This is a genomic window from Magnetovibrio blakemorei, from assembly GCF_001746755.1.
GTDB classification, from domain to species: domain Bacteria; phylum Pseudomonadota; class Alphaproteobacteria; order Rhodospirillales; family Magnetovibrionaceae; genus Magnetovibrio; species Magnetovibrio blakemorei.
In genome coordinates this window covers 1-54,053 of sequence record NZ_MCGG01000067.1, presented here as the reverse complement: position 1 = coordinate 54,053, position 54,053 = coordinate 1, and the positions used below count along the sequence as shown (strand labels likewise).

Annotated in this window: 68 protein-coding genes and 1 tRNA gene (1 of these 69 running past the window's edge); 25 read left to right on the top strand and 44 right to left on the bottom strand. The window is 54.7% G+C overall.

The features are described 5' to 3' along the window. The 13 genes from BEN30_RS15150 to BEN30_RS15105 form a co-directional block, all read left to right on the top strand. Positions 1-17 carry the end of a hypothetical protein gene (locus BEN30_RS15150; RefSeq protein ID WP_139135065.1) on the top strand. 301 nt of this gene lie to the left of the window's left edge, so only the last 17 of its 318 coding nucleotides appear in the window; its start codon lies beyond the left edge, outside the window; the stop codon is at positions 15-17. Positions 18-20: 3 nt separating this feature from the next. After that, the gene (locus tag BEN30_RS15145) at positions 21-239 is read left to right on the top strand and encodes a hypothetical protein (protein ID WP_069959154.1); all 219 of its coding nucleotides are present in this window, start codon (positions 21-23) and stop codon (positions 237-239) included. Beyond that, positions 215-637 carry a hypothetical protein gene (locus BEN30_RS15140; RefSeq protein WP_069959153.1) on the top strand — a complete coding sequence of 141 codons (423 nt, stop codon included), beginning with the start codon at positions 215-217 and terminating at the stop codon, positions 635-637. The genes BEN30_RS15145 and BEN30_RS15140 overlap by 25 nt, the downstream gene beginning before the upstream one ends. Further along, positions 637-1,053, top strand: coding sequence for a hypothetical protein (locus tag BEN30_RS15135; RefSeq protein WP_069959152.1), 417 nt, complete (start codon positions 637-639; stop codon positions 1,051-1,053). The genes BEN30_RS15140 and BEN30_RS15135 overlap by 1 nt, the downstream gene beginning before the upstream one ends. Before the next feature lie 4 nt (positions 1,054-1,057). Next, positions 1,058-1,642 (top strand): hypothetical protein, encoded by a 585-nt coding sequence (locus tag BEN30_RS15130; protein ID WP_069959151.1) that lies wholly within the window; start codon positions 1,058-1,060, stop codon positions 1,640-1,642. Positions 1,643-1,645: 3 nt separating this feature from the next. Beyond that, a complete protein-coding gene (locus BEN30_RS15125; RefSeq protein WP_069959150.1) occupies positions 1,646-2,191 on the top strand; it encodes a hypothetical protein in 546 nt (181 codons plus the stop codon). Further along, positions 2,191-2,436, top strand: a complete 246-nt coding sequence (locus tag BEN30_RS15120) for a hypothetical protein (protein WP_069959149.1) — start codon at positions 2,191-2,193, stop codon at positions 2,434-2,436. The genes BEN30_RS15125 and BEN30_RS15120 overlap by 1 nt, the downstream gene beginning before the upstream one ends. Before the next feature lie 56 nt (positions 2,437-2,492). After that, a complete protein-coding gene (locus tag BEN30_RS15115) occupies positions 2,493-2,894 on the top strand; it encodes a cell wall hydrolase (protein WP_069959148.1) in 402 nt (133 codons plus the stop codon). After that, a complete protein-coding gene (locus BEN30_RS18725; protein ID WP_170827084.1) occupies positions 2,895-3,071 on the top strand; it encodes a hypothetical protein in 177 nt (58 codons plus the stop codon). Next, positions 3,071-3,205 (top strand): hypothetical protein, encoded by a 135-nt coding sequence (locus tag BEN30_RS19140; RefSeq protein ID WP_281201846.1) that lies wholly within the window; start codon positions 3,071-3,073, stop codon positions 3,203-3,205. The genes BEN30_RS18725 and BEN30_RS19140 overlap by 1 nt, the downstream gene beginning before the upstream one ends. Further along, on the top strand, positions 3,205-3,639 hold the full coding sequence (locus BEN30_RS15110; RefSeq protein WP_069959147.1) for a hypothetical protein: 435 nt from the start codon (positions 3,205-3,207) through the stop codon (positions 3,637-3,639). The genes BEN30_RS19140 and BEN30_RS15110 overlap by 1 nt, the downstream gene beginning before the upstream one ends. Next, positions 3,636-3,788: a hypothetical protein gene (locus BEN30_RS18720; RefSeq protein WP_170827083.1), complete on the top strand. Its 153-nt coding sequence runs from the start codon at positions 3,636-3,638 to the stop codon at positions 3,786-3,788. Before BEN30_RS15110 ends, BEN30_RS18720 begins: the two co-directional genes overlap by 4 nt. Before the next feature lie 125 nt (positions 3,789-3,913). After that, complete coding sequence (locus tag BEN30_RS15105) at positions 3,914-4,159, top strand: hypothetical protein (RefSeq protein ID WP_069959146.1); 246 nt, start codon at positions 3,914-3,916, stop codon at positions 4,157-4,159. Here the strand turns inward: BEN30_RS15105 and BEN30_RS15100 are convergent. Beyond that, positions 4,122-4,544 carry a helix-turn-helix domain-containing protein gene (locus BEN30_RS15100; RefSeq protein ID WP_139135064.1) on the bottom strand — a complete coding sequence of 141 codons (423 nt, stop codon included), beginning with the start codon at positions 4,542-4,544 and terminating at the stop codon, positions 4,122-4,124. The two genes, BEN30_RS15105 and BEN30_RS15100, sit on opposite strands and share 38 nt — an antisense overlap. Before the next feature lie 353 nt (positions 4,545-4,897). Here BEN30_RS15100 and BEN30_RS15095 point away from each other — a divergent pair, with 353 nt between their 5' ends. The 4 genes from BEN30_RS15095 to BEN30_RS15080 are packed head-to-tail and all read left to right on the top strand — an operon-like array spanning position 4,898 to position 7,710. After that, positions 4,898-5,383, top strand: coding sequence for a YchJ family protein (locus BEN30_RS15095; RefSeq protein ID WP_069959144.1), 486 nt, complete (start codon positions 4,898-4,900; stop codon positions 5,381-5,383). 38 nt (positions 5,384-5,421) lie between these two features. Further along, on the top strand, positions 5,422-6,180 hold the full coding sequence (locus BEN30_RS15090; RefSeq protein WP_084005628.1) for a YkgJ family cysteine cluster protein: 759 nt from the start codon (positions 5,422-5,424) through the stop codon (positions 6,178-6,180). A 46-nt stretch (positions 6,181-6,226) separates the two neighbouring features. Further along, entirely contained in the window at positions 6,227-7,093 is an 867-nt protein-coding gene (gene mazG / locus BEN30_RS15085; protein WP_069959142.1) for a nucleoside triphosphate pyrophosphohydrolase, read from the top strand. Then, positions 7,090-7,710 carry a hypothetical protein gene (locus BEN30_RS15080; RefSeq protein ID WP_139135063.1) on the top strand — a complete coding sequence of 207 codons (621 nt, stop codon included), beginning with the start codon at positions 7,090-7,092 and terminating at the stop codon, positions 7,708-7,710. Before mazG ends, BEN30_RS15080 begins: the two co-directional genes overlap by 4 nt. 81 nt (positions 7,711-7,791) lie before the next feature. Here BEN30_RS15080 and BEN30_RS15075 read toward each other — a convergent pair whose 3' ends face one another. From BEN30_RS15075 to BEN30_RS15005, 15 genes are all read right to left on the bottom strand, one after another. Then, positions 7,792-9,477: a methyl-accepting chemotaxis protein gene (locus BEN30_RS15075; protein ID WP_069959140.1), complete on the bottom strand. Its 1,686-nt coding sequence runs from the start codon at positions 9,475-9,477 to the stop codon at positions 7,792-7,794. A gap of 159 nt (positions 9,478-9,636) precedes the next feature. Then, positions 9,637-10,515: an NAD(P)-dependent oxidoreductase gene (locus BEN30_RS15070; protein WP_170827082.1), complete on the bottom strand. Its 879-nt coding sequence runs from the start codon at positions 10,513-10,515 to the stop codon at positions 9,637-9,639. Between the two features lie 16 nt (positions 10,516-10,531). Next, positions 10,532-11,347, bottom strand: a complete 816-nt coding sequence (locus tag BEN30_RS15065) for an inositol monophosphatase family protein (protein ID WP_069959195.1) — start codon at positions 11,345-11,347, stop codon at positions 10,532-10,534. 75 nt (positions 11,348-11,422) lie between these two features. Continuing rightward, a complete protein-coding gene (locus tag BEN30_RS15060) occupies positions 11,423-11,692 on the bottom strand; it encodes a hypothetical protein (protein WP_069959138.1) in 270 nt (89 codons plus the stop codon). A gap of 262 nt (positions 11,693-11,954) precedes the next feature. Beyond that, the gene (gene hflX, locus BEN30_RS15055; protein WP_069959194.1) at positions 11,955-13,271 is read right to left on the bottom strand and encodes a GTPase HflX; all 1,317 of its coding nucleotides are present in this window, start codon (positions 13,269-13,271) and stop codon (positions 11,955-11,957) included. Positions 13,272-13,436: 165 nt separating this feature from the next. Continuing rightward, the gene (hfq, locus tag BEN30_RS15050; RefSeq protein ID WP_069959137.1) at positions 13,437-13,691 is read right to left on the bottom strand and encodes an RNA chaperone Hfq; all 255 of its coding nucleotides are present in this window, start codon (positions 13,689-13,691) and stop codon (positions 13,437-13,439) included. Between the two features lie 164 nt (positions 13,692-13,855). Further along, positions 13,856-14,518, bottom strand: coding sequence for an HAD family hydrolase (locus tag BEN30_RS15045; RefSeq protein WP_069959136.1), 663 nt, complete (start codon positions 14,516-14,518; stop codon positions 13,856-13,858). Next, positions 14,515-15,372, bottom strand: a complete 858-nt coding sequence (locus tag BEN30_RS15040; RefSeq protein WP_069959135.1) for a D-amino-acid transaminase — start codon at positions 15,370-15,372, stop codon at positions 14,515-14,517. The genes BEN30_RS15045 and BEN30_RS15040 overlap by 4 nt, the downstream gene beginning before the upstream one ends. Then, complete coding sequence (gene trkA, locus BEN30_RS15035) at positions 15,373-16,749, bottom strand: Trk system potassium transporter TrkA (RefSeq protein ID WP_069959134.1); 1,377 nt, start codon at positions 16,747-16,749, stop codon at positions 15,373-15,375. It lies immediately after the preceding gene. Positions 16,750-16,812: 63 nt separating this feature from the next. Then, entirely contained in the window at positions 16,813-18,216 is a 1,404-nt protein-coding gene (gene ntrX / locus BEN30_RS15030; RefSeq protein WP_069959133.1) for a nitrogen assimilation response regulator NtrX, read from the bottom strand. Between the two features lie 7 nt (positions 18,217-18,223). Beyond that, a complete protein-coding gene (locus BEN30_RS15025; RefSeq protein WP_069959132.1) occupies positions 18,224-20,533 on the bottom strand; it encodes a sensor histidine kinase NtrY-like in 2,310 nt (769 codons plus the stop codon). 38 nt (positions 20,534-20,571) lie between these two features. Next, positions 20,572-22,011 (bottom strand): nitrogen regulation protein NR(I), encoded by a 1,440-nt coding sequence (gene ntrC / locus BEN30_RS15020; RefSeq protein WP_069959131.1) that lies wholly within the window; start codon positions 22,009-22,011, stop codon positions 20,572-20,574. Continuing rightward, entirely contained in the window at positions 22,008-23,186 is a 1,179-nt protein-coding gene (locus BEN30_RS15015) for a two-component system sensor histidine kinase NtrB (protein ID WP_084005626.1), read from the bottom strand. The genes ntrC and BEN30_RS15015 overlap by 4 nt, the downstream gene beginning before the upstream one ends. Then, positions 23,187-24,212, bottom strand: a complete 1,026-nt coding sequence (gene dusB, locus BEN30_RS15010) for a tRNA dihydrouridine synthase DusB (protein ID WP_069959130.1) — start codon at positions 24,210-24,212, stop codon at positions 23,187-23,189. Between the two features lie 134 nt (positions 24,213-24,346). Further along, entirely contained in the window at positions 24,347-25,138 is a 792-nt protein-coding gene (locus tag BEN30_RS15005; protein ID WP_069959192.1) for a cytochrome C assembly family protein, read from the bottom strand. Positions 25,139-25,270: 132 nt separating this feature from the next. On the opposite strand from BEN30_RS15005, the gene BEN30_RS15000 reads away from it, so the two are divergent. Next, positions 25,271-26,446 (top strand): bifunctional 2-C-methyl-D-erythritol 4-phosphate cytidylyltransferase/2-C-methyl-D-erythritol 2,4-cyclodiphosphate synthase, encoded by a 1,176-nt coding sequence (locus tag BEN30_RS15000; RefSeq protein ID WP_069959129.1) that lies wholly within the window; start codon positions 25,271-25,273, stop codon positions 26,444-26,446. 145 nt (positions 26,447-26,591) lie between these two features. Beyond that, the gene (locus BEN30_RS14995) at positions 26,592-27,530 is read left to right on the top strand and encodes a response regulator (RefSeq protein WP_069959128.1); all 939 of its coding nucleotides are present in this window, start codon (positions 26,592-26,594) and stop codon (positions 27,528-27,530) included. 8 nt (positions 27,531-27,538) lie between these two features. Here the strand turns inward: BEN30_RS14995 and cutA are convergent, their stop codons facing one another. Continuing rightward, positions 27,539-27,889 (bottom strand): divalent-cation tolerance protein CutA, encoded by a 351-nt coding sequence (cutA, locus tag BEN30_RS14990; protein ID WP_069959127.1) that lies wholly within the window; start codon positions 27,887-27,889, stop codon positions 27,539-27,541. Between the two features lie 109 nt (positions 27,890-27,998). Here cutA and BEN30_RS14985 point away from each other — a divergent pair, with 109 nt between their 5' ends. Beyond that, a complete protein-coding gene (locus BEN30_RS14985) occupies positions 27,999-28,283 on the top strand; it encodes a hypothetical protein (RefSeq protein WP_407655976.1) in 285 nt (94 codons plus the stop codon). A 310-nt stretch (positions 28,284-28,593) separates the two neighbouring features. Here BEN30_RS14985 and BEN30_RS14980 read toward each other — a convergent pair whose 3' ends face one another. After that, the gene (locus BEN30_RS14980) at positions 28,594-28,944 is read right to left on the bottom strand and encodes a hypothetical protein (protein WP_069959126.1); all 351 of its coding nucleotides are present in this window, start codon (positions 28,942-28,944) and stop codon (positions 28,594-28,596) included. Between the two features lie 421 nt (positions 28,945-29,365). Between BEN30_RS14980 and BEN30_RS14975 the strand changes: the two genes are divergently transcribed. Then, positions 29,366-30,466: a response regulator gene (locus BEN30_RS14975; protein ID WP_069959125.1), complete on the top strand. Its 1,101-nt coding sequence runs from the start codon at positions 29,366-29,368 to the stop codon at positions 30,464-30,466. A gap of 48 nt (positions 30,467-30,514) precedes the next feature. On the opposite strand, the gene BEN30_RS14970 is transcribed toward BEN30_RS14975, so the two are convergent. The 8 genes from BEN30_RS14970 to BEN30_RS14935 all read right to left on the bottom strand — a co-directional run bounded on the left by BEN30_RS14970 (position 30,515) and on the right by BEN30_RS14935 (position 35,282). Further along, positions 30,515-30,591 (bottom strand) — tRNA-Pro (locus BEN30_RS14970). Positions 30,592-30,686: 95 nt separating this feature from the next. Then, a complete protein-coding gene (locus tag BEN30_RS18065) occupies positions 30,687-31,148 on the bottom strand; it encodes a MerR family transcriptional regulator (RefSeq protein ID WP_084005625.1) in 462 nt (153 codons plus the stop codon). A 116-nt stretch (positions 31,149-31,264) separates the two neighbouring features. After that, a complete protein-coding gene (gene ihfA / locus BEN30_RS14960) occupies positions 31,265-31,567 on the bottom strand; it encodes an integration host factor subunit alpha (RefSeq protein WP_069959124.1) in 303 nt (100 codons plus the stop codon). Positions 31,568-31,732: 165 nt separating this feature from the next. Beyond that, on the bottom strand, positions 31,733-32,704 hold the full coding sequence (locus BEN30_RS14955) for a beta-ketoacyl-ACP synthase III (RefSeq protein ID WP_069959123.1): 972 nt from the start codon (positions 32,702-32,704) through the stop codon (positions 31,733-31,735). Next, positions 32,704-33,756, bottom strand: a complete 1,053-nt coding sequence (gene plsX / locus BEN30_RS14950) for a phosphate acyltransferase PlsX (RefSeq protein ID WP_069959122.1) — start codon at positions 33,754-33,756, stop codon at positions 32,704-32,706. Before plsX ends, BEN30_RS14955 begins: the two co-directional genes overlap by 1 nt. A 45-nt stretch (positions 33,757-33,801) precedes the next feature. Beyond that, positions 33,802-33,987 (bottom strand): 50S ribosomal protein L32, encoded by a 186-nt coding sequence (gene rpmF, locus BEN30_RS14945; protein ID WP_069959121.1) that lies wholly within the window; start codon positions 33,985-33,987, stop codon positions 33,802-33,804. A 121-nt stretch (positions 33,988-34,108) separates the two neighbouring features. Beyond that, a complete protein-coding gene (locus BEN30_RS14940) occupies positions 34,109-34,699 on the bottom strand; it encodes a YceD family protein (protein ID WP_069959120.1) in 591 nt (196 codons plus the stop codon). Next, positions 34,692-35,282: a ubiquinol-cytochrome C chaperone family protein gene (locus BEN30_RS14935; protein WP_069959119.1), complete on the bottom strand. Its 591-nt coding sequence runs from the start codon at positions 35,280-35,282 to the stop codon at positions 34,692-34,694. Before BEN30_RS14935 ends, BEN30_RS14940 begins: the two co-directional genes overlap by 8 nt. Positions 35,283-35,498: 216 nt before the next feature. On the opposite strand from BEN30_RS14935, the gene BEN30_RS14930 reads away from it, so the two are divergent. Then, on the top strand, positions 35,499-35,990 hold the full coding sequence (locus BEN30_RS14930) for an outer membrane protein assembly factor BamE (RefSeq protein WP_084005623.1): 492 nt from the start codon (positions 35,499-35,501) through the stop codon (positions 35,988-35,990). 75 nt (positions 35,991-36,065) lie between these two features. On the opposite strand, the gene BEN30_RS14925 is transcribed toward BEN30_RS14930, so the two are convergent. The 14 genes from BEN30_RS14925 to BEN30_RS14860 all read right to left on the bottom strand — a co-directional run bounded on the left by BEN30_RS14925 (position 36,066) and on the right by BEN30_RS14860 (position 48,302). Beyond that, a complete protein-coding gene (locus BEN30_RS14925; RefSeq protein WP_069959118.1) occupies positions 36,066-38,174 on the bottom strand; it encodes a sodium-translocating pyrophosphatase in 2,109 nt (702 codons plus the stop codon). A 242-nt stretch (positions 38,175-38,416) separates the two neighbouring features. Next, complete coding sequence (locus BEN30_RS14920; protein WP_069959117.1) at positions 38,417-38,905, bottom strand: hypothetical protein; 489 nt, start codon at positions 38,903-38,905, stop codon at positions 38,417-38,419. A gap of 112 nt (positions 38,906-39,017) precedes the next feature. Then, a complete protein-coding gene (gene thiL, locus BEN30_RS14915; RefSeq protein ID WP_069959116.1) occupies positions 39,018-40,040 on the bottom strand; it encodes a thiamine-phosphate kinase in 1,023 nt (340 codons plus the stop codon). Between the two features lie 29 nt (positions 40,041-40,069). After that, on the bottom strand, positions 40,070-40,585 hold the full coding sequence (nusB, locus tag BEN30_RS14910; RefSeq protein ID WP_069959115.1) for a transcription antitermination factor NusB: 516 nt from the start codon (positions 40,583-40,585) through the stop codon (positions 40,070-40,072). Then, a complete protein-coding gene (gene ribH / locus BEN30_RS14905; RefSeq protein WP_069959114.1) occupies positions 40,585-41,043 on the bottom strand; it encodes a 6,7-dimethyl-8-ribityllumazine synthase in 459 nt (152 codons plus the stop codon). Before ribH ends, nusB begins: the two co-directional genes overlap by 1 nt. Before the next feature lie 34 nt (positions 41,044-41,077). After that, a complete protein-coding gene (ribB, locus tag BEN30_RS14900; RefSeq protein WP_069959113.1) occupies positions 41,078-42,199 on the bottom strand; it encodes a 3,4-dihydroxy-2-butanone-4-phosphate synthase in 1,122 nt (373 codons plus the stop codon). A gap of 32 nt (positions 42,200-42,231) precedes the next feature. Next, the gene (locus BEN30_RS14895) at positions 42,232-42,846 is read right to left on the bottom strand and encodes a riboflavin synthase (protein WP_069959112.1); all 615 of its coding nucleotides are present in this window, start codon (positions 42,844-42,846) and stop codon (positions 42,232-42,234) included. 3 nt (positions 42,847-42,849) lie between these two features. Then, the gene (gene ribD / locus BEN30_RS14890; protein ID WP_245649066.1) at positions 42,850-43,956 is read right to left on the bottom strand and encodes a bifunctional diaminohydroxyphosphoribosylaminopyrimidine deaminase/5-amino-6-(5-phosphoribosylamino)uracil reductase RibD; all 1,107 of its coding nucleotides are present in this window, start codon (positions 43,954-43,956) and stop codon (positions 42,850-42,852) included. Continuing rightward, entirely contained in the window at positions 43,943-44,398 is a 456-nt protein-coding gene (gene nrdR / locus BEN30_RS14885; RefSeq protein ID WP_069959111.1) for a transcriptional regulator NrdR, read from the bottom strand. The genes ribD and nrdR overlap by 14 nt, the downstream gene beginning before the upstream one ends. Before the next feature lie 35 nt (positions 44,399-44,433). After that, positions 44,434-45,729 carry a serine hydroxymethyltransferase gene (gene glyA / locus BEN30_RS14880; protein ID WP_069959110.1) on the bottom strand — a complete coding sequence of 432 codons (1,296 nt, stop codon included), beginning with the start codon at positions 45,727-45,729 and terminating at the stop codon, positions 44,434-44,436. Between the two features lie 41 nt (positions 45,730-45,770). Next, positions 45,771-46,217 (bottom strand): ribose 5-phosphate isomerase B, encoded by a 447-nt coding sequence (rpiB, locus tag BEN30_RS14875; protein ID WP_069959109.1) that lies wholly within the window; start codon positions 46,215-46,217, stop codon positions 45,771-45,773. A gap of 154 nt (positions 46,218-46,371) precedes the next feature. Then, positions 46,372-46,839 (bottom strand): aspartate 1-decarboxylase, encoded by a 468-nt coding sequence (gene panD, locus BEN30_RS14870; RefSeq protein ID WP_069959108.1) that lies wholly within the window; start codon positions 46,837-46,839, stop codon positions 46,372-46,374. 116 nt (positions 46,840-46,955) lie between these two features. Further along, on the bottom strand, positions 46,956-47,927 hold the full coding sequence (locus BEN30_RS14865; protein WP_069959107.1) for a sensor domain-containing diguanylate cyclase: 972 nt from the start codon (positions 47,925-47,927) through the stop codon (positions 46,956-46,958). A 129-nt stretch (positions 47,928-48,056) separates the two neighbouring features. Then, positions 48,057-48,302, bottom strand: a complete 246-nt coding sequence (locus BEN30_RS14860; RefSeq protein ID WP_084005622.1) for a DUF6898 family protein — start codon at positions 48,300-48,302, stop codon at positions 48,057-48,059. Positions 48,303-48,461: 159 nt separating this feature from the next. On the opposite strand from BEN30_RS14860, the gene hemB reads away from it, so the two are divergent. Further along, the gene (hemB, locus tag BEN30_RS14855) at positions 48,462-49,475 is read left to right on the top strand and encodes a porphobilinogen synthase (RefSeq protein WP_069959187.1); all 1,014 of its coding nucleotides are present in this window, start codon (positions 48,462-48,464) and stop codon (positions 49,473-49,475) included. 73 nt (positions 49,476-49,548) lie between these two features. Here hemB and BEN30_RS14850 read toward each other — a convergent pair whose 3' ends face one another. After that, entirely contained in the window at positions 49,549-50,136 is a 588-nt protein-coding gene (locus BEN30_RS14850) for a chemotaxis protein CheW (protein ID WP_069959106.1), read from the bottom strand. A gap of 274 nt (positions 50,137-50,410) precedes the next feature. Between BEN30_RS14850 and BEN30_RS14845 the strand changes: the two genes are divergently transcribed. Next, positions 50,411-51,631 (top strand): threonine ammonia-lyase, encoded by a 1,221-nt coding sequence (locus BEN30_RS14845; RefSeq protein ID WP_069959186.1) that lies wholly within the window; start codon positions 50,411-50,413, stop codon positions 51,629-51,631. Positions 51,632-51,649: 18 nt separating this feature from the next. On the opposite strand, the gene BEN30_RS14840 is transcribed toward BEN30_RS14845, so the two are convergent. The 3 genes from BEN30_RS14840 to BEN30_RS14830 all read right to left on the bottom strand — a co-directional run bounded on the left by BEN30_RS14840 (position 51,650) and on the right by BEN30_RS14830 (position 53,280). After that, a complete protein-coding gene (locus tag BEN30_RS14840) occupies positions 51,650-51,856 on the bottom strand; it encodes a hypothetical protein (RefSeq protein WP_069959105.1) in 207 nt (68 codons plus the stop codon). 97 nt (positions 51,857-51,953) lie between these two features. After that, positions 51,954-52,742, bottom strand: coding sequence for a class I SAM-dependent methyltransferase (locus BEN30_RS14835; RefSeq protein ID WP_139135062.1), 789 nt, complete (start codon positions 52,740-52,742; stop codon positions 51,954-51,956). A gap of 85 nt (positions 52,743-52,827) precedes the next feature. Next, entirely contained in the window at positions 52,828-53,280 is a 453-nt protein-coding gene (locus BEN30_RS14830) for a flavin reductase family protein (protein ID WP_069959104.1), read from the bottom strand. Between the two features lie 384 nt (positions 53,281-53,664). Between BEN30_RS14830 and BEN30_RS14825 the strand changes: the two genes are divergently transcribed. Next, a partial coding sequence (locus tag BEN30_RS14825) for a motility-associated protein (RefSeq protein ID WP_322091076.1) occupies positions 53,665-54,053 on the top strand: 389 nt, incomplete at its 3' end.

The following is a 54,053-nucleotide window of genomic DNA, read 5'->3' as shown; positions in this document are numbered from 1 at the left end:
TGATGAAGGGGCGTTGATCTATGGACCCGTTTACGGAGGCGCTTGGGGGCGGAACATCATTGCAGGGTGGCGATGCCGCCCCCTCTGATGCGTTTTCGGACAGTGCCGCCACAATGAGCGCAAACGCCACGTTTGGCGATGTGATCACGGGCGGTTCGGGTATCGGCTCAATGGGGGTCGTGGTTGTTGTGGCTTTGGCATTGGTGGCTTTCGCATGGTTGAGCAGACGCAAAACGTAAATTTGAAATCCGTAGCTTGGAATGAACAGGCCGCGATTTTGTTGCAGGGTGCGGCGGGTGTTGATCCCACTTACACGCTGGACGATTTGCGCCGGGAAGTTATCGAGGGGCACGCGACGTTGTATCTCGTTTCTTTGGGGGCGGATGCGTTGGGCTATGTGGTGTTGTGGGTTGATGATTTTGGGCGCACCCGTGAATTGGTGATCCAAGCGGGCGAGGCGTTCCGCAATCATAAATCAGCGGCACGGCTCACGCTTCCGGCCTTGGAGAATTTCGCCCGGTCCCGTGGTTGCGCGTCCATGCGTACCCACGTTGCGGGCGGATCGCGGTTTATCGGCTCTTTGCGGGACGCTGGTTTTCGCAAGACGGAAGTGGTGTTTAAAAAGGGCGTTGTCTAATGGCGCACCCGGCAGATATCCGGTTTCGGGAACGGTTCGGGCGCTATGGGGTGGCGGTGCATGGCGGCTCTTCGTCGTCGCAATCGTCAAGCTCAAGTTCAACGAGTTCGGATCAATATGACCAGCGCGCAACGGTAGGCGGTGACGGTTTGGCGGTGTCGGGTTCGGGTGATGTGTCTTTTACGGATTACGGCGCGATTGCCGGGGCGAAAGATGTTCTTGAGGCGGGCTTGGAGGGTGCGGCGAAGGCTGTCGAAAATGTGACCGATGCCTTTTCCCAAGCGTTCACGGAAAACAACAAGATTTTGGCCGAAAAGGTTGAGAGCGATCAAAAAGAAATTGGAATGTTGGCTTTGAAGGCTTTGATTTTGGTCGGTGCGTCGGTGGTGGCTTTGGGCATTTTGTTTAAGAGGTAAAAAGATGAGTGGTGAACCTTATAAAATCGAGCCTTATACGCTTGCCAATGGCGCGGGAATTACGCTGAATTTCGAGGGGCATTTTTTCCGCATTCTCGATTGCACGGGCGCAACGGAGCTTGATGTCGGTGTTGACGGCTACAGTCCGTATTTGGTGCCTGTTGGCGTCGGTATTCCGGTGCCTAAGGGCTTCAGTTCGATTCGCGTTGTAAACAATTCGGGCGGTGCCGTCACGTTCAACATTGGTGTCGGTGAGGGCGCGATTGACGATGGTCGTTTTCAGGCGTCGGGGACGATTTCAATATCGGGTACGGTGGATCTTGGCTTGGCGTCAAGTTATTCAACGGCGGCTGTGGTCGTAGGGGTTGCCGCTGGTCTTGTTGTTGCTGCCAATGCGGCGCGCAAGTCTGTAACCATCCAAAATTTAGGCGCGCAACCCATTTATTTGGGCGGTGCGGGTGTGACGGTGGCCGATGGTCTAGAGGTTGCGGCCAATGGCGGCGCGTTCACCTTGTCGGGTGTTTCGGCGGCGGTTTATGCGATAAGCGGCACGGCGGGGCAAGACGTGCGTGTTTTAGAAGAGGGTTAAGTCATGACCGGATTTAGCTCAAGCGGTGGCGGATCAATCAAATTAATTAATCGTCAAGTTGTGGCGGGTGTTTCCTCTGTCGATTTTACAGATGGAATTATTGATACTGCTTACAAAAACTTTATTTTTGAGGGGCATGACATTGTTACGAGTTCTGACAATGTGTCTTTGCTTTTCAAGCTATCTAGTGATGGAGGGGCAACTTTTTTATCCTCTCATTTTTACAAGACAAGAAGTGATAGGGAGGATGGGGCGGGGGGTGCTGATGGAGGAGCGGCAAGCGCGGGTCAAATTCTCATGAATATTGTAGGTGAGGGTTTAGGAACAACTGCGGGAAACTCTGGGGAATTTACCTTAGAGTTAAAAAACCCTTCAAATCCTGTGTATTTTAAAAGCTGTCATTGGTCTGGCACGCATTGGCGTGCTGCTCATATGGTTCGCAATCAAGGATCGGGTGGAGTTGGCACAGGTGCGGAGATTAACGCCGTAAGTTTTCTTTTAACGGCTGGTTTGGTGTCTGGTGAATTTTCTATTTACGGGGTGCTGTGATGCAAAAAAGCGTTAATGGCAAATTGGTTGATTTGAGCGCGGCGGAGATTGCTGTTCGTCAAGCTGAGGAAGTGGCTTGGGCGGCGGGGCAAGCCCGGCGTGATGCTGAGGCGGCTATCTTGGCCTTAGAGGCGTCAATCAGTGATAGGCGACAACGTGAGGCGGTTTTAGGTGACGCGGTGGCGCTTGCCTTCATTCAGGACGTGGAGGCGCAAATTGCCGCCTTGCGTCCGTTGGTGGTGTGATGCGATGGCTATTTTTAACCTTTGGAGTTGGGCTATTTGCCCTGTGGCGGTGGCGGATGAATGAGGCTCAGTTGGTGTTAGCCAGGACGGCTTATGGTGAGGCGCGGGGCGAAGGCTACGCGGGAATGCAAGCCGTTGCCAACGTGGTGATGCGGCGCGCAACCTTGGGCGGCTGGTGGGGCGATAGCGTCATTTCCGTATGCATGAAAAAAGCACAATTTACCGCATGGAACCAAAACGACCCCAACGCGGCGTTGATCCGCACCAAAGAGCCGAATAAGGGCGATGCGCTTTTTGATCTGGCTTATGAAATCGCGGGCTTGGCGATTGCGGGCGATCTGCCCGATGTGACGGGCGGGGCAACCCATTATTACAATCCGCGCATTGTCACGCCCACATGGATCAGCGCTTTTAATGAAACGGCGGTCGTTGGCCAGCATCGTTTCGGGGTGGCTTAGATGGTCAATATTTTGTTGTGGGCTTTGTCGGGTGTGGTGGCGTGGGAATGGTTCAACAATCGCGCTGAGGATGGCGAAACAACGCCCGAATTGATTTCGGCGCAAGTGAAGTGGATTTTGTTTGCGGGCGTGGCGGCGTGGTTGGGTTGGCGCTGGTTAAAGAAAAGGGGCGCGTGATGGAATTGTTTAACGCTGTTCGCGAGGTGTTGGGCATGGGTGGCGATGCCGCGACGGTGTTGCTTGCCTTCGCCTTGTGGAAGTTTGATCGTCGTCTGTTGCGTCTGGAAATCAAGGCGGGCAAGGAAATCTAATGGGTTTTTTTGGTAAAATCTTCGGCACGGAAGCGGCTTTGCAGGGCGTTGTGTCCGGTGTGACCCGTGGCCTAGATGCGTTGGTGTATACCGACGAAGAAAAGGCCGGGGATGCGGCAAAGGATCGCTCTGAGGCGCGCAAGATGGTGGTTGAGTGGATGGCTTCAACCCAAGGGCAAAGTTTGGCGCGGCGCTTGTTGGCGCTGATTATTACGGCGGTTTGGTTGCTGCAATATTTGACCAGCATGGCGCTTGATTTGGTGGCGATTTGGGAGGTCAACCCGGTCAATTTGCAGTTGGCTTCTAGCGTCATTGGGGAGCGCGCCGGGGCGATGAATGGCGCGATGATGTTAATTCTAGGGTTTTACTTTGCGGCTCCGCACATGGGCGACATTGCCAAGGCGGCGCTTTTGAAATTTGGGGGCAAATCATGAGCAAGATTTTAAGCCGTCGTGAGCAGGTTTTTGCGGCGCGTAAGGGTGGCGGTGCGACGGGTGAAAATCCCTATCGCAACGGCAAGAGCGGCCTTTTGGTGAAGGGCTGGAAATATGTTGACGGCGTTCCCGTCAAGGTCAAGGGGTGAGGTTATGGCTGTACGGCGTAAAAAATCAAAGTCGCGGGTGGGCTTGAAAAAGGGCACGTCCAAACTCAAAAAGGGTTATCGCTACGCCAAGGGCGGGCGTGTGGTGAAGGCGAAGGGTTAAGATCATGTCGACTTGGACGGACTATGTTCCCGACTGGCTCAAAACCACGGCTTTTGACGCAAGTCAATGGGACTGGTCTGTTCCGGCGTGGTTTTCGTCTGGTTCTGAAAATGGCGCGGAAATCATTGACCAGTCATGGATTGATGAAATCGAAAGCGCATGGGCGCGGGAAGATGCAATCAAAAAATACACTCCATGGGTGGTGGGGTTGGTCATGGTCTTTTTGCTGTGGCGCGCATTTTTGCGATAATGCGGGCGATGTGCGTTTCTGAGACGTTGAAATGCGTGGCAAGCTGGGGGTTGGTCCAGCCTGTCGCGCATTTTTGCATGATCGCTCGATCACGTTTTTGCCGGGTGATATCGGCGGCTTCCAAGTTGGCCCATTTTTCCAGCACGTCGCGAGGGATGCCTGTTTCCTGTTCGGTTTGCAAGATGGCGCGGTGACGATCAAGCCCTTGCCACATGCGCGCCCTGAGCACGGCGCGGGCGTCTTTGAGCTTGTCGCGGTGGCGGTTGACGTTGGCGTTGTCGAGGACTCTTTTCGCGTCATTTTCGGCTTGAAAGCGCAAAGTATGAGCGAGCTTTTCAAGGTAGTTTGCCATGCCGATTTTGTCGGGTGGGGGTAACGCAACCATGAAAGTTTCCAGTGCCATAGGGGAGAAATGGGCATTGTATGACCAATGCCGTCAACCTACGGGCTTACGTAGGTGTGGGGGCGAAGATCACTAGATGGTGTGTGAAAGCGCGCCAAGCCTTTGAAATGAAAATCTTAAGCCGATTTTCCATAATATACATTATGCGATTAACGGGAATATTCGTATGTGACTGCGCGCTACGATTACGTGGCCCCCCCCCATTCTTCCAAGCTTCTGTGAAAACTACCGAATGCATTCCTCAACACAGTGATTTCAAATTGGAGCGGCAGCGGTTAAATTGTCGCCATCACCCAATTGATTCTCAAACACCCCCTTTAAAGAAAGTACCTGCCATGACTGCGTGCCCGTGTAATTCCGGTAAAGATTTTGATGAGTGTTGTGGGCCGATCTTGGCTGACCCCAGCACGGCTCTGACCGCGGAGGCTTTGATGCGCTCGCGTTATACGGCGCACGTCAAAGATGATTTTGATCACGTTGCCAACACCCACGCCAAGTCTGCGCAGAGCAGCTACAACAAAGCCGCCGCCAAGGCGCAATCGGTGGACACCGAATGGGTTGGTCTGGAAATCACCGAAACCACCGGTGGCGGCGCGGACGACGAGGTGGGCACCGTGACCTTTACGGCGCGCTTTAACGAAGCCGGACAATTGCATGCGCACCGAGAACGCGCCGATTTTATCCGCGAAAACGGCCGCTGGGTCTACTTGGACGGCAAAATCAATCCCAACTTGGAGCCGCGCCGGGTCGACAAGGTCGGGCGCAATGATCCCTGCCCCTGTGGTTCCGGCAAAAAGTTCAAAAAGTGTTGTGGCGCCTGATATTGCCGTTGATGGCCTAGACTGAATGAGGGGACGCCGTGGATCGGCATTTTAACTGTATCGGTTGTGGCAAATGCTGTCAGGGGTGGTTGCCGCTGGGCCTGGACGACGCCATCCGCCACGCCGATCTGTTGCCGCTATTTTTGCTGTTCACGCCCGTGCGTCCCGGCGGTAAGTCGTTTGAGATCACCGCCAAATATGGCCTTTTGACCAAAACGTCTAAAAAGAAGCCGATCGCTGTGCGGATCACCGCCCTGTCCTACCTGCCGCTGCATACGCCCTGCCCGGCGTTGCTGCCCGATGGCCTGTGCGCGGTTCACGAAACCAAGCCGCAACGGTGCCGCACCATGCCACTGTCGGGCAGCCGCGCCGAAGACGATCAAACCGATCTGTTGATTCCCAAGGCCGGATGGGAGTGTGACATCTCAACCGAAGCCCCGGTCGTTTACGCCGATAAAGTCATTACGGAGCGGACCCAATTCATCGCGGAACGTCGCCAGTTAGAGGCTGATGCCGCCATTTTGCGCCCATTTGGCGAATTCATGATGGCAGGCCTGCCCGCCTTGCGCCAAGACATCGATAAAATGGCGCTGCGCCCCCAAGGCGGTCATGTGGTGGTGAGCTTCTTCCCCCTTCTGACACGCTTAGGGACCGTTGATGTGGTGGATTTTGCCGCAAAACAATCGATAGTGTTGCAGAAATTCGTGGACTTCACCTGCGATAAACCAGAGTTTTCCAGCGAACACGGGCGCTATCAGGCGGCTTTAGACGAATATGGCAAGGTTTTGAAAGTTTAAGGCGAAATGTCTTGTGTCTGCCAAGGCCTCTCGGGATAATCGACGCATGAGCAAATCTACCCCCCTCCCCAAAAACGACTTAGACGGTCTTCTGGACCTGATGGCGCGGTTGCGCTCGCCCGATGGCGGGTGCCCGTGGGATTTGGAGCAGACCTTCGCCACCATTGCACCCCACACCATCGAAGAAGCCTATGAAGTCGCCGATGCCATCGAACACGGCGACATGGACCATTTGAAGGACGAACTGGGCGATTTGCTGTTCCAGGTGGTGTTTTACGCCCAGATGGCCAAGGAACAAGGCGCGTTCGACTTTCACGCCATCGCCGCTACGATTACCGAAAAGATGATCCGTCGCCACCCCCATGTGTTCGGCACCCAAGTGGGCATCGATGACGCCCAGGCCCAAGTGGACAATTGGGAAGCGCTGAAGGCTGATGAGCGCAAAACCAAGGCAAAAGGCGCAAATGTCGATCAGCCCACCGGAGCTCTGGCCGATGTCAGCCGAGGCTTCCCGGCCTTGATGCGCGCCCACAAGCTGCAAAAACGCGCCGCACGAGTGGGCTTTGACTGGCCCGGCGTGGCCCCCGTGTTCGACAAATTTCGCGAAGAAGTGGCCGAGCTTGAAGCTGAAATCACAACCCATGATGAACGCGCCATCGAACACGAAATTGGCGATTTGCTGTTTACCTGCGTCAACTTGGCGCGCAAGTTGGGTGTGGATTCCGAAGTGGCGCTGGGGCGCGCCAATGGCCGCTTCGAAAACCGTTTTGGTTATATTGAACAGAGCCTGTGGGCCCAAGGTCAAACCGTCGAAGGCACCGCCTTGGATGAACTGGACCGCCTGTGGGACGAAGCGAAGACCGCCCAAAACGCAGATAGCCAAAACGCAGACAAAGGACCAAAAGACCAATGAAACTCAAATCCGTTCTGGTTAAGTTTTTAGGCTTAGGGCTAATGGGCGCGCTGTTGGCGTCGTGTTATCTGCCGGCGCGGTTCGATGCGGAAATCGAGCTCGACAAGGCTGGTTATTATTCCGTGAAGTTCGACGGCTACTTGGCCGATTTGACGCTCTATCAGGGCCTCAAAGATGGCAAGATTTCACCCGCGGAAGAAAAAGAAAAAATCGCCGTGATCGAGCGCGATTTCAAACGCGACACCGCCACCAAAGAATTCCAGTACTACAAACAAGGCCATTTCAAGCTGAAATGGGAAATCGCGGGCGATCTCTTAAAAAACAAAACCATGACCTTCATTCGTCGCAACGAATTGATTTTACAGCTAAAATACGTTGAAAATTCTGGCTACATTGTGCTCGAAGGCAAATCCATTTCGGCAGACAACCGCCAGCGGCTTTGGGATATGGGCCTGAACATGCAAGGTCAAATCCGCGTTAAAACTGACCTGCCCGTCAAAAGCGACAACGCCACGTCAAAAAAGAAAGACCCCAAAGATCCGCGCTTCATGTGGCTGGTGTGGGACGTCAAAGACATCAAAAGCCCCCGTCCCCGCGCGGTGTTCATCATCGAATAACTGCTCATACTGAACTGCAAAAAATACGGGCGGAAGACCTTCGCGTCTGCCGCCCGCTTTTTTATGATGGAGGTTGAGGTTCTAAGCTGACCGAACGTCGTTGAGGAACGTATCCACGGTGGCGCGGAGCATTTCGGATTGCTTGGACAATTCTTTGGATGCCGCCAAAACTTCACCCGCTGCATGGCCGGTTTCGCTGGCCCCGTGGGTGACTTTGACAGTGTTGGTCGTCACCTCCTTGGTGCCAATCGCCGCTTGTTCAACGTTGCGGGCAATTTCCGAAGTGGCCGCGCCCTGCTCTTCAACCGCCGCAGCAATGGTTGATGATATCTCATTGATTTGGTTCATAATACCGCCAATGGACCCAATGGCGTGAACCGCATCTTGTGTGGCGCTTTGGATGCCGCTGATGTGGCTGGAAATTTCTTCCGTTGCTTTGGCCGTTTGGTTGGCGAGGTTCTTCACTTCGGAGGCCACCACCGCAAAGCCCTTGCCCGCTTCGCCCGCGCGGGCCGCTTCGATGGTTGCGTTCAGGGCCAGCAGGTTGGTCTGATCCGCGATGTCGGTGATTAAGGCCACCACGGCACCAATCTTGTTGGCGGCCTCGGCCAATCCTTGGACTTTGGTGTTGGCCCCCTGGACTTCGGACACGGCCGTTCCCGCAATTTGCGAGGACTGCGACACTTGACGTGAAATTTCCGAAATCGATGCCGACAGTTCTTCCGCCGCACTGGCCACAGTTTGCACATTGGCGGACGCTTGTTCGGACGCACTGGCGACGCTGGTTGACAGTCTCATGGTTTGCTCTGCCGTGCCGCTCATGGACTGAGACGACGATTGAAGCTCCGTCGCCGCAGAAGAGACGGTTTGGATCATAGCCGCCGCATCTTGATCAAATTTTTGCGTCAACGCGGCAATGCGTTCGGCCCGCTGTTTCTGGGCACGTTCAACTTCTTTGTGTTGCTCATCAAGGGCTTCTGCACGGATCATTTCTTGTTTGAAGATGTTGACGGCTTGGGCCATGCCACCGACTTCGTCACCACGCTCAAGCCCTGGAATGTCGTGGCTCTTATTCCCACCTGATAGTTCCCGCATGGTCACAGACAAAGCATTCACGGGACCGGATATGCCCCGACCTATGGCAATGGCAAACGCCACCACCAAGCTCAACACAACCGCAAACACAACCGCAAAAACCATCGCCTGATTGTAAAATGCCGTATTCACATCATCGATATACACACCCGTACCCACAACCCATTCCCACGGGGTGAATCCGCCAACGTATGAAATTTTGGGTTGAGGCTTATCAAAGCCCGGCTTGGCCCACATGTATGGCACAAATCCAGCACCCTTGTTGCGCACCGTATCGGCAAACGCTGTGAACAAGGCAAATCCGTTGGGATCTTTGATGTCCGACAGGTCTTTCCCGTTGAGGGCGGGTTTTAACGGGTGCATGACCATAATAACATCAAGATCATTGATCCAAACGTAGTTGCCATCGTCATAACGCAAGTCAGCGACTGCCAACTTCGCTTTTTCTTGTGCTTCGGCCTTTGTGAGTTGCCCGCTATGGGACATCGCCTCAAAATGAGCAATGACAGACAGGGTGGTTTCGACAATACTTTTGGTTTTCTGCTGGCGACTGTCCATCATTTCACTGCGCAGCGCGTACAGGCTGATGGAAAAAATCACCATCATACCCACTGCGACCAAAGCGACAATCAACATCAACTTTTTATTTATGGGGAGGTTTTGCAAGAACATAACACGCACCTATTCTGGCCTGACGACACCCGTCGGACATAAGGCACCTGTTTAACAGTACAAAATTGCCATTGGAATGACTGTTTTTTGCAATACAGCATCGCTCTCAGTGCAATGCAAAATATGGATTTTTGCGTAACGTTACCAAACGGAGAGCACTTAGTCTTCGCGGCGCAAGCGTTTGATGAGGCTCGAGGTATCCCAGCGTTTGCCAGCCCCACCGTCCATGGCCTGAACGTCTTTGTAAAACTGGTCGACCAAGGCCGTTACCGGCATTTGCGCGCCGTTTTGTTCGGCTTCCGCCAGAACGATGCCCAAATCTTTGCGCATCCAATCGACGGCGAAGCCGAAATCGAATTTATTATCGACCATGGTGGTGCCGCGGTTTTCCATCTGCCACGACTGCGCCGCGCCTTTGGAAATCACGTCGAGCACCAGTTTGCTGTCCAGCCCGGCGCGTTCGGAAAAGTTGAGCGCTTCCGACAAGCCCTGCAACATCCCCGCGATGCACACCTGGTTGACCATTTTGGTGAGCTGGCCGCTGCCGCTGGGTCCCATCAAGGTGACGGCGCGGGCAAACGTGTCAATGGCGGGCTGAGCCTTTTGAAAGGCGGCTGCATCGCCACCACACATCACCGTGAGAGCGCCATTTTTAGCCCCCGCTTCGCCGCCCGAAACCGGCGCATCGATAAAATGAAACCCGTGCTCATTGCCCAGGGCATACAATTCGCGGGCAACAATTGCGGATGCGGTGGTGTTGTCGACGAAAATGGCCCCGGCCTTCATGCCGGAAAACGCGCCATTTTCACCCAACACGACAGCGCGCAAATCATTGTCGTTGCCCACACAGGCAAACACGATGTCGGCATCGTGGGCGGCTTTGGCGGGGGTGTCGGCGCTTGTTCCGCCAAACTCGGCTACCCAGGCAACCGCTTTTTGCGCCGTGCGGTTATAGACCGTGGTTTCGTAACCTGCTTTTTGCAGATAGCCCGCCATGTGATAACCCATGACGCCAAGACCCAGAAATGCCGTTTTCATTTTAAATGCTCCGTTTTCAAACGTTTGACAGAACCTTACCCAGCGCATCGAAGGTATGTTCATTGGGGGCAAGTAACAACTGATCCCCTTGGCCATAACGGCCCGAAATGTAAAGGCTTTTGTCCTTGCGAAGCCGGGCATAGCCTGCGGCTTCTTCAATCATCAAGGTGCCGGCAGCGTGATCCCACGGCATCAAGGCCCCACCGTAGTGGGCAAAATGGATCTTGCCCACCAGTAAATCCAAGTATTCCCGCCCGCAGCAGTGATAGCGCACCAGATGCAGGGGCAGTCCTGGTTCTCCGGCTTCTTTCAGCGCTTTGATTTTTTTGCGTGTGCCATCGCCCAACGACCCGGTCATGTGTTCTAAGTCGTCAGGCGGCGTGATGGTGAGGCGTTGGCCACCGATATACACACCGCGGCCCCTTTGGACCTGCGCGCACACCCCCGCAACGGGATCGAGAATCCAGCCCATTTGCGTCTGCCCGTTTTCAATCAACGCGCAGATCATCGCAAAACAGGGCTTGTTGGCGGCGAAGTTCCCGGTTCCATCGAGAGGATCAATGACCCATACGGGTTGGCCGGAACTGAGGCGTTGAAGGAGGTCTGGGTTGTGAAAGCATTCTTCTTCGCCGACCGTGGTGCTTTCGGGCAAGAGTTTGCTTAAACCTTCGATCAGACGGTTTTCAGCTTCCAAATCGGCTTTTGTGACGATGTCGCCGGGGCCGCGTTTGGCTTGGATGTCGGTGCGTTCAAGACGCCCAAAACGCGACAGAACTTCTTGTTCCGCCACGTCCCGCATGAGATTTTCAACGTCTTGCAACAAAGTGTTCATGGGCACCATATTTCGACATCATGAGCCGATGTACAAGCCATGAATCACATATACCAGCTTTTAAGGCCCTGTTTTTTAGGGCGAATAGGTATCGCGGTCGCGCTTAAAGCCGGCCTTCAAGGCATCCAGGTATAAAAACGTCGCCGCGTCTCGTTCGCCCTTTTGCCGCATCGCGCGCACGATGTAGGCGCAAAAGGCAACGGCTTCCGCCTTGCCGTGCAGTCCAAAGACTTCCGAAATTTCCTTAAGACCGTCATGGGTGATTTTACGCGCCATGACATTCAGCTGTGATTTAACGAAGCGATTTTTTTCGCGCCATTTGCGCTGTGCTTCCGTGGTGGCCATTGCTCTTCCCTTCCGCCCATTCTGGGAACCGCTCGACGCAACACACGACCCAGAACACGCTTCCAGACACGCACGATACACCTGCGGCATTCAACTTAAGTCGTCCATTATCTACTAGTAGCCACCCACTTGTCAACAGTTAAATCAAACAAAAACAGATATTTCTCAGACATCGACTCGCAAAGGGTCAGGTTGCAGCGCCCTGAGCGCGCAACCGTGTGGAATTATATTTGGGAAAGGCGTTTGGAAGCGGGAAAACCCCTTAGCGCTTCATTTGTTCAAAGCGTCGCGCATTGCTGGGTTCGAACCGCACCGTTAAATGCACGCCGTCATCGGCGTCGGTGCGCTCAAGAACTTCGCCGTTGGTATACATCCAAGACATCAGTTTGCCTTCCGTGGGCGATAGGCACACGGTGATGGTTTCATGAGAACTTGAAAGCCGTTCTTCGATGAGGGCCAAGAACGTCTCAAGCCCCTCCCCGCTCACCGCCGACATCAACACCACCGGTGGATCGGCGCGTTTGGCGATGTTGGACTGCAGTTCATAGTCGTCTGGGCTGAGAACGTCGCATTTGTTGCGCACTTCAATCATCGCGCTGCCGACCCGTTCATCATCCACGCCAAGGCCCTTGAGAACGCTTTCCACATCGGCTTTTTGCGCTTCACTGTCGGGATGGGAAATATCGCGCACATGGACGATGATTTCCGCTTCCAACACCTCTTCCAAGGTGGCATGAAACGCTTCGACCAGTTCATGGGGCAAGTTGGAAATGAAACCCACCGTGTCGGACAGGATAATGTTGGTCCCTGACGGCAACTCAAGGCCCCGCATGGTCGGGTCCAAGGTGGCAAACAACTGGTCTTTGACGAACACGTCGGAATGGGTCAAGCGATTGAACAAAGTCGATTTGCCCGCGTTGGTGTAGCCCACCAGCGCGACAATGGGATATGGCACCTTGCGGCGCGCTTCTCTGTGCAATTCGCGAGTGCGTTTGACCTCCACCAGCTGTTTTTTGAGCTTGGTGATGCGCTGATCAATCAACCGTCTGTCGACTTCGATCTGGCTTTCACCCGGTCCCCCCATAAACCCGGCGCCGCCGCGTTGGCGTTCCAAGTGGGTCCAAGACCGAACCAGCCGAGAGCGTTGATACGATTGGTGTGCCAGTTCAACTTGCAAACGCCCTTCCTTGGTGCGCGCGCGTTCGCCGAAAATTTCCAAGATGATGCCGGTGCGGTCCAGCACTTTGGCTTCCCAGGCGCGTTCCAAGTTACGCTGCTGCACAGGGCTAAGCTGCGCATCGATCACCACCACACCGACGTCACGGCTCTTGATGATGGCGTCTAAGCGCTCAACGGTCCCCTTACCGAAATATGATCCCGGCTTGAGATCGGTGACGGAGACGATTTGCGTCTCAACGATGTCCAGCTCAATGGCTTCGGACAAGCCAACGATTTCATCCAGGCGCGCTTCGGGGCCGCGCACAGAGGCCCCGCCTTCTTTGCGCGAAGTCTTTTTCAGATGGGGGTGGATGACCAGGCAGCGTTCACCGCGCGCAAAACCGTCGACGTCATGCAAAATGCCGTCGCTTGGGCGTGAGTCTTCGCGCAGAGAACGCTCCTCCCCTCCAGGGCGTTGCGGATGCTCTTCCTCGCCGACTTTGCCGATATCCCGATTGGGCTCAGAGTTTTCCTCTTCACCTAAATCGACGGGACCATCGTCAGACGTATCAGATGACAAAGTATGTCATTCCTCTACGTCGTCTGCCGTTTCCGGCTCGAACAGCTGGATGGGCTGTGACGGCATAATGGTCGAGATCGCGTGCTTGTAAACAAGCTGGGTGTGCCCATCGCGGCGCAACAGCACCGAGAAGTTATCAAACCACGTCGCGATGCCCTGAAGCTTAACGCCGTTCACCAAAAAGACGGTGATGGGTGTTTTTTGTTTGCGAATGTGATTGAGAAACACGTCTTGAACGTTTTGTGATTTTTCCGAAGCCATGGTTGCTTCCTTACTTACAACATTATCAGCCAAGACCCGCCGGAAACGGAATCAGAGCCATTATTTTTTTTCCATGTAGGCCAAATATGCGGAGAAGAAGCGAGAGGATTGTTTCCCCTTTTTATCGCCCCACTATGAAGGCCCCCCCAGATGGAACCCTGACATTACAGGTTCTTGACGAAATTGGAAAGCCCTTGTGGTGCATCGAAATATAATGCGGGCAAGGCCCCTTCAAACTCACCCGGCAGAGGCGCTTCTGGGCGAATCAATACGGGTGTACACCCTGAATTGAGCGCGCATTCCAGATCGACCCTGGCATCGCCGACAAACCAAACGTCGGCTCCCGGCGCGACTTGGCTGCCGTCCAAAGCCATAAAAACCGGATCGGCAGCAGGTTTGTCGCGGGGCGCATCCATGGCCCCAATGATCTGGCCAAAATGCCGGTCCCAGCCCAGCTGTTGCGCCTCGGCGCGCAAAAGATTGCCGGTCTTGTTGCTGACGACCCCCAGATAGATGCCTCGAGCGTCCAGTTGAGCAAGCATTTCTGCGGCCCCCAATAAGGGCGTTAGACGCTCAAGATGGATGGATTCAAAATGAGCGTAAAAGGCCTTGCCCGCCGCTTCCCACTGATCGCCGAAAATTTCGGGAAAGCTGTCGCGCATGGATTTCGCCACCCGCGTTTTGGTTTCCTCAAAGGTCCATTCGGGCACATCAAATTGGCGAAACGTTGTGTTCAGGGCATCTTGAATGACCACCCAACTGTCGACCAAGGTGTTGTCCCAGTCAAAGATGATGGCCTTGGGATGGGCAAAGGCCGGGGCATTCATAATGGAGAGCCTTGTTGCAAATAGGCCCCATACCATTCAATAAGCTGCTGACAAAACGGTCCACACGCGCCTTCGCCTATCGGTATGTCGTCAATCTGAACCACCGGGCGCACCATCAAGGTCGACGACGTGGTGAAGGCTTCACGTGCCGCTTTGGCCTCAGTCACGCTGAACGCCCGCTCGACCACCTTCAAGCCGTTTTGCGCGGCCAGTTTCAAGATCGTTTGGCGGGTGATGCCCCCCAAAATCGCCGTGTCGGCGTGACGCGTGATCAGCAATCCGTCTGCACTGACGATCCAAGCGTTCGAACCCGATCCTTCGGTGACGTGATCCGTTTCATCCACCAGCCACGCTTCCCCTGCCCCTTGAAGGTGCGCAGCGGTTTTGCTCATCACCCCGGCCGCCAGTTGTACGGTTTTGATATCGCAGCGTTTCCAGCGCAGATCTGGCGTGGTGATCACTTTGATGCCTTGAAGTGCGGCTTGGATGTTAAACGGTTTGAGACGTTTGGCGGTCATCACGACGGTCGGTTCAATGCCAACCGGCGCGGTGAAGTCGCGTTTGGCAACTCCCCGGGTGATTTGCAGATAAAGCCCGCCATAGGTGATCTTATTGAGGCGCAAAAGATGACGCATGACCACTTTCAGGGCCGCACGACTCATGGGTTCGGGAATAGCCAGCTCGGCCAAAGACCGCTCCATGCGATCTAAATGGCCCTCTTCGTCGATGAGGGTTCCACCTTGAACGGCAAACACTTCATAGATGGCGTCGCCAAATTGAAAACCCCGATCTTCGATGTGCACAAAGGCATTGCCATGCAGGACATAACGCCCATTAACGTAAGACGTTGCCATTTAGAAATACTCAAGCTGGACGGAGAACATTTTTTCAACCTGGGAAATGATATCGCTTGCGGCAAACACCACCACCCGGTCCTTGGCGCGAATGACCGTATTGCCGCGCGGGCTGATGACCACATCGTCGCGCACCACGGCACCAATCACCATACCTGCCGGCAGGTCAGCTTCTTTCAGCGGTTTGCCGACCATCGGCGATGTTTCCAACGCTTCGGCTTCAATCAATTCGCCAAAACCTTCGCCCAGCGTGTGGACCGAATGAATACGCCCCCGGCGCACATGCTGGATGATCGTCGAAACGGTGATGTTGCGCGGGTCAACCACCACATCAATACCCAACGACCCGATCAAGGTTTCGTATTCGCCCTTGTTGATCAATGTGATGGCGCGCTTGGCCCCTTCGCGCTTGGCCAACAGTGACGACAAAATGTTAATCTCGTCATCGTTGGTCACCGCGATCACGGTTTCCGTCATCGCCACGTTGGCTTCTTCCATAATTTGTTTGTCCAGCGCATCGCCTTGAATAACCATGGTCTTTTTCAAGCGACTGGCACACAGACTGGCCCGTTCCGGGCTCCATTCGATAAGCCTGACGTTGTAATGGTTGTCGGAGGCTTCCAACTCTTCGGCCAAAAACAAACCGATATTGCCGCCACCAAAGATGACCAAACGGCGGGCTTCTTGCTCATCATGGCCAAATGCCGCCATGGCGCGGTCTTGTTTTTCCGCATCGACGACAAAATACACGCTGTCGCCCGGCATCATCTGGCTGTCGGCATCGGGCAGGACAAATTCGCCGTCTCGAACCAAACCGATGACGGTGATGGACAGGTCCGGAAACAGCTGGGTGATTTGACGCAAAGGCGTGTTGAGCAAAGGACAAGCTGCTCCACAGCGCACCCCCAACAGCTTGACCTTATGATCGACCAAGGGGATCATTTCAAACGCACCTGGAACCGTCAAACGGCGTTGAATGGCGCGCGCGACCTCAATTTCCGGGGAAATGATCACATCAATGGGCATGTGTTCGCGGGAAAACAAATTGGCCCACATGGGTTGCAAATAAGCCTGAGCGCGGATGCGCGCGATCTTGGTCGGCACGCCAAACAACGAATGCGCCACCTGACACGCCACCATATTGGCTTCGTCGGCGGCGGTCACGGCGATGATCATATCCGCGTCCGCGGTTCCGGCCCGTTCCAAAATATCGGGACGCGAAGCGTGACCGATCACCCCTTGTACATCCAAGGTGTCGGAAATCCGCCGCACCAGTTCCGGTGACTGATCAATCACGGTGACGTCATTGTTTTCACGCGATAAATGCTGTGCAATGTGGAACCCCACCTGCCCAGCGCCGCAGACGACAACTTTCATGCCAAGAACCTTTCGACTCGTTTAAGCCATTGATCAGCGTTCCGCTGAACGCTCACCGTTCGCTCATTCAACTTTCTTCGCCCCATCCTCACCGCCAAGCCCTAAGGACTTCAGTTTTCGATGCAGGGCAGACCGTTCCATACCGACAAATTCGGCCGTGCGCGAGATATTACCGTCAAATCGGGTGATTTGGGCGTGCAAATAATCGCGTTCAAAGGTTTCACGGGCTTGTTTCAGCGCCAAGCCCATCACTTCACTACCGCCATTCACCCCCGCAGCGGCCAGAGAACCGGACAGCACTTCGCTGGGTAAGCTTTCTGCCCGGATCGGATCGTTGGTGCCGCCCGGTGCCATAATCAGCAACCGTTCGATGATGTTTTTCAATTCCCGCACATTGCCCGGCCAGTCATGGGCCTGCAACGCGGCGATGGCGTCTTCGGACAGCACGCGGCGCGGCTGCCCCGAACGACGCGACGCCTGGCCGATAAAGTGCGCGGCCAGCATCGGAATGTCTTCGCGGCGCGCCTTCAGCGGCGGCACCTGTATGGGCACAACGGACAAGCGATAATACAAATCTTCGCGAAAGTGTCCGGCGCTGATTTCGTCTTGAATGGAACGCGTCGCGCTGGCGACAACCCGCACGTCGACCTCGACTTTGGTGGTGCCGCCGACCCGCTCGAAAATTTGTTCTTGCAGCACGCGAACAATCTTCCCCTGGGTTTCCAAGGGCATATCGGTCACTTCATCGAGAAACAGCGTGCCCATGTGCGCGGCTTCAAAATAGCCCACCTTGCGCCCGCCTTCATTGTCTTCCGCCGGCGTTTCGGTGCCGAACAGTTCAATTTCCAGACGTCCCGGTTCCATGGTGGCGCAGTTGACCACCACAAACGGCGCCGCCGCACGCGCGGATCGGTCATGTAGCATACGCGCCACAACCTCTTTGCCGCATCCGCTGGGTCCCGAAATCAGCACCCGCGAATTGGCCGGAGCCACCCGTTCGATGGCTTGACGCACATGGGAAATGGCCGAAGACGTGCCGACCAAGGTGTCGTCGGCATCGGTGCGCAGCCGCAATTCTTCGTTTTCACGTCGCAAACGGGCCGCTTCGATGGCGCGGCGCACCACCATGATCATGCGATCCGATTTAAACGGCTTTTCGATGAAGTCATAGGCGCCGTCTTTCAACGCTTTCACGGCGGTTTCGATGGTGCCGTGACCGCTCATCATCACCACCGGCAGATTGGGGTGGCGTTTTTTTACAGCCGCCAGGATTTGCAGGCCGTCCATTTGACTGCCTTGCAGCCAAATGTCGAGCAAGATCAGGCTGGGGCGGCGCGTTTCGATCATCTCGAACGCTTGCGCATCGGAACCGGCTTCGCGCGGTTTGAAGCCTTCATCTTCCAAAATTCCAGCGACCAAAGAGCGGATATCCGCTTCATCGTCAACAATGAGAATGTCCTGGCCCATGATGCCCCTACTCGCCAGCTTGCGCGACAGTGTCGTCGGCTTGTTTGGTGTCAACGCCCTGTGTGTTTTGAGGGTCGTTAGCGTTTAGCGTATCTTGTGGCGGCAGCGTCAAGATGACCCGCGCCCCGCCTTCTGGTCTGTTTTCAAGTATCAGATCACCGCCATGATCTTCCATGATTTTCTTCACAATCGCGAGCCCCAAACCCGTGCCCTTGGCGCGCGTGGTCACGTAAGGTTCCGTCAAGCGCACCAAATCCGTCTCGGGAAGCCCGGTTCCGTTGTCTTCCACGACAATGGTCGTACGAAATCCTTGCAGGGTGTTTTGTTGCGACAAAACAAACTTTATGGCTCCGGGTTGGGCCTGCTCGCCCTCATTTTCCATGCGTTCGCTCACCGACTCGGAAGCGTTTTTCAAGACATTGGTCAAAACCCGAGATATTTGCTGCGCATCACACTCGATCTTGACGTCGTGTTCAGGCAGTTCGTCTTCCAGCTGTATGCTTTGAGAGCGGTTCCGTTCCAAAAACAGAGTTTGGCGGCACAGCTCCGACAGATTTTCCGGCTTCAGCACGGCCTGAGGCATGCGCGAAAAGGATGAAAACTCATCAACCATACGGCCCAAATCTTCAACTTGGCGAATGATGGTGTCGGTGCAGGTTACAAACGTTTCCGGATCGTCGACAATTTGCTTCAAGTATTTGCGTTTCAGGCGTTCCGCCGCCAACTGGATGGGGGTCAGCGGATTTTTGATTTCATGAGCGATGCGCCGCGCCACCCCGGACCAAGCGGCTTTGCGTTGTGCCGATTGCAGTTCCGTAATGTCGTCAAAGGTCAAAACATAGCCAAACACAGCGCCTTCCAACTGCTCGGCGGCGACCGAAACGATCAAGGCGCGGGCGTGGCCGTCGCGGGTGATGGTCACTTCCGATTGCGCAATGCGTTCGGGGTGATCCATGGCAAGCGCCACAACTTCAGCCATTTCCGGAGCCACCTGAGCCAGGTGCAAGCCACAGGCCTCTTGCAAATCCGTGCCCAACAACATACTGGCTGTGCGATTGGGCAGGTTGATGCGGCCATCCGTATCCAAACCGACAACCCCCGCAGACACCCCCGACAACACCGTTTCGGTAAACCGACGGCGTTCATCCAAGGTTCGGTTCATCTGCATCAAGCCCTCTTGCTGCGCCTCAAGCTGACTGGTCATGGCGTTGAAGGCCAATGACAAGGAACCGATTTCACCAATGGTGTCGTCAATCGGCACACGGTGTTCCAGATCCCCCGATGAAACCCGGTCTGCGGCCTCAATCAAATTGGAAATGGGTCGCGCCATTTGGTTGGCCAAGGTCATTCCGATCCACACCGCTGCCAACAACAACAGCAGAGAAACCAGGGCAAAAATGGCGACAAAGCTGACCTGGATTTTACCGCTGCTTTCTTCCAGACGCAGATAGGTCTGTGACGCCGTGCGCACGCTTTCCATATTGCTCAGCACCTTGGCGTCGACAAAGCGCCCCACCAGCAAATAAGCGCTGATATAACGTTCCAATCGCACCAGGGCGCGGACTTGGTCGGCGTTGGGCGCTGTGAGGATCACCAATTCGCCCCGATCCGCGCGTTCCAGCGCCCCTGGCGGCATGCGGCCGATTTCCAACGATAAAATGGAATATTCTGATCGCGCCATGATTTGCCCGCTGCCATCCAAAACAGTGGCTTCGGTCAAGTTGCGCTCGATTGCATGTTTGGATAACGCCCGTTCCAACAAACGGGAATTGGCCGAAAGGACCGCCTGATCGCGGTTCAGGTCATTGGCCATGGCCAACACGTCAGCGCGAATATTTTGAATGTGTTCGTCAAAATACGCACTGGCCACGGCTTGCGAAGCATCAACGGCGGTGCGCACCCGTTCGCTGAACCACGCGTTGAAGCCGAAATTCAAAAACAGCGCGGCGAAGATCGTCACCAAAATGGCCGGCGTCACCGCCAGCAGGGAAAACATCACCACCAAACGCACATGCAACGCGGCACCCGCCATGCCTTCCCGACGCTGCACCCACATCCGCACCAATCGATGCGCAATCACCAGTGCCAACAGCAAGAAAATAACCAAATCCGCGGCCAACAGGATCTGAAGTGTGACGGGATCAGGGGTGCCGGTGCCGCTCGACGTGCCCGTCAACAGTCCAAACGTCGCAATGCCCAAGCCGATGGCGCAACTCGCCAGCACAAACGCCAAACGACGGCTGACCAACACGCGCGAGAGCTTGTCGCGCCAACTTTTGTCGGCAGGGTAGGATTGAGTTGAAGGTGGCTTGTTCATAAAAGCTCTTTCAACACCTGAGCGTCAATTCATCAACATTATTTTGTCACGCCCCGCACAACGGGAATATCCAAATCACGAATTTTTTTGCGCAACGTATTGCGATTTAAGCCCAAAACATCTGCGGCACGAACCTGGTTGCCACGTGTCGCATCCAACGTCAACTGCAACAACGGACGCTCCACCTCGCGCAGAATGCGATCATAAAGCCCCGGAGATGGCAGACTGTCGCCGTGAGCATCAAAATAGGCTTTCACGTGGCGCTCAACCGACTGCGACAAACCACCTTCGTCGTGGTCGGGCGTGCTGGGAGGCGCTTCCGCCAATTCCAGGTCGATGGTCTCTAAGCTCACCTCTTCTTCCGCACACAGCGCGGCCAAGCGTTTGACCATGTTTTCCAGTTCGCGCACGTTGCCGGGCCAGGTGTGGCGCTTTAAGCGCTCCATCGCTTTGGGGGCGATGGTTTTCCACGGCAACCCTTCCGACGCCGCTTGGGCGAGAAAATGGCGGATCAACTCAGGCACGTCCTCAACGCGTTCGCGCAAGGCCGGCAAGCGAACCGGGGCAACGTTCAAGCGGAAATACAGATCTTCGCGGAAAATACCTTGGCGAATGAGCTGTTTTAAATCGCGGTGGGTGGCGGCAATGATGCGCACGTTGGTTTTGATCGGTGTGCGCCCGCCGACCGTCGTGTATTCGCCTTCTTGCAGCACCCGCAACAGCCGCGTTTGCGCTTCCAATGGCATATCGCCGATTTCATCCAAGAACAACGTCCCGCCTTGGGCCTGTTCAAAGCGTCCGACGCTGCGGTTGGTGGCCCCCGTAAACGCGCCTTTTTCATGACCGAACAGCTCTGATTCGATCAAATCGCGCGGGATTGCCGCCATGTTGACGGCCACAAACGGTTTGTTGCGCCGGGCGCCATACTCATGCAAAGCACGTGCGACCAGCTCTTTACCGGTACCGGACTCGCCGCTGATGATCACCGACAAGTCCGTGCGCATCAAACGCGCAATCGAGCGATAGATCGCCTGCATCGCCACGGATCGACCGATCAACGGCAAGCCTTCTTCGTCATCGGGATGCTGGGTCATCGGCTTGGCGGGCTTACTGGCCTCAAGCCCTCTGCGAACAACAGACACCACCTCATTGATATCAAAAGGTTTTGGCAGGTATTCAAAAGCGCCGCGTTCGGCGGCCTTGACGGCTGTAAGGATGGTGGTTTGCGCGCTCATGACGATGATGCGCAAGTTGGGCCGCAGCTTCAAAATACGCGGCACCAGATCGAGACCATTTTCGTCCGGCATAACCACATCGGTGATGACCAAATCGCCGTCGCCCGCCGACACCCAGTTCCACAGCGTCGAAGCATTCGACGTGGTGCGCACCCGATAGCCAGCCCGGGTCAGGGCTTGTTCCAGCACCGTGCGGATGGAGGCATCGTCGTCGGCGATCAAAATGGTGGAGCCAGCACTCATGCGTCAAAGTTTCCTTGATTTGTAGGGGCACCGACGGGCTCGTTCAACTCTTCCGCAGGCAATGGTTCTTTAGACATGGGCAAAAGCAGGCGAAATTCCGTGCGACCGGGCCTGCTTTTAAAATCAATGACGCCACCGTTGTCGCCGACAATTTTAGCCACCAAAGCCAACCCCAATCCGGTACCTTTGGGCTTGGTGGTGACAAACGGGTCAAACAGATGATCATGCATTTCGGGTGTAATGCCGGGACCGTTGTCTTCGATGGTCACCGACATGGGCAGATGCACACGGCTCATGGAGCCCGGCATGGCAAACCGCACGCCGTGTTGGTAGGACGTTTTCATGCGCACTTCGCCGCCCTCTTCAGGCACCGCTTCACAGGCATTTTTAATCAGATTCAAAAACACCTGGATCAATTGATCGCGATTTCCCGATACCGGCGGCAGCGACGGATCGTATTCGGCCATAAAACGCACATGCTTGCCAAAACCGTTTTCGGCGATGCGCCGAACCCGGTCGAGCACCTGATGAATGTTCACCGGACCGCTTTTGATGGGGGCGCTTTCGGACAAGACTTCCATGCGCTCCACCAAAACCTTGATGCGATCGACTTCGTCCTGGATCAGCTGGGTGAGTTCTTGATCGGCTTCAGAAGCGTTCGTTTCCAACAACTGTGCGGCACCGCGAATGCCGGATAACGGGTTTTTGACTTCATGAGCCATCATGGCCGACATCGCCGCAATCGAACGGGTGGCTTCTCTGTGGGTCAAACGATGGTCGATTTGATCAGCGATGGCGCGTTCTTGAAAAGACAACACCACCGCACCCGTGACTTCGATCATCGGTGCAGCTTGAACATTGACCAAACGCAAACCGGTTTTGGGGGTATCCAAGGTCAAACCGTGTTCGGTGATGGCGCTCATACCGCCGCGCACCTGCCCGATCAATTCAAAAACGGGACTGTCGCTGGGCAGCAAATCGGTGATGGTGGCGTGTGACAGGCTTGAACGACTGCGGGCGAACAATTGCTCGGCGGCGGCGTTGGCGTACAGCAAATTGTCATCGCCAGCGATCACCAAAACGGCGCTTCCCAGGGCGTTGAGGATCGCGCCCGGCTCAAAACACGCATTGTTGGTGGAGCGCGTCGGCAGAAACTGAAAAACGCGTTTTCCCATTTACGCAGCCTTGCTTTTGGTGTTGGAAGCTTGCGCGTCCGGCGTAATGCCCAGCTCAATCAACGGTTCGAAAAAAGCGCGAATAAAGTCGGGAACACCCAACGGATCATTACACGTAAACACCTCAGAACGAAACTCAGCAGACCCCGGCAAGCCTTTGGAATACCACGCAATATGCTTGCGCATATTGCGCATCCCCAGCTCTTTACCATAGTGCGACAGCATGGTGTCGTAATGGCGCAAGATGATGTTCATTTGATCTTCCAAACTGGGGTCGGGCATCCTTTCGCCGGTTTTAAGGAAGTGCTCGATTTGCGACGGGAACCACGGCCGTCCATAGGTGCCGCGGCCAATCATCACGCCGTCGGCATGGGAGCTTTGAAACATCACTTCGGCATCATCAAACGTGTTGATGTCGCCATTGCCCGTCACGGGAATGGAGACACTGTCTTTGACTTCACCGATAAAGTCCCAATCGGCGTGCCCGCGATACATTTGACAGCGGGTTCGGCCATGAACCACCAACGACTGAATGCCGCATTCTTGGGCGATGCGCGCCAAATTCGGGGCGTTACGGTTGGCGTCGTCCCAGCCCGTGCGCATTTTCAAGGTGACCGGCAGACTGACCGCTTTCACGGCGGCTTCCATAATGCGTCCCGCCAGCAGTTCGTCCTTCATCAGGGCCGAACCGGAATAATGGTTCACCACCTTTTTCGCCGGACAGCCCATGTTGAGGTCGATAATCGCCGCGCCGCGGTCTTCGTTCAGTTTGGCCGCCTCGGCCACATCTTCAGGATTGGTGCCCGCCAACTGGACCGCCATAGGGAACTCGTCGGCGCACCCCGTAGACATGCGGAGCGTCTTTTTATTGGCGTAAATCATGGCCTTGGATGCAATCATCTCCGACACCACCAAGCCCACGCCAAAGGATTTGACCAGGCGTCGATAGGGCATGTCGGTGACGCCCGCCATGGGTGCCAGCATGACATTGCTGCTCAGTTCAACGGGGCCTATGGAATAGCGCATGGGTTAAAAGTCCGAGAAATAGGAAAGCTGCCCATTTATTGTGCAAATCCAGGCAAATAGCAAGGCATAGAATGCCTCCTGCCCTAAATACAGGCGACGCCTAAAAAATATGAAAAAAATGGGGGAAGAAGCGATTAAGCCAAGAACACGTCGGTGACGACCTTGACCCCCAAATAACCCAGTGTCAGCAACAGGTAAGCCAACAACACCAAACGCGCCGCGCGCCGCCCGCGCATGCCGGTTTTATGATGGGCATACAACAGAGCGCCAATAACGACAAACGTCAGCACGCTCAACACCGTCTTGTGATTAAACGTCAACAACCGTCCGACCGCCTGATATTCGGCCGCCATGCCGGTGACGAGGCCTAAGGCCAAAATCCCTTCCCCCCATCCCAACAGGCGCACGGTGAGAAATTCACAATCGGCCACGGACGGCAATTTGTGCGTCAGCGTGGTCGGGCGCTTGGTTTTCAATGCCCGTTCTTGCAAAAATGCCGCCAAGGCCGCCACCGCTGCGATGGTCACCAGCCCATAAGTCACCACCGACACGGTGATGTGCAAGATCAGCCAGGCATCGGCAGCTCCGGTGTCGAACATGCGGGTGGGCGCTTGCAAGCCCAAGATTCCGATCCCCATCATATAAGGGGCGATCAGCGGCGTCAGACGCCAAACCTCTTTGACTGACCAAGACAGCATGGCAAACACGGCCATGGTCACCGCAACGGTCAGCCACAGTGCCACCCCAAGGCTTTCTTGCCACATGCCCGACGTGAGCGCCAAAGCCCACGTCCCGGTGCCCAAAACAGCCAAAACGATGGCCGTCCAATGGGCAAAATCAGGCTGTGCGTCCTTGCGGTGCACCACCAAGGCGGCGGGCAACAGGGAAAAAATGGCGATCAGGTTATACATCAAGCTTTGAGACATGGTCGCATTGTTTGCCTCAATGGCGTTCAGATGCAAGCGAAATGGTTTGGAAATAAACACCTAAGTGTTAGTTTACGCACAATATCGGCGTTCGGGTGAACGCCAAAGAGTTCAGCTTGAGGTTTCAACACCATGATCAAAACGGTAGCCCTGGTGGTTGCGGCGGGACGCGGACAGCGCTTTGGCGGAGATTTACCCAAGCAATACGCGCCCCTGGCCGGACACACGGTGTTGTACCACACGGTTTCACGCCTGTTGGCGCACCCTGCCATCGATGCGGTTAAGTGTGTCATTCATAGCGATGACATAGACCTTTATGGACAAGCCGTAGAGGGTCTGGACCTGCTTGATCCTGTATTCGGCGGTGCAACCCGACAAGATTCGGTGCGCTTGGGCCTGCAAAGCCTGACGGAACAAAATCCTGAGCTGGTGTTGATCCACGATGCCGCCCGCCCCTTTGTCGGTACCGCGTTGATCGACGGCGTGATCCACGCACTCGCCTCGCATAAAGGTGCCCTGCCCGCCGTCGCCGTCGCCGACACGTTAAAACGCGGCCAAGATGGTGAAATTGTCGAAACGGTGGCCCGGCACGGTCTTTATCGCGCCCAAACCCCACAAGGCTTTCACTTTAAAGACATTTTAGCTGCACACAATGAATTCAGTCGTGTTCAAAACGCCCCTGAGATCACCGATGACGCCCAGTTGTTTGAACTGGCAGAGCTCCGCGTCGTTCTGACCCCGGGCGATGAAGATAATTTTAAAATCACCACCCAAGAGGACATGATGCGCGCCCATAACCAATTGTCTGCACATGAGGCTGCCGTTTATGAGTTTCGCACCGGTCAAGGCTTTGACGTTCACCGTTTTGGCCCCGGAACAGCGGTGACGTTGTGCGGCGTCGGGGTGGCCCACAGCCAAGGCTTGGAAGGCCATTCAGATGCCGATGTGGCGCTCCACGCCCTCACCGATGCGCTGTTGGGGGCTATCGGTGCCGGCGATATTGGACAGCACTTTCCGCCGACGGAGGCAAAATGGAAAGGCGCCGCTTCGCACCTTTTTGTCGCCCATGCTCGCGACCTCATTCACGAACGCGGGGGGGAGATCGTCAATGTCGACATCACGTTGATTTGTGAAGCCCCTAAAATCGGCCCTCATCGCGAAGCAATGGTTGCCAAGATTGCGGACATCTTGAACCTTGCGCCGGATCGCGTATCGGTCAAAGCCACCACCACCGAAGGCCTTGGGTTTACCGGGCGACGTGAAGGGATCGGTGCGCAAGCTCTGGCCACCGTACGCACTCTGCGGTAACTAAATTACCCAAATGTCTAGCTGGTGTAAGTTCATGATTTGAATTACTATAATTCATCGGAAATACCAATGAACACCACAGAGTGGTCTGTATTTTTGTGTTTTTTTGGTAAGGCAAAAAACAAATCAACGAGTTGGATACATAATGGAAAAATTTTCCTTTGATAAGGTCGATATTTTACTCATCGAACCGGATCGAACTGTCCGTATGGCTATTCGCAACATCCTTGTTGATAATGGCTTTAGAAATGTAACCATTGGCTCTGGCATTGCTGATATTGAAACCAAGCTGCGCATCGGCACGCCCGACTTGTTGATTTCCGAGATCAAACTCGAAGATGGCAATTTAAACGCTTTTGTTTATGGCTTGCGCCACCATGCCGTCGGCAGCAACCCCTTTTTACCGATTATCGCCACCATGTGGTCGCCCACCACCGAAGATGTGCGCGCCATCATTCAGGCGGGTGCCGACGACATCATCACAAAACCCTTGTCTGCAGGGCAAATTTTGCAACGCATCAAAGGGTTGGTCAATGCGCGCAAACCCTTTGTGGTCACCAGCCGCTATATTGGACCCGATCGTCGCAAACCCGGCGAGGATCATGACCGCGGCGAAAAGATCCACCCCATTCAAGTTCCCAACACGTTGCGCGCCAAGGCCATTGGCGACAAATCCATGAGTGTGGAGCAAATCCAACGTGAAATTGACGTCTGCATCAAAAAAGTCAATTTGGAAAAACTCGAACGTCACGCCACCCAACTCACGTGGTTGGTTGAGCGCATTTTGCCTGCCCTTGAGCGCGGTGCACCGACCGAAGACACCACCAAAATGTTACAGCGCCTGAACTATGTCAGCGAAGACTCGTCTCGGCGCATGGTTGGCACGCCCTACGCCCATGTGGGTGATTTGATCCACTCTTTGACCAACGTGACCCAGCGCATCCTTGAAGCTGGAAACGCCCCGTTGCCCAAAGATATCGATTTGCTCAAACCCCTGACACAAGCCATTGAGCGGGGCTTTGGTACGCACAATAGCAAAGACACCGAAACCGCCCGCGAAATTACCAAAACCATCAAGATGTAGATTTTAGGTTACGAAGTCTCGTGAACAATCCACCTTAAAAAGTCCGGGTTGCCGTCTTGTATGTCCAGGGCCACGATGCACGGACAGTCATAACTGTGTAAGTCTTGAATGCGTCGGGTGAGTTGGGGCACCAGGCTCTTTTGGGTTTTGAAAACAACCACCGCCTCCGCGTCTTCGACAATGCCCCCTTCCCACCAATAAACCGACTGCACCCCGTCCATCACGTTGGCACACGCCACAAGGCGTTCTTTGACAAGGGTTCTGGCCAGGTCCAAGGCTGCTTCACGATTTGGCGCCGTTACATAAATCCATTGCAATGCTTCCAGTTGCGTCGCGCGTTGACTATTTTCCGTTTTCATAAGTTATCCCCAGCTTGCCCCAAATTGTCATTATTGTGAAACACCCAACTTTTAACGTACCATAGGGCACCGATTGATCAATCAGCCCTATCTTAAGGAGCCTGCGCCCATGCAAGCGCACAGCGAAACCGCCAAAGTGACAAGAAAAGACACGAAGTCGAAAGACAAAGGCATGGGGGCACCTTCAACGGCACAACGGGCCTGGCTTAGCCGCGGGCTCAACCAAGCGGGTGGCAAATTGCCCCTGTTCGATTCCCAAGGCCAACAAGTCTGTGAACGCACGGTGCACAGCTGCATCGAAAAAGGCTGGGCGGAACCTTGGTTTTCTAACCCCTTAAAACCCGATTGGATTGTCTGCAAGCTGACCGATGCGGGTCGCGCTGCATTAACGTAATTGCGGTACGGCATAAAACGCCCCCGCAGAGCCATTCTGCAGGGGCGTTTTTTTGTGTCTATGCCCGTCCCCAATCCAGGGGTGATGTGAGGGGGGAGGAGGATTGAACCGGAAACGGGCACCTTATCTGTTCACATGAGGCGTTGCGTCCAAGAATCCAATCACCATTTCTTGAACACCCCATTTAACTTCGCGTGCAGTTTTATCGTTGCTTTTACAAAACAAAGTTTCGATCAAAGACGAAGCGAAGGGTCAAATGCGCCGACTGAAGGCCACACGCCCCATACAATGGGGGCCCAAAAAAACCCTTTCAATCGACCATTTCGACATCGACATAACCTTGTTCGATGGCATAGCGCAAAGCTTCAAAAGCTTTTTTCGTTTCTTCGTAGGATTCTCTGTGGGACCGAAGTTGGTTCACTTCGCCTTGATCCAACGGCTCCCCTTTGTCCGTGGCTGCTGCCCGAAACGCGGCTTCAAGATAGCGAGTCCGTGCCCGCGCGATGGCAACGGCGAAGGCCAACACGGTATCTTTGTTCAAAGCCGGAATTCGTTTGTGGATGATTTCACGGTTGGCAATGCGAATGCCTTGCTCAATATCATTGAGAAACCGTTTTTGGTTCATCATTTTTTTGTAATCGTCAGTGTGTTCTTCACTCATGGACGCGCTTCCCTGAACCGCTGTATCGAGGAGATGGATACTTCATCATAATTGAGACTTCTAAACGAAATCATAATGCGTTTTGTTCACCATATATATGCATTCGGGCGAATTTTTCCAAATTGAGAATGCGGCTGTGATCACCGTCACAGCGTCACGAGTGCAATCGCGTCAGTATAAGATTGTGGATTGGCTCACTGTGAGCCTTTCCCTTCCCTCAAGAGCACAAACTCAGCCGACTGCGTGAAAACGCAGTCGGTTTTTTTTGCTTATTGAAAATCGCTGTGAACGCAATATGTACATGCGCAAAAATCAATTATATTACATAAATTGTATATGACAGAAGACGGCTTCAGCTGGATCGTCTCGTTTTTGAACGGCCTAAAGGATTAAGTCCCTGCAATTTGCGAATTCCATTGATGTGTCCGGCCACCCTTCTCTTGAAGTGGGTGCGCGTCAGAGCATTTACGTCATCGACGGCGAAGCGGAGCGGGTCAACAAAATCCGTAAGGCGCTGGGGGCGTTGTACGTCTTGTCCCCCTTCACAAACGGGCGCGCCGCTCTTGACGCCATGCGCAAAAACAATCCGGACGTGGTTTTGGTTGATGAGCACACCCTGCGCACCCAAGGCGGTGGCGTTCACCGCACCAAGTGCACCGACAACAGCCTCAAGCACATCCCGTTTATCATCATGTCGGACACGCAAAGCGGGCCCTTTATCGCCGGTGATGGCAGCGGGGCTGCGGATCACTTTCTCAAACGCCCCATTCGTATCGAACAGTTGGTCAATCGCATTGACGCCTGTGTCGGCCAACGGGTGGAACAGTCCTGGAAAGCCCTGCCCAAACCCATCGGAACCGCCCTGCACGACACATTGATTCAATTTGACGATATTGCCAAAGCCGTCGCCAACAACACGCCACTGGACCGCAAGGCCGTTTCTGCCAGTTGCAATCCCTTGGTCGCGTGTGTCCAAGACGACCAGCACAAACTCATTTTAAAAGGGCTCCGCGACCACAGCAATTACACTTACGTGCATTCCATGCGCGTGGCCGTGTTTATGGCGGTCTTCGCCAAAGCCTATAACGTCAGCACAGACGAAATGAACCAATTGGCGATTGGCGGATTTTTACACGATGTCGGCAAAATGGCGCTGTCACAGCAGTTGGTCAACAAAACCGGCGATTTGGATAAAAACGAATTTTCGGCTTTGCGCGAACATGCCCAGTTTTCGCAAGACATCGTGCAGAGCATTGACGGCATTCATGACGCCGTTCGGGTGATTGTCGAACAACACCACGAACGTCTGGATGGTTCGGGCTACCCCAATCAATTGCAAGGCGCACAAATCAACGAATTGGGGCGCATGTCGGCGATTGCCGATACGTTCGCCACGCTGACGGACATCCGTCCGTTAAAACGCGCCTTTGCCCCCAATGTCGCGTTCGCCATCATGGAGCAGCAACCTTTTGCCTTGGACCAGCGCTTGGTGAAACTGTTCCGCGCCGCCATTGAAGACTAAGAGCAGAAACAAATAAAGAGCTGAACCCTAAGGCTCAGCTCTTTATTTTGGTCGGAGCGACAGGATTTGAACCTGCGACCCCTTGACCCCCAGTCAAGTGCGCTACCAGGCTGCGCTACGCTCCGACAATCTGATTTAGATAATCTCTCAAGATCTTAAGAGAGGACCAGAATCGGCGCGAATATACGCGCTGGTCCGGCATGTTGCAACGGCTCAAGCGTCAAGAAACCGATTTTTTCAAATGATCGCGAATATCTTCCAATTCGCGCACCAAAACAGCCAATCCGGCAAGGTCGAAAGACGGCTGAAGGGAGGGCTCAGCGCGGTTATTTTCGATATGGGCTTGATCAGCGGGGGCCGCCTCGACGGAGGCCACGGGTGCCGGGGTTGTGTCTGAAGCGCTCAGGTTATTCAATCCACCGCTGCTGAGCAGCTTCTGCACCCCTTTGATGGTGTACCCGTCAAAATGCAGCAAAGCCTTGATGGCGCGCAACAGTTCAACGTCTTCGGGGCGATAATAGCGCCGCCCCCCGCCCCGCTTCATGGGCGAAATTTGTTTGAATTTGGTTTCCCAAAACCGCAACACATGCTGAGGCAAATCAAGTTCATCCGCAACCTCACTGATGGTGCGAAAGGCCTGGGTAGATTTTTGCGTCCGCTCTGACTTAGGGGATTGGTCCACTGTTTTTTTTACCCGTGAAAAATTAAACTCGTGTCTTTGATACACAAGTCATGCAGGCCGACACCCATCGTCCCGACAAACATGGTCCGGACTGGTGTCGCCCGTTTTTCAAAAAACTACGGCACACGCTTCGCGTTGATCCGTGCCTTCATGACTTGAGACGGGCGAAACACCAAAACCTTGCGCGGAAGAATGGGCACTTCCTCACCGGTTTTGGGATTACGACCGATGCGCTGCCCCTTTTGACGGACAGAAAAACTGCCAAAGGATGAAATCTTCACGGTTTCATCGGACGACAGAGCATCAGACATCATCGACAACACGGTTTCCAACAGGTCCGCAGACTCGTTGCGAGACAGGCCAACCTCTTGGTAAACGGCTTCGCTGAGCTGCGCCCGTGTGATGGTACGGTTCGTCATCCAAACACCCCTTTTCAATATTTAAGACCAAAGGGTATAACGGCGAACAAAAGCCGTCAATATCAAAGGGATGGAAGAAACGATTGAAATTCAGGTCGGGCCACCCTAGAGCACCTAAAATGGTGCAGCGCAAACAGAGCACGAGCGAAGGCAAAGGGCGCCGTTTTACCAGCGTACCAGCGCAGCACCCCAGGTCAAACCACCGCCCATGGCTTCCATCAACACCAATTGACCTTTCTGAATGCGCCCGTCGCGCACCGCTTCATCCAACGCCAAGGGCACGGATGCCGCCGATGTGTTGGCGTGACGTTCGACCGTGATGACGACTTGGTCTTCGCGGAGTCCCAATTTGCGCGCGGTCCCATCCAGAATGCGTTTGTTGGCCTGATGGGGCACCAACCAATCGATATCGGATTGGGTATAACCATTGGCGCTCAACGCTTCGACCACTACGGAAGCCAAGTTTGTGACGGCATGACGAAACACTTCACGGCCCAGCATCCGCAAATGACCGACCTGTTTGTTGGTACCGGGGCCACCATCGACATATAAAAGATCGCGCAGCTTGCCATCGGAATGCAAATGCGTGGACAAAATGCCGACCGGCTCGCCCGCGCCGACTTCCTCGGCTTGCACCACCACCGCGCCCGCGCCGTCACCGAACAAAACGCAGGTGCCGCGATCGCTCCAATCGAGAATACGGCTCATGACCTCTGCGCCAATGACCAAAACGGTCTTTGCCTGGCCAGCACGAATAAAGTTATCGGCCACCGCCAAGGCATAGACGAAACCGGAACAAACCGCCTGAATGTCAAACGCCGCCCCGCCTTCCATGCCCAACATGGCTTGGACCTTGGTCGCCGTTGACGGAAAGGTGTTGTCCGGCGTGGTCGTCGCAACAATCACAAGATCGAGGTCTTTGGCGCTGATTCCGGCGGCTTCCAAGGCGTTTTCCGCCGCTTGAAAGGCCAGAACCGACGTGGTTTCACCTTCTCGTGCAATGCGTCGTTCCCGAATGCCGGTGCGATCGACGATCCAGTCATCACTGGTGTCAATGGTTTCGGCCAACTGTTCGTTGGTGACCACCTGATCGGGCAAGTGAGAACCTGTACCGATAATACGGGAGCAATAAGACATCAATCTTCCGGAGTTGTGAGGGACATGGAGTGGTGTTCGGAACTGAACCGAGCATAGTCTTCCTTGATGCCCTCATTCAACTGATCTGTGACCAATTCGTGCGCAGCCTTAATGGCATAGCAAAAACCCAAGCCATCCGTCCCGCCGTGGCTCTTGATACAGATGCCACCCAGTCCCAAAAACATGGCCCCGTTGTAGCGACGCGGGTCGAATCGGTTGCGAAAAGAATCAATGGCGGGCTTGGCGATGAAGGCGCCGATCTTGCCCAGGGTCGATTTCATCAGTTCTTGCTTCAAGGCCCCGGCGAACAATTTGGCCGTGCCTTCGACGGTTTTCAGGGCGACGTTACCGGTAAACCCATCGGTGACGATCACGTCAACCGTCCCCTTGCCGATGTCGTCGCCTTCGACGAAACCGTAAAAATCGATGGGCAATTTTGTTTCGCTGAGGATCGCTGCGGCCTGTTTGACCGAGTCGTTGCCTTTTAAGACCTCGGTCCCGACGTTGAGGATACCGATGGACGGCTTGTCGATGTGCAAGACGTTGCGGGCGTACACTTCGCCCATAACCGCGAATTGCACCAAATTTTCGGCGTCACATTGAATGTTTGCGCCCAAATCGAGCATCACGCTTTCGCCCTTCATATTGGGCAGTAGTGATGCGATGGCCGGACGATCAATGCCCGGAAGCGTTTTCAGCACGAATTTGGCCATCGCCATCAACGCACCGGTATTGCCCGCCGACACCACCCCATCCGCTTCGTGGGTGCCAACGGCATCAATGGCTTTGCGCATAGACGATTTTCGCCCGGAGCGCAAAGCGACACCGGGCTTTTCTTCGCTGCTGACGACGTCGTCGCAGTGGCGCAAGTCTATTCTCGCCGACAACCGTTTATGCTTTTCCAGCAACGGAACAAGCTGTTCCGAACGCCCGAAAACAATAAACCTGACATTGGGCAAATCGCGAAGAGCCAGATCCATACCCTCAACGACCATATTCGGCGCGTTGTCACCGCCCATGGCGTCTATCGAGAGGGTAATGGTTTGCGGCACGATGCGCTTCGTCCTCTTAGCCGGTTGGCTTCCGTCCCAAATAAATTAGGCGGCGTCTTCGGACGAAACGACTTCGCGGCTGTTGTATTGACCGCAAGCTTCGCACACATGGTGCGGGCGCTTCAATTCCCCACAAGACGGGCATTCTTCATAGGCGTTGCTCTTCAAAGCATCATGCGAGCGGCGCATGTTGCGTTTAGAGGTCGAAATTTTATGCTTAGGAACAGCCATTTCACAATCCTTAAAAATACAAACACTCCATCGGAGTGTCCTCAGCACGATCATCTCAACACGACGCTGAGGGGTGCTTACTTAACGAATAAAAGACGCCGGGGCAAGCATTTCCCGGCGTTCACGTAGAGGATTTCGGTGCAACCTTCAACTGAGCGAGAACTTCAAACGGGTTCTTCTTCTCAGTGATCGGCTCGTTTTCAGTCCACGACCCCGACGAATAACCATCGAACGTAGCGCCTTTTACGCGGGGAAAGGGGTCCAATTCAAGTGCCAAATGCTCTATGACCGCCTCGGCGATGTCGATTTTTCCATCAACAAGCTCTTCGGGGGGGTCAAAATCGTCAACCAAACCAACGATTTCTTCCTCTTCCGAGGCCTCTGACAGCATTCCATTTTCTGTGTAAGTCACTTTAAAATCAGAAGAAATATCACTTACGATGGGTTCCAACGTGACGCCGCAGGTCTGGGTCACACGCGCCTGAAACGATGCTTTCACCAAAACATCGCCGCTGGTCATCAATTGCACGGAAACATGCGCCGATACATTTTCCACCTCATCGACTTTGAGGCGTCTGGTCAGGGCGCGAAGTTCATCGGCATTGGCTTTGATGTCTTGGCTGTAGAGCTGCGCGCCCAATTTATCGACCCGCACAATGCGCGACCATTCGGGGACAATGACGTTTTGGTCCTGGGGGGATATTTTAGACATGTTCGCCCTCCTCATCTGCTCGAATCTCGGGTGTCGAAAAAACAAAACGACCGCTGAGAATTTCATCGTCCGTTGCGCCGTCCAGCTCCAACGACAAATCAATGGCCCGCAACGCCAGCGCATGAGCCCCTGAGGTGTCTTCCTGGGCACGATAGACATTGCGCACCAAAGCGTCTGTCAGACGCTTCAGACGCTCATCCTCATCCACCGGGGCCAAAGCGTCGGCATAAGCCTTGACCCGCCCCAAATGCGCACCCGCCATCGGTTTGATGCGATGCTTCATGCCTTCATCGGAAACGCCCAATTCCCGCAAGTTGACGTCCATATCGGCAAACATCACGTCAAACAGCTCTTGCGCCAGACTTTGTATCCGCAGAACGTGTTTGGGGTTCGCCATGCCAATGCGCCGATTGAGCAGAGCCGTGACCAGCGAAATCATGTCGAAACGACCGTCCACCGTGTCCGGCACGCCCATTTGGGTAAAATGGTCTTCCCGTCTGGCGGTGGCGACGGCGGTGGCGTACAGTCGCTCAGCCGCAGGATCAGCACGGTTAAACCCAAGTATTTTCAGCAGAGCCTTCATCGTGTATTCGGCTTTTTTCTATTTCAATGAATTTCGGCGTATACTGAGCCAACAATAAGGCCCCTTCATGACACCCCATACATTGACTCCTGGGTCAGGGGGTGCGATTTTCTGGGCTTAAATCAACTCAGGTCCGCAGCGCTTGTGCTTGCACCCAAAACGCATCTTGTGCGCGCCTAAGCAGCAGACCTTAACTTTTGGGCAGAATGTAGGGCAATGAACACAAATAAAAAAGCCCCCGTTGTAAGACTTTCTATCAACAAGGCGCGTTCGCCTTTGCGCTTGGCCATGTTGGGCACAGTTCTGATCGTTTTGGGCCTGTCGACCGCGTGCGCACCGCGCGTCAATATGCATGGCAACGCCGTGCAACTGGAAGAGATTGCCGCCATTGAGCCCGGCGTATACACCCGCGATCGTGTTCTCGACACGCTGGGCTCACCGTCGAGCACTGACCCGTACGACGATTCGGCATGGTATTACATTTCCGAACGCACCGAAACGACCGCCTTCTTCGCCCCTGAAGTCATTGAACGTCAAGTGGTGGCGATTATCTTCGACGAGCACGGTGTCGTAAAGTCTGTTGATGTTTACGACAAAAACAGCGCCGAGTATGTCAATCCGGTGGAGCGCAAAACCCCCACAGCTGGCAACTCATTGGGTGTGATCGAACAGATGCTGTCCAACCTGGGGCGCTTTAACAAGAAATAAGCCCGCTTCATAATGACCTAAAAAAAAACCCCGAAGGCTGAACCTTCGGGGTTTTTTTGATGGTGAGATCGAACCTTAACCAGCCAAGACGGCCAGCAGCAAGATCGCCACGATGTTGATGATTTTAATCATCGGGTTGATGGCGGGTCCTGCGGTATCCTTGTAAGGATCACCCACCGTATCACCGGTGATGGCGGCATGGTGGGCATCAGAGCCCTTGCCGCCATAGTTGCCGTCTTCAATATATTTTTTCGCGTTGTCCCAAGCACCGCCACCCGACGTCATCGAAATGGCGACGAAGATACCGGTGACAATGGTGCCCATGAGCATCGCGCCCAAGGCGGAGAATGCCGAGGCTTGATCGGCAATGCCCAACACGACGAAGTACATGACCACGGGTGCCAAAACCGGCAGCACCGAAGGAACGATCATTTCTTTGATCGCGGTCTTGGTCAGCATGTCCACACAACGGGCATAGTCAGGCTTTTGCGTGCCTTCCATAATGCCGGGCATTTCCTTGAACTGACGCCGCACTTCGACGACCACCTGGCCACCCGCGCGACCAACCGCCATCATGCCCATGGAACCGAACAAGAACGGCAACATGCCGCCGATGAACAGGCCCACCACCACAAACGGGTTTTGGATGCTGAAGTTGACCGATTGATAGACATCGGGGAAATAGTGCACCAAGTCTTCGGTGTACGCGGCGAACAAAACCAATGCCGCCAAGCCAGCCGATCCAATGGCATAGCCTTTGGTGACAGCCTTGGTGGTGTTGCCGACGGCATCCAGGGTGTCGGTGATTTTACGCACGTCGGAAGGCAGATCCGCCATTTCGGCGATGCCGCCCGCGTTATCGGTCACAGGACCAAATGCGTCCAACGCCACCACAATCCCGGCCAACGCCAGCATGGTGGTTGCTGCAATCGCCAAGCCATAGAGACCGGCAATCATGTAGCTGGCGACGATGCCACCGCAAATGACCAAAACCGGCATGGCTGTCGATTCCATCGACACGGCCAAACCCTGGATCACGTTGGTACCGTGTCCCGTGGTCGAAGCAAACGCCACCGACTTCACCGGACGGTGATCGGTGCCGGTATAGTATTCCGTGATCCACACGATCAGACCCGTAACCACCAAACCGGTCAACGAGGCTTCATAAAGCTGCATGACGGAAATGACTTTGCCGCTGCTCATGGTGAACACGGCGTCAAAGCCGCCCATCATCACCTGCATCAAGCCCGCAATCAAAATGGCGGAAATGACGGCCGAAGCGATAAAGCCCTTATACAAAGCGCCCATCACCGATTGACTTGAACCCAACTTGACGAAGAACGTCGCGATGACCGATGCGATGATGCACGCACCACCAACCGCCAACGGGAACAACATCATCAGGTCTTTATCTGCACCGGCGAAGAACATCGCGCCCAACAACATGGTCGCGACCACGGTCACGGCGTAGGTTTCAAACAAATCCGCTGCCATGCCCGCACAGTCGCCAACGTTGTCGCCAACGTTGTCGGCAATAACGCCAGGGTTGCGGGGATCGTCTTCGGGAATACCAGCTTCGATCTTACCCACCAAATCGGCGCCAACGTCGGCACCCTTGGTAAAGATACCACCGCCCAAACGGGCAAAGATGGAAATCAAAGAAGCGCCAAAGCCCAAAGCCACCAGGGCTTCAAGGATGTGACGCATCCCTTCGGCCGAAGCCGGATCAAACATTTCGCGCAGCACGATGTAGTAACCGGCAACGCCCAAAAGCGCCAGACCGACAACCAACATACCGGTGACAGCGCCGGACTTAAAGGCGATATCCAAACCACCGGCCAGACCTTCGCGGCGCGAAGCTTCTGCCGTGCGGACGTTGGCGCGAACGGAAACGTTCATGCCAATGTAGCCCGCAAGACCGGACAAAACCGCACCGATCACGTAGCCAATGGCCACCGGAATGCCAAGCCGCCAGCCCAGCAAAACACCAATCACGACGCCAACAATGGCAATGGTTCTATACTGACGATTCAAATAAGCCGCCGCACCCTCTTGGATCGCAGCGGCAATTTCTTGCATTTTCTCATTGCCGGCAGGCTTTGCCAGAACCGACCGAATTGCGTATACGCCATACAGCACAGCCAATAGGCCGCAGGCGAGCACTAAATAATATGTCATCGACATTTACGAATTCTCCCACTGGGTTTCCCAGATTTTCCCTGTCTTTTGAGCGTAAGGTGCATTTTTCACAAAACCCAGCCCTACCCCGGACAGCAGGTTGCCAGAACAAACGAATATTAGCAACCTACGGGGTATATTATTCTTTTCTTATGAATGAATTGGTTCGTAACTTGCTCGGAACAGTTCCAAAGACCAGCTCCGGCGCAAGGCCGCAATAATCTGAAAATGCTATAAAAATGAAATGATTATTGGTCGTTGGTGCTGGTCATCGCTTGGATCAAAGCATCGCTCACGACCCCTTTGCCCAACATCCGATCTGAAATCATCAAAATGCGATATTTGACCAACGTGACATCCAGGGTTTTGTTGTTGCGCAAGGTTCTCGGAATATAAAACGAAAAGTCCTTGATCAATGCATCCCCCAGACGACGTTTGGCTTGGGCGATGGTGCGTTCATTGTCAACGTTCAAGGCTTCCAGCTTGTAGTTGATCATGAGCGTGCCTGCGACGGAATTGTCTTGAAAGATCGGAATCTGGATCTGATCCATTTCGATGTAGCGCGGGCGCGATTCAAATAAAGTTTTTGTTTTTGCTTTTTTGGCTTCTTCGGCCTGTTGCGCCGCCAATTCTTCCGCCGTTATTTCAAACGGCCCCATGGACATATATTTCAACAAGCTCACCGTGCCGCCCGCCAACATCAACATAACGGCAAATGCGATAACCAATTTTTTCATATTTTCAAGTCTCTGGTCATATTGTGTTTGTTGTCAGTCCCTTAGAATCGTAGAGTATAACCCTGCACAGGGCATTGAAAAGGCATAATCCTAAAGATGTTGATAGCCCCCCTTAAAGGTGTTGATACCCCCCGGGCCCAAGTTCTAAATCCGCGCCATGGGCATCGAGAACCCGAACGCGCAGTCCAGCAAGGCCGTCGCCACCTGAGTCGGCGGCTTCGATGTGACCGATGACGCTGAGGGGCAATTGCATCGATTCAGCCAGCTCTTCCAGCGCGCCCAGCGCCGATGAGGGGGCGGTGAACACCAATTCATAGTCATCACCGCCCGTAAGCACATCCTTCAACCGCTCAGCAGACGTCTCGACGACGGCATTGGCGGCATCTGAGAGCAAAACTTGTTCCGCTTCGACAATGGCGGCAACGCCGGAGGCCGAGCAAATGTGGTTTAAGTCAGCGACCAAGCCATCCGACACGTCCACACACGCTGTGGCGAGGCCAAGATCGGCTAAGACTTGGGCAAAATCCCAGCGCGGCTCTGGGCGCGCATAGCGCCCGGCCAAATGGGCGGCATGTTGGGGGCTTAAACCTTCTAATTCCCCGCGCAACATGGCCAACCCCAAAGCCCCATCCCCAATGGTTCCGGTGGCAAACACCAAGTCGCCGACATGAGCCCCGGACCGTTTCAAGGCTTGCCCCGTTTTGACAAATCCAAGGGCCGTCAGGGTGAACGCCAGCGGCCCTGGTGTGGATACGGTGTCGCCACCCAAAAGCTGCGCCCCCGAAGGGGCCAACGCGGCCTTCAGACCCGCTGCAAACGCTTCGATCCATGACTCGGAGGTATCCGGGGTGAATTGTGCGGCCAAAAACACAGCCTTTGGCATGGCCCCCATGGCCGCCAAATCCGACAGGTTCACACCTACCAGCTTATACGCCACGTCTTCGGCGCTGAGGCTGGGCAAGAAGTGTACCCCCTCAACAATGGCATCGGTGGTGACCACCAATTGATGGGTGGGAGGCACGCTCAGAACCGCAGCATCATCAGCCAAGCCCAAAGCTTCATCCACGTCCTTAACCAAAGGACGAAAGTATTTGGATATAATATCGAATTCTCGGGCCGTATTGTGATCAGCCATTGGCCGTCTCCGTCCCCAACGGTGGTGAATTAAGTCAATTTTCCATCGCGCAGCACGTGGGCCAGCTTGTCCAGAACACCGTTCACCATTTTCGGTTCGCCTTCACTGAAAAAGGCGTTGGCGACATCCATGTATTCATTGATAACGACCTTGGCCGGAATCTCGGTGCGGGTCATCAACTCAAAAATTCCACAGCGCAAAATGGCGCGCAACAGCACTTCTAGGCGCTCAACCGTCCATTTGTCACCAAGCGCGCCTTGCAGACACTCGTCGATTTCGCCTTGGCGAGCGACGACGCCGCGCACCAATTCGATGAGAAAGGATTTGTCGGGGTCGTTGAATTCGGCTTCGCCCACTTCATCGCCGTCCTCATCTTCGATGGGAACGGTCCAGCGCTTTTCGATAAAGGTCCGCAACACCGGATCGATGGCCCCTTCAACCATATCAAGCTCGTACAAAGACTGCACCGCCGCCATGCGGGCGGCAGAACGGCCTTTGGCGTCAAATTTTAGGGGTTTTGAAGGCGCGCCGTCCGTGTCGGCCATCAAATTCGACCCTGCATCAGGCTGTCGCGCACACCGATCATGCGCAAGCACGCTTCGGCAGCATCGCCGCCTTTGTTTTTTTGATCAACGCCTGCGCGCACCAGAGCCTGGGCTTCGTTTTCGACCGTCAAAATGCCATTGCCGATGGCCACGCCTTCCAAGGTCAGGTTCATCAAAGCACGGCAGCTTTCACCCGCAACGTAATCATAATGGCTGGTTTCGCCGCGAATGACGCAACCCAGCGCGATGTAGCCGCTGTAGTGGCGGGACGCGATGGGATGATTTTCTTGGGCCAGCTCACTGAAAGCAATGACACCGGGAATTTCAAATGCGCCGGGAACGGTGATGTGATCAAAACTCACGCCAGCCTCTTCCAACTTGGCGACGGCCCCCGCCACCAACTGCTCGGTGATGTGGTGGTAAAACGGGGCCTCGATAATGAGAACTTGAGTAACCATCAAAAAAATTCCTTTTGTCTGCTCAAAGGAGACGTCATTCAGGGATCGGCTTTTGCCCGGCAACCGTGAGACCGTAACCCTCAAGACCAATTATGGTGTGCTGGGTATTGGACAGCAAGATCATTTCCTTAACGCCCAGGTCCAGCAAGATCTGTGCGCCGACGCCATAATTGCGCAATTCCGCACTGACGCCACCGGCATCGCCGGGTTCTGATTCAGAGACCACCAATTTGCGCTCAGATAAGGCATTGAGACGGGGGTTGCGGATCACCACAACGGCGCCCCGGCCCTCCTCGGCAATGGTTTTCAGAGACCGCTGCAAAATCCCCGCTTTACCCGCCCCATTGTCGCCCAGCGCATCGGTGAGGATGTCCATGGCATGCATACGCACCAAAACCGGCCCCCCGGTCGTGACATCGCCGCAGCTCAGCGACAGATGTTCGGTACCGTCCAAGCCGCTGCGATAGATGCTCAGCTCAAACTCACCGCCATACAGCGAGGTAAAGGGCTGGGTGAGGACTTTTTCCACCACGTGGTCGTTTTTCAAACGATAGGCAATCAGATCGGCAATGCTGGCGATCTTCAATTTGTGCTTTTCGGCGTACGGGATCAAATCATCCAAGCGCGCCATGGTGCCGTCGTCGTTCATGATTTCACAAATCACGCCCGACGGATTGAGCCCCGCCAAGCGCGAGATATCGACCGCCGCTTCGGTGTGGCCTGCGCGCACCAAAACGCCGCCGTCGCGCGCTTCCAAAGGAAACACGTGGCCGGGCGTGGTGATGTCTTCCTTGCCCCGGTTGCCGCCGATGGCGACCGCCACGGTGTGGGCGCGATCCGATGCCGAAATGCCTGTGGTGACCCCTTCACGGGCCTCAATCGACACCGTGAACGCCGTCGAATGCCGCGACACGTTAGACTGAGACATGTGCGGCAGGTCCAGATACTCAACGCGTTCGCGCGTCAACGTCAGGCAAATCAGGCCGCGCCCGTGGGTGGCCATGAAGTTGATCGCTTCCGGGGTCGCCATCTGCGCCGGAATCACCAAATCGCCTTCGTTTTCGCGCCCCTCGTCATCCACCAGAATGAACATGCGGCCATTGCGCGCGTCTTCGATGATGTCTTCAATAGGGGAAAGTTTATTTGTATATGGCACGTTTGAGATCCTACCCGCGTTATTTTTAAGTGTTATTCTTGTCCCAGAAGTCGCGCAACATACCGCGCCAGCATATCGATTTCCAGGTTCACCTTATCGCCAACGCCAAGAGCACCAATGGTGGTCACCTCTTGGGTGTGGGGAATGACGTTAATACCGAACGTCGCACCGTCCACTTCGTTCACCGTCAACGACACACCATCAATGGTGATGGAGCCTTTGGGGGCCAAATATTTGGCCAATGTGTCGGGGGCTTGAAAGCTAAACCGCACGCTGTCGCCATCAGCGACGCGCGCCGTCACTTCGCCCACGCCGTCCACATGACCCGACACCATATGACCGCCCAACTCATCGCCCAAGCGCATGGCGCGTTCCAAATTCATGGCTGTACCGACATGCCATGACCCGAGCGTGGTTTTGGACAGGCTTTCGCCGGACACTTCGATGGCGTACCACGTGTCGCCCTTGTCCACCACCGTCATGCACGCCCCGGCGTGGGCTATGGACCCGCCGATAGCGATGTCGTTGACATCAAAGTGGGTGCTGATTTCAAAGCGACGCCCTTCGCTTGTGCCCGATGTGGTGCCAGCGCCGGTTTTGGTCACGGCACGTACGGTGCCCATGTCGGTGACGATGCCTGTGAACACGGCTTAGGTTCCCAATTCATAAAGTTCCAAGTGATCCGGCCCTGCGTTTAGCACAGCACGTGGGACCAATGCCAGTTTTTCCACATCAAAATCGTTAAATGCGGGCACACCTTGGTTTCCCAAGACCCGCTCAGCCCGGAACCACGCGATATCATCCACCAAACCGGCCTGCAAAAAGGCCCCCGCAAGCCCCGGTCCGGTTTCAATCAATACCCGGTTGAGACCGCGTTCGGCCAATTCCCCAGCCACCCAGGTCAAATCCAAACGATCCGAAAGCGCGTTGGGGGCTTGGATGACGACCACTCCTTGGTCTTGCAACGCCATTCTGCGGGCCGGATTGGCGTCAGCGGAACACACCACCCACAACGGGGCCTGATCAAGCGTTTGCAGCAGTTTGGCATGGGCCGGAATGTCCAGCCGGGTGTCCAAAAGCACCCGCACCGGGCTTTGCTCTTCCAGGCCTTTCAAACGACAGGTGTAGGTGGGATCGTCATCCAACACCGTGCCGATGCCAAACAGCACCGCATCATGGTTGGCGCGCAGCAAATGACCGCGATTCCGCGCTTGCGGCGACGTGATCCACTTGGCGTCGCCAACGGCACCCCGGGGCGGAATACGCCCGTCCCGACTGGTGGCCAATTTCAAGGTAAACTGCGGGCGGTCTTCGGATATGCGTTTGAAAAAGCCTAAATTGGTGCGGTAAGCCTCCGCGCGCAGAACGTTGTTTAAGACTTCGATGCCCGCATTTTTGAGGATTTCCAGCCCCTTGCCCGCCACCCGCGCGTCCGGATCGCCGACGGCACTCACCACCCGGGCGACTTTGGCCGCCACCAGCGCCTCGGCGCACGGCGGCGTTTTGCCATAGTGGGCACAAGGCTCCAAGGTGACGTAGGCTGTGGCGCCTTGGGCGACGTCTCCGGCCTCGGCCAACGCCACCGCTTCGGCATGCGGACGACCGCCCGGCTGGGTCCAGCCGCGACCAACGACTTTTCCGTCTTTGACCAAAATGCAGCCCACCGCAGGATTGGGGGCGGTGTTGCCCAGCCCCCGACGCGCCAAGCTCAACGCGGCGCGCATATGGTCTTCATCGCGGAGCTTAATCGCGCTCACCTAAGTTCCCAATAAACTCATTGAAGTCTTTGATTTCATGAAAATCTTTATAAACAGAAGCAAAGCGCACATAGGCTACCTTGTCCACTTCCATCAGCCGTTCCATGATCAATTCGCCGATGGCCTTGGACGGAATTTCTGTTTCCCCAGAGGTTTCCAGGCGGCGCTGGATGCCGTTGACGATGCGTTCAATCTGGTCTTCGGTGGTGGGCCGCTTGCGCAGGGCAATTTCCATGGACCGTTTGACCTTTTCACGATCAAACGCAACTTTCTGACCGTCCGTTTTGACCACGGTGAGTTCGCGCAAATGAACCCTCTCGAAGGTCGTGAAACGCGATCCACACGCCGGGCAGTAGCGCCGACGACGGATGGTGGCGTTGTCCTCACTGGGACGAGAGTCTTTCACCTGGGTGTCGCTGTGACTGCAAAACGGACAACGCATGGTCCTGCCTTTCTTTGTTCTAGCTTACGACCAGATTAGCCATAAATGGGGAAACGTGTGCACAAGGCCAGGACTTTGGCGCGAACGGCGGCTTCAACTGCGCCGTTGCCGTCTTCACCATTTACAGCCAGTCCATCCAACACTTCACACGCCATTTCGCCAATGTGTTTGAACTCTGCCACACCAAAACCACGGGTGGTGCCAGCCGGGGTGCCAAAGCGCACGCCAGAGGTCACCATGGGCTTTTCGGTATCAAACGGAATGCCGTTTTTGTTGCACGTGATGCCCGCACGGTCCAATGCATGTTCCGCAGCGTTGCCCTTCACGCCTTTGGGACGCAAGTCGACCAACATCAGGTGGGTGTCGGTGCCGCCGGTGGAAATGGCGTAGCCGCCGTTGACCATGGTCTGAGCCAGAACCTGGGCGTTTTCAACCACCCGCTTGCCGTAGCTTTTAAAGCTTGGGCGCAGAACTTCGCCAAAGGCCACCGCCTTGGCCGCGATGACGTGCATCAGCGGGCCACCCTGGAGACCGGGGAAGATGGCCGAGTTGATCTTTTTCGCGATCGCTTCGTCGTTGGTCAAGATCATGCCACCACGCGGACCGCGCAGCGTTTTGTGGGTGGTGGTGGTGGTGATGTCCGCGATGCTCACCGGGCTGGGGTGCACGCCTGCGGCGACCAAACCGGCGAAGTGCGCCATGTCGACCATCAAATAGGCCCCCACTTCGTCGGCAATGGCCCGGAACCGGGCAAAATCGATGTGACGGGGATAGGCAGAACCACCCGCGATGATCAGTTTCGGTTTGTGTTCACGGGCCAAGGTTTCAACTTCGTCGAAATTGATCCGCAGATCGCTTTCGTTGACGCCGTATTGAACCGCGTTGAACCACTTGCCTGATTGCGCCGGGGGCGCACCGTGGGTCAAGTGACCGCCTGCCGCCAAGCTCATGCCCAAAATGGTGTCACCGGGCTGCAACAGGGCCATAAACACGCCTCCGTTGGCTTGGGCGCCGGAATGGGGCTGAACGTTGGCAAAGGCGCAACCGAAAATCTCTTTGGCGCGGTCTATGGCCAGTTGTTCAGACACGTCCACATATTCACAACCGCCATAATAGCGCCGTCCGGGATAGCCTTCGGCGTATTTGTTGGTCAAAACGCTGCCTTGCGCTTCCAAAACCGCCTTGGAAACGATGTTTTCCGACGCGATCAGTTCAACCTGATTTTGCTGGCGACCCAATTCGTCATCAATAGAGGCTTTCAGTACCGGATCGGTTTCGCTGAGCGATTTGGAAAAAAACTGAGCAAGTTCATCGTTGGGATAGCTGGTCATGAGTGCAGCACTTTGTCCTAGAGGCTAAAAAAGAGAAACGACTATTTTGGATTGCCGAGCAACCCGACACGGCGCACATGACGTTCACCGCCATCGAAATCCGTGTTGAGGAACGTATCAACGCATTCTTCTGCCAAATCGGGGCCGATCATCCGCCCGCCCAAACACAACACGTTGGCGTTGTTGTGTTCCCGCGCCAGACGCGCACAGGTGACGTCGGTGACCAGGGCGGCGCGGATTTCGGGAAAACGGTTGGCGGCGATGGAAATGCCAATGCCGCTGCCACACATCAAAATGCCCTTAGCCGCCTTGCCGTCTTTGATGGCGTGGGCCATGGCGTAGCCGTATTCGGGATAATCCACAGAATCGGTGCTGGGAACACCAAGATCCAAGACCTTCAGGCCTTTACCTTGCAGATAAGCGACCAAATGCTGTTTCAAGGCAAAAGCGCCGTGGTCGCAAGCGATTGCGATGGTGTCATTCGACATGAGTGTCTCGTCCATATCCAGATTTCAACGGTACCCTGGGGAAGGTCCAAGCGAGCGCTTAGTTACCATATATCGTCCCCCTCTGCCAAGCGGGCACAAGTGCTCGGGCCGGTAAAAGGCCGAGGTCGAGGCAAGTTTTTTAGGCAGGAACTGCTTAGTGGCTGCTTTTTTTGGCCATATCTCGGGCCGTATCGCGGAAATCAACCACCTCAGCACCGTTCATGATGCGAAAGTTGTGCGCCCGGTCCGGCGTCTCGAACACATCGTAAAACAGCTCTTGATCGATTTCATTGTTCGCCTTGAAGGTCAAAACCTTGGGCTTGATGTCATATATTTCAGAGCGGTTGATGAATTCCCTGGCCGCGATGATGATTTCGTCGCCCGGTTGGCAGGTGCGCGCAGCGGAACCGTTGAGCACACAGCAGCGTGATCCCGCGTCGCCCAAAATCACATAGGTTTGAATCCGCGCGCCGGAATTTTTGTTCCAGATATCGACGAATTCCATGGGTAAAATGCCGACCCGTTCACACAGTTCCGGGTCCAAGGTGATGGACCCTTGATAGTTCAGGTTGGCATCGGTGACCCGAATACCGTGGAGTTTGGCGCGCACAATCTCGATCATGAGGTCAGGTCTTCACTGTTTAAAGGATGCATGACTATAAGCTTAGCGGCTGGAAAAGGCAAAGTGGCTGTGCAGTGCAGCATAAAAGATCGTTTATGATGACGGTGCGGCGGCCTTTACGCCGTTGCGTCGGCCACCACCACCTGGTTCCGGCCACTTTCCTTGGCGGTGTAAAGCGCCTTATCGGCCCGCTCGATCAAGTCGGCCTCACTCATCACATCATCGGGAACCAAGCACACCAAGCCGATGCTGAGGGTCACGCGATCAGAGGTTTCACTGCCTTTATGACGTTCATTGAGCGCAAACACAGCGGTACGGATGGATTCAGCGACGCGCAACGCCCCCGCGGCATCAATGCCCGGCAAAATAACCGCGAACTCTTCACCGCCATAGCGTGCCGCCAAATCGCTTGGCCGCTTGACCTCGGCGGCAATCGCCTTCGCCACAAGTTTCAGGCATCGATCACCCTTTTGATGGCCGTAGAGGTCATTATAAAGCTTAAAGTGGTCAATATCGCCCAACAACAACGCCAACGGAGCCCGTTCACGTTTGGCATGCAGCAAATCGGCTTCCAAGGCCATATCGAACGAACGGCGGTTGGCTATGCCCGTCAAACCGTCCTTGTGGGCCAAGCTTTGCAAGGCATTTTCCGCCTGCTTTTGCTCCGTCATATCGCGCAGCGTTTCGACCACGGCGATCAACTCACCCGTATCATTGTAAATAGGCCCGGAATTGATGGCGAGATAGAGGCGTTTGGCGGCTTTGGGCATCACACACCAATTTTCCGCCCGTAATCCCTGATGGGAATCCCCCGGTGCAGAATAAGACGTGTACAACCCCTCCATCTCATCGGCACGGCCATGAACCAAAATATCGGCCAAACAAGCCCGGGGTTTGTCGTAAAACGCGCACCAATGATTTTTTGTGTGTAACACCTCTTCGGCGCTGACCCCCGTTAGACGTTCGCAGGCTTTGTTCCAAATGATCACGTCGCCATTGGAATTCAGGACGAACGTCGGCACGACCAAATGTTCCATCAACCTCACGGCAAACAAATGGTCATCTTGAATGTCTGGCAGCGTTGCCATGACTCCAACCATTATTGTGTCCTCCCGACACGCAAACCTACCCCCCAGCAGATTCGTACCTACCCAAATATCACAGATAGGGTACTGATGAATAGCGCTAACACCAAAACGACACCTAATAAGAAGATTTTATGACCTTAAGTCACGGTCTTTTTGCGCCTGCACGGCCTTTTTGTTCATGACGTACAGTAATTTTCGCATGGCCAAGCGCTTGATGATGGTTTGGCTGTGGCGCGGATCGGCAATCATCACCACTTCGGTGCCAGACTTGGGGTCGATGGCAGTGACGCGCATGATGTTGCCGTGGCGTTGAAATTCAAACAACACCTCACCCAACACCGTCTCTTGAGAGCCACCAAAGCGTTTCATTGCCATAACCAATCAATACGCCCTATTTGGGCTTGTGAAAAGATTTCTGTTGGCAATTTGGGCCGTGCCGATATGGTATGTGCAAATTGACATGATGGGGGCACCCAAGCATTCTTTGCCCCTTGGCCATCACAATGGCAAGACAACACAATGAAGGGGATTCTTTTGAGCAATTTTCTGGCCGGTCTCGGTGAATTTCCCCATGTGCGGATGCGGCGCAACCGCGCGCAGAGTTGGTCTCGTCGGATGGTGTGCGAAAACACCCTCACCACCAACGATTTAATCTGGCCCCTGTTTATCATTGACGGCCAAGGGCAACGGGAATCGGTGACGTCCATGCCGGGTGTCGAACGCCTGTCCATCGATCTCATCGTCAAGGCTGCCGGCGAAGCCAAAGCCTTAGGGATTCCGGCCATTGCGGTGTTTCCCAGCACCGACCCGGCCTTAAAAACCCCCGATGCCAAAGAAGGCCTTAATGCCAACAATTTGGTGTGTCGCGCGGTGCGCGCCATCAAAGAGGCTCACGGCGACGATTTGGGCGTGATTTGCGACGTCGCCTTGGACCCCTACAATTCGGACGGTCATGACGGACTGGTTCACGACGGGAAAATTTTGAACGACGAAACGCTGGAACTGCTGTGTCAACAAGCCGTTGTCCAGGCGCGTGCCGGGTGCGATATCGTCGCGCCCTCAGATATGATGGACGGTCGCATCAAAGCTATTCGCCAAGCCCTTGATGCAGAAGGTTTTCAACGGGTTCAGATCCTGTCCTATGCGGCCAAATATGCGTCCAGCTTTTATGGCCCCTTTCGCGATGCGGTGGGCTCTGGCGGAGTATTAAAGGGCGACAAAAAGACCTATCAGATGGACCCGGCCAATTCAGACGAAGCTTTGCGCGAAGTGGCCCTCGACGTCTCAGAGGGCGCCGACATGTTGATGGTCAAACCGGGTATGCCCTATCTCGATATTTTGCGGCGCATCAAAGACACCTTCGCCATGCCGACATTCGCCTATCAGGTCAGCGGCGAATACGCCATGATCCAGGCTGCGGCGGGGAACGGCTGGTTGAATGGCGAGGCCGCGATGATGGAAAGCCTGATGGCGTTTAAACGCGCCGGAGCCGACGGCGTGCTCACCTATTATGCGCCCTTGGCGGCAAGGCTTTTGAACGAAGGCTAAAAATTCAGCCCCCACGCACAAACGGCGCTTCTGATGAAGCGCCGTTTTGCATTTAGACATCAAGTCCGCGGGATTAAAAAATCCGCGATTTAAATTCCAGCAAGCGTTCAACATCCAAGACCACCATCAAGGAGCCTTCCAAACGGTACACACCGCTGGCGAATTCACGCCACAAGGGGTCCAACGTGCTGGGATTGCCTTCATAACTTTGCTTGTTGATGCTGATGACATCGCCGACGCTGTCCACCAACAAGGTGTAAAGTTCGTTTTGATGCTCGACGGTGACGCCCATCATGTGTTGGCGCATTTTGCGTTTTACAGCTTCTACGGCATCGTGCGACATGCCCTCATCGCCTTCATTGTCGGCGTCGTGGTCTGCATGGGGAATGGCGGCGTGAACCTCACGGCGTTCCAAACCCAAACGCACCCGCACGTCAACAACGGTGACAATGCGTCCACGCAAGTTGATCGAACCGCGGACTTCTGGCGGCGCCAAGGGAACCGATGCGATGTTTTCCGGCACCAAAATGTCTTGCACGATCAGGACTGGAATACCAAAAAGCTGGCCCGCGATATTGAACGTAACAAATTCAGACAAGTCCGCTCCACCGATCACATCAAGTTCAGCCGTGCTGGTTGCCACGAGTTCTTGGCCCGCCATTGAATCATTACTCCCTTTGGGTATCCCGCAATTGGGGGAACACATAAACTTTATAACCAATATGAAGCTGTTACAGCCTCAAACGCACTCTAAATTCATCATTTCGAGAGCACTATTTAAGCAGTGTAACCGATTGCTCCAGCAGCGGCAATCACCGTTGACCATCAAAAGTATGGTTTACAAAACCACACTTTGTGGCAGTTGTTTGATGCCTCAGGTGCTGTACACTCCGCATCGCACACACGCCCCACGCCGAGAAGACTGGTCACTCACCATGAACGTTACGTTTGCCGACATCCAAGCCGCCCATGCTTTGATCAAAGACCGTGTGCTGCGCACGCCCTGCTTCCCGGCCGCCCGACTGTCGGAACTCACCGGGGCGAATGTCGTGCTGAAGCTTGAAAACCTTCAACACACCGGTGCCTTTAAGGTTCGCGGCGCCTTGGTGAAACTTTTGTCCTTAACGGCCGAGGAGCGTACTGCTGGCGTCATCGCCGCGTCGGCAGGCAACCATGCACAAGGGGTCGGTTATTTCGCCCGCCAACTGGACATTCCCGCCACCATCGTGATGCCCAAAAACACCCCCTTCACCAAAATTGCCCGCACCGAGGCCCTTGGCGCCAAGGTGGTTTTGCATGGCGAAGGCTTTATCCAGGCCCGCGATTACGCCCTGGAGCTGTCGGCCCGCGATGGTTACATTTTTGTCCACCCCTATGACGACCCCCTGGTGATTGCCGGACAAGGTTGCATTGGCTTGGAAATGATGGAAGACCAGCCGCAACTCGATTGCATCATTGCGGCCATCGGGGGTGGCGGCTTGATTTCCGGCATCGCCATTGCCGCCAAACATATAAAGCCGTCCGTGGAGGTTTTTGGCGTTCAAGCCGACACGTTCCCATCCATGTATGACGCGTACCACAATCTCACGACAGATGCTTTGTACGGCCAAACCATCGCCGACGGCATCGCGGTCAAGACCCCGGCGGCCAACACCCAGGCCATCATTGAAAAGATGGTTGATGACGTCTTTTTGGTCAGTGAACTTGAGATCGAAAAGGCGCTTCAGGCGTACCTGGAACTCAAACGCATCGTCGTCGAGGGGGCGGGCGCAGCGCCTTTGGCGGCTTTGATTCACAACAAAAACCGCTTCAAAGACCGCAATGTCGGTTTGGTTGTGTCGGGCGGCAATATTGATTCACGCATGCTGTCCACCATTCTCATGCGTGGGCTGGCTCGCGAAGGTCGCTTGGTCAGCTTGCGCATTAAAATTATGGATATGCCCGGCGTGCTGTCGGAAGTCTCTAAAGTGATCGGCAACTCCGGGGCAAACATCATCGAAGTGCACCATCAACGGCTCTTTTCCGATATTCCGCTCAAGCAAACCGAAATGGACGTCGCCGTTGAGACGCTGGACCGAAAGCATGTTGAAGATCTGGTGAAGGTGTTGTGCAAGGCCGGGTTTGAGACCCGCGTGCTGAGCGCCACCTCGGAATAACGCCCCGAGTTTCTTCGATCAGTCCTCGAACTCATCCCAATCGCGGCGACCGCGCAACTTGGCTTGGGCACGCTGCTCGTACAAGGCTTTGCGCTGTTCGGCATGGGACAATTTGTCCATATGCGACGCAACGGACGACTTTCTTTTGCGCGCTTTGGCAATATGCTGTTCCGCGCGAAGATGAAGGTGATCCATGCCCTTGGTATGGCCTCCCCAAACGGTCATGATAAAGTCTCTGCCTGTTGTTGTTTAGGTTAACTCTTAGCCAAGCATATCACAAAAGGTGTGTCAAAAATATTTCCTGAAATCGACGCCAAGACACCTATTGCACTTCAAAGTTTTGAGCTTTGCGCGTGAAAAACAAACACGTCTCACGCCCATCATTCACTTGGACCTGCCCATCATAGGGAATATCGGGGGCCCAAAACGAATTGCTGATCAAGATTGCCCCCGGTTTGAGGTCGCGCGCGGCCTGGTTCAACAAACGCGTCATGGGGGCCGGGGACAAAAACGCATAGACGAAGTCAAAGGTGCTCAAATCCACGTCCCAAAGACTTTTATACTCAATCTTGACGTTGGGCCGACTCCATAACCTGATGCGGCTGAGCACATAGGGCCCCGGTGCATTTTCAACGCCGACAAAGTCCCAATCCGGATGGGCGCGTGACAAATACGCCAGCATCCCCCCCACCCCACAGCCCAAGTCGACAAAACGACGTTTTTGCCCGTGCGGGGCGCCTTCCACTTCGGCTTCTTCGCTAAGCAGATGCGAAAGCGCCACCCAGGTGGTTCGATTGGTCAAATACAAAGGCACCCGTTCGGTGGAAACGTTGCTGTAGACCAAGAACAAAAGCAAAAAGGCCACCAGATAGAGCCATGAGGGCATGTTGACAAACAAACTGCCCCACGCCAACACGGGCAAGACCAATTGCGCCACCAGCCACCACCCTTTGAGCCCAAAGGATCGGCTGAACACAGCAGCGCTCAGGCTTTGGGCGACAATGAAACCCCACAGCGGCGGGCGCAAACCCGGCCATAGGGCATCAACGCCTAAACCGATTGCCAGAATGAAGATGAAAGCGACCAGTTGGGCCGCCAAAACGCGGGGCAAGGGGCCGAAAGCATGCGGAAAAAGGGCATAAATCGAACGACGGGAAGAGCGCCTACCGTCTTCGTTCTTGCCCCCCTCAATCACATTAGACCTCGCCGTTCAACTTCCGATAAGCGCCGCGATAATAAATCAACGGTCCGACGTCCACATTGGTCTCCAGATGCGTCACACGGCCGATGAGGATGACATGATCGCCACCGGGATATTGTGTTTCCACTTCGCATTCGACCACAGAGGCGGCATTGGGGACGATGGGGGTCGTGCTTTGCCCATCTTTGAGCATACCTTCGCCCGCCAGACCTTGCCCCGGTAGTGCAAAGTGGTTGGAAATGCCCAGCTGCGTTTCACCCAACATCGAGATGCTGAACTTTCCGGCATTGATAATCGCTTGTGCACGGGGCGATTCTTCGCCGAGACACACCAAAACCAGCGGCGGATCCAACGAAACGGACGAAAACGAATTCACCGTCATGCCAATCGCTTCACCATAAGCATTGCGCGCGCACACCACACACACACCAGTCGCAAAAGTGCCCATGGCATCCCGAAAATCACGCTGACTAAAGGGGTTAAGGTTTGTTTTCAAAATAGGGGAAGTCACGATGGTTCTGTTGCTCCGGTGCGCGATTGAAATGGGAAAGAAAGTTGGCAACCTTCACAAATATGGTGCCTCTACTTAATGTAGGGAATGATTTTCGTAATCAAAAAGCATAATTGCCTTTCGTGAAACAATCATTAAGGTACATTGGCGTGGTTTATGGGCATTGATGTGCGTTGTCCACAAGAACCACAACAATTGCGCAGCTAATAGATTACTAATCCCACCAATTTCCGAAATTAGCTTGATCTTATGTACCCCCAGACGATAACCTCTGCTCGGCGCGCAGACAAACCAATAGATCCCTTGAGGCATGTCAATTAAATGAAGTTTATAATCGGATTTGTGGTTGTTATCGCCAGCGTGATTGGTGGCTACGTGTTGGCCGAAGGCCACCTGGAAGTGCTGTGGCAACCCCTTGAATTCCTGATCATCTTTGGCGCAGGCATTGGGGCGTTCATCATTTCGAACCCCGGCTCGGTCATCAAAGGCGTGTTGGGCAAGCTGGGGACCTTGATCAAAGGCGCCAAGTACAATCAAGCCAGTTATCTGGAACTGCTTAGCGTTCAATACGTGCTTTTTAAGCTGGCCAAGAGCAAGGGTGATTTGGCGCTGGAAGGGCATATCGAAAATCCGCACGAAAGTTCGATATTCAACCAATATCCTGGATTTGCCAGCGATCATCATGCGTTGGAATTCATGTGCGATTATTT

Excerpts from the sequence above, each read along its gene's own strand:
- BEN30_RS15145 (WP_069959154.1), top strand. The coding sequence starts at position 21 with ATGGACCCGTTTACGGAGGCGCTTGGGGGCGGAACATCATTGCAGGGT.
- BEN30_RS15140 (WP_069959153.1), top strand. The coding sequence starts at position 215 with ATGGTTGAGCAGACGCAAAACGTAAATTTGAAATCCGTAGCTTGGAAT.
- BEN30_RS15135 (WP_069959152.1), top strand. The coding sequence starts at position 637 with ATGGCGCACCCGGCAGATATCCGGTTTCGGGAACGGTTCGGGCGCTAT.
- BEN30_RS15130 (WP_069959151.1), top strand. The coding sequence starts at position 1,058 with ATGAGTGGTGAACCTTATAAAATCGAGCCTTATACGCTTGCCAATGGC.
- BEN30_RS15125 (WP_069959150.1), top strand. The coding sequence starts at position 1,646 with ATGACCGGATTTAGCTCAAGCGGTGGCGGATCAATCAAATTAATTAAT.
- BEN30_RS15120 (WP_069959149.1), top strand. The coding sequence starts at position 2,191 with ATGCAAAAAAGCGTTAATGGCAAATTGGTTGATTTGAGCGCGGCGGAG.
- BEN30_RS15115 (WP_069959148.1), top strand. The coding sequence starts at position 2,493 with ATGAATGAGGCTCAGTTGGTGTTAGCCAGGACGGCTTATGGTGAGGCG.
- BEN30_RS18725 (WP_170827084.1), top strand. The coding sequence starts at position 2,895 with ATGGTCAATATTTTGTTGTGGGCTTTGTCGGGTGTGGTGGCGTGGGAA.
- BEN30_RS19140 (WP_281201846.1), top strand. The coding sequence starts at position 3,071 with ATGGAATTGTTTAACGCTGTTCGCGAGGTGTTGGGCATGGGTGGCGAT.
- BEN30_RS15110 (WP_069959147.1), top strand. The coding sequence starts at position 3,205 with ATGGGTTTTTTTGGTAAAATCTTCGGCACGGAAGCGGCTTTGCAGGGC.
- BEN30_RS18720 (WP_170827083.1), top strand. The coding sequence starts at position 3,636 with ATGAGCAAGATTTTAAGCCGTCGTGAGCAGGTTTTTGCGGCGCGTAAG.
- BEN30_RS15105 (WP_069959146.1), top strand. The coding sequence starts at position 3,914 with ATGTCGACTTGGACGGACTATGTTCCCGACTGGCTCAAAACCACGGCT.
- BEN30_RS15100 (WP_139135064.1), bottom strand. The coding sequence starts at position 4,544 with ATGGTTGCGTTACCCCCACCCGACAAAATCGGCATGGCAAACTACCTT.
- BEN30_RS15095 (WP_069959144.1), top strand. The coding sequence starts at position 4,898 with ATGACTGCGTGCCCGTGTAATTCCGGTAAAGATTTTGATGAGTGTTGT.
- mazG (WP_069959142.1), top strand. The coding sequence starts at position 6,227 with ATGAGCAAATCTACCCCCCTCCCCAAAAACGACTTAGACGGTCTTCTG.
- BEN30_RS15080 (WP_139135063.1), top strand. The coding sequence starts at position 7,090 with ATGAAACTCAAATCCGTTCTGGTTAAGTTTTTAGGCTTAGGGCTAATG.
- BEN30_RS15075 (WP_069959140.1), bottom strand. The coding sequence starts at position 9,477 with ATGTTCTTGCAAAACCTCCCCATAAATAAAAAGTTGATGTTGATTGTC.
- BEN30_RS15070 (WP_170827082.1), bottom strand. The coding sequence starts at position 10,515 with ATGAAAACGGCATTTCTGGGTCTTGGCGTCATGGGTTATCACATGGCG.
- BEN30_RS15065 (WP_069959195.1), bottom strand. The coding sequence starts at position 11,347 with ATGAACACTTTGTTGCAAGACGTTGAAAATCTCATGCGGGACGTGGCG.
- BEN30_RS15060 (WP_069959138.1), bottom strand. The coding sequence starts at position 11,692 with ATGGCCACCACGGAAGCACAGCGCAAATGGCGCGAAAAAAATCGCTTC.
- hfq (WP_069959137.1), bottom strand. The coding sequence starts at position 13,691 with ATGGCTTCGGAAAAATCACAAAACGTTCAAGACGTGTTTCTCAATCAC.
- BEN30_RS15045 (WP_069959136.1), bottom strand. The coding sequence starts at position 14,518 with ATGAATGCCCCGGCCTTTGCCCATCCCAAGGCCATCATCTTTGACTGG.
- BEN30_RS15040 (WP_069959135.1), bottom strand. The coding sequence starts at position 15,372 with ATGGCAACGTCTTACGTTAATGGGCGTTATGTCCTGCATGGCAATGCC.
- trkA (WP_069959134.1), bottom strand. The coding sequence starts at position 16,749 with ATGAAAGTTGTCGTCTGCGGCGCTGGGCAGGTGGGGTTCCACATTGCA.
- ntrX (WP_069959133.1), bottom strand. The coding sequence starts at position 18,216 with ATGGGCCAGGACATTCTCATTGTTGACGATGAAGCGGATATCCGCTCT.
- BEN30_RS15025 (WP_069959132.1), bottom strand. The coding sequence starts at position 20,533 with ATGAACAAGCCACCTTCAACTCAATCCTACCCTGCCGACAAAAGTTGG.
- ntrC (WP_069959131.1), bottom strand. The coding sequence starts at position 22,011 with ATGAGTGCTGGCTCCACCATTTTGATCGCCGACGACGATGCCTCCATC.
- BEN30_RS15015 (WP_084005626.1), bottom strand. The coding sequence starts at position 23,186 with ATGGGAAAACGCGTTTTTCAGTTTCTGCCGACGCGCTCCACCAACAAT.
- dusB (WP_069959130.1), bottom strand. The coding sequence starts at position 24,212 with ATGCGCTATTCCATAGGCCCCGTTGAACTGAGCAGCAATGTCATGCTG.
- BEN30_RS15005 (WP_069959192.1), bottom strand. The coding sequence starts at position 25,138 with ATGTCTCAAAGCTTGATGTATAACCTGATCGCCATTTTTTCCCTGTTG.
- BEN30_RS15000 (WP_069959129.1), top strand. The coding sequence starts at position 25,271 with ATGATCAAAACGGTAGCCCTGGTGGTTGCGGCGGGACGCGGACAGCGC.
- BEN30_RS14995 (WP_069959128.1), top strand. The coding sequence starts at position 26,592 with ATGGAAAAATTTTCCTTTGATAAGGTCGATATTTTACTCATCGAACCG.
- cutA (WP_069959127.1), bottom strand. The coding sequence starts at position 27,889 with ATGAAAACGGAAAATAGTCAACGCGCGACGCAACTGGAAGCATTGCAA.
- BEN30_RS14985 (WP_407655976.1), top strand. The coding sequence starts at position 27,999 with ATGCAAGCGCACAGCGAAACCGCCAAAGTGACAAGAAAAGACACGAAG.
- BEN30_RS14980 (WP_069959126.1), bottom strand. The coding sequence starts at position 28,944 with ATGAGTGAAGAACACACTGACGATTACAAAAAAATGATGAACCAAAAA.
- ihfA (WP_069959124.1), bottom strand. The coding sequence starts at position 31,567 with ATGACGAACCGTACCATCACACGGGCGCAGCTCAGCGAAGCCGTTTAC.
- BEN30_RS14955 (WP_069959123.1), bottom strand. The coding sequence starts at position 32,704 with ATGTCTTATTGCTCCCGTATTATCGGTACAGGTTCTCACTTGCCCGAT.
- rpmF (WP_069959121.1), bottom strand. The coding sequence starts at position 33,987 with ATGGCTGTTCCTAAGCATAAAATTTCGACCTCTAAACGCAACATGCGC.
- BEN30_RS14940 (WP_069959120.1), bottom strand. The coding sequence starts at position 34,699 with ATGTCTAAAATATCCCCCCAGGACCAAAACGTCATTGTCCCCGAATGG.
- BEN30_RS14935 (WP_069959119.1), bottom strand. The coding sequence starts at position 35,282 with ATGAAGGCTCTGCTGAAAATACTTGGGTTTAACCGTGCTGATCCTGCG.
- BEN30_RS14930 (WP_084005623.1), top strand. The coding sequence starts at position 35,499 with ATGAACACAAATAAAAAAGCCCCCGTTGTAAGACTTTCTATCAACAAG.
- BEN30_RS14925 (WP_069959118.1), bottom strand. The coding sequence starts at position 38,174 with ATGTCGATGACATATTATTTAGTGCTCGCCTGCGGCCTATTGGCTGTG.
- BEN30_RS14920 (WP_069959117.1), bottom strand. The coding sequence starts at position 38,905 with ATGAAAAAATTGGTTATCGCATTTGCCGTTATGTTGATGTTGGCGGGC.
- thiL (WP_069959116.1), bottom strand. The coding sequence starts at position 40,040 with ATGGCTGATCACAATACGGCCCGAGAATTCGATATTATATCCAAATAC.
- nusB (WP_069959115.1), bottom strand. The coding sequence starts at position 40,585 with ATGGCCGACACGGACGGCGCGCCTTCAAAACCCCTAAAATTTGACGCC.
- ribH (WP_069959114.1), bottom strand. The coding sequence starts at position 41,043 with ATGGTTACTCAAGTTCTCATTATCGAGGCCCCGTTTTACCACCACATC.
- nrdR (WP_069959111.1), bottom strand. The coding sequence starts at position 44,398 with ATGCGTTGTCCGTTTTGCAGTCACAGCGACACCCAGGTGAAAGACTCT.
- glyA (WP_069959110.1), bottom strand. The coding sequence starts at position 45,729 with ATGACCAGCTATCCCAACGATGAACTTGCTCAGTTTTTTTCCAAATCG.
- rpiB (WP_069959109.1), bottom strand. The coding sequence starts at position 46,217 with ATGTCGAATGACACCATCGCAATCGCTTGCGACCACGGCGCTTTTGCC.
- panD (WP_069959108.1), bottom strand. The coding sequence starts at position 46,839 with ATGATCGAGATTGTGCGCGCCAAACTCCACGGTATTCGGGTCACCGAT.
- BEN30_RS14865 (WP_069959107.1), bottom strand. The coding sequence starts at position 47,927 with ATGGCAACGCTGCCAGACATTCAAGATGACCATTTGTTTGCCGTGAGG.
- BEN30_RS14860 (WP_084005622.1), bottom strand. The coding sequence starts at position 48,302 with ATGGCAATGAAACGCTTTGGTGGCTCTCAAGAGACGGTGTTGGGTGAG.
- BEN30_RS14850 (WP_069959106.1), bottom strand. The coding sequence starts at position 50,136 with ATGGCGGGCCAAGAACTCGTGGCAACCAGCACGGCTGAACTTGATGTG.
- BEN30_RS14845 (WP_069959186.1), top strand. The coding sequence starts at position 50,411 with ATGAACGTTACGTTTGCCGACATCCAAGCCGCCCATGCTTTGATCAAA.
- BEN30_RS14840 (WP_069959105.1), bottom strand. The coding sequence starts at position 51,856 with ATGACCGTTTGGGGAGGCCATACCAAGGGCATGGATCACCTTCATCTT.
- BEN30_RS14830 (WP_069959104.1), bottom strand. The coding sequence starts at position 53,280 with ATGGGCACTTTTGCGACTGGTGTGTGTGTGGTGTGCGCGCGCAATGCT.